This window comes from Ruegeria sp. YTSA064, assembly GCF_059610325.1.
Genome location: NZ_JBXWNK010000001.1, coordinates 228526 through 284902 on the forward strand (window position 1 = coordinate 228526; position 56377 = coordinate 284902).

Consider the following 56377-nt stretch of genomic DNA (forward strand, 5'->3'; position numbering starts at 1 on the left):
GAAGCAATGTCACGATCCTTGATCGCGGCATTGATCAGGCGCAGCGTCGATAGGCGCTCGGCTTCTTTGTCTTTCATTGCTTGCTTCAGGGCGGCATTCACCCGTGATCGCATATCCATATGGTCTGTCCATCCCCATGGCAAAGGAACCTCGACCATATCGAAACAAAAAGGCGGGCACAACAGGGGCGATACTTTCCTAAGTTATTGATTTTAAACAATAGCATAAAATTTGAACAGGCTTGACCCGACGCGCTAACCCCCTTAGGTATGCGTCCGTTTACCTTGCAGGAGAGTCGCGCCATGGCCCAGAACGCCCCGTCCAAGCCCACCGCATGTCTGGCATTGGCCGATGGAACGCTGTTCTACGGTATTGGCTTTGGCGCCACCGGCCAGACGGTGGCCGAGCTGTGCTTCAACACCGCCATGACCGGCTATCAGGAAATCATGACAGACCCCTCCTACGCGGGCCAGATCGTGACATTTACCTTCCCGCATATCGGTAATGTTGGCGTGAACCCGGAGGATGACGAAACTGGCGATCCAGTTGCCGCGGGTATGGTGGTCAAATGGGACCCGACCGAGCCTTCAAACTGGCGCTCTGCCGAAGAGCTAAAAGCATGGCTGGCCCGTCGCGGCCGCATTGCGATTGGGGGCGTCGACACCCGCCGCCTGACCCGCGCTATCCGTCAGCAAGGTGCACCGCATGTAGCGCTCGCGCATGACCCCGAAGGTAACTTCGACATCGAAGCTTTGATCGCGGCTGCGCGCGGGTTTGCCGGACTTGAGGGCATGGATCTGGCTAAGGACGTTACCTGCGCACAAAGCTATCGTTGGGATGAGATGCGTTGGGCCTGGCCTGACGGCTATCAGCGCCAGGAAGCTCCGTCACATAAGGTTGTCGCTATCGACTATGGTGCCAAGCGGAACATCCTGCGCTGCCTGGCATCGGCAGGCTGTGACGTGACCGTATTGCCTGCGACCGCGACAGCAGCAGAAGTTCTTGCCCATAAGCCCGACGGTGTTTTCCTGTCCAACGGCCCGGGCGACCCGGCGGCCACTGGTGAATACGCCGTGCCGATGATCAAGGAAGTGTTGGAAACCACTAACCTGCCGGTCTTTGGCATCTGCCTTGGCCATCAGATGCTCGCGCTGGCTTTGGGCGGGCAGACCGTCAAGATGAACCACGGCCACCACGGCGCGAACCATCCCGTCAAGGATATGGAAACCGGCAAGGTCGAAATCACCTCGATGAACCACGGCTTTGCCGTAGACGCTCAATCCCTGCCCGATGGCGTGATCGAGACGCATCGTTCATTGTTTGACGGCTCAAACTGCGGCATCCGCATGACGGGTCGCCCAGTCTATTCGGTGCAACATCACCCCGAAGCCTCACCCGGACCACAAGACAGTTTCTACCTGTTCGAACGTTTCGCCGCTGCAATGGCCGATCAAAAAACACAGGCCTAAGTGCGATTTAGTCGAGTTAACTCGGCGTTAACCCTGTTTGAGCAACCCTGCCGTCTGTGAAGCGCGGCAGGGTATTCTTATGGTTGAACTGAATCTGAAACGCCAGATACCGGCGGAACCGGTTCCCGGCCTCCATTCACGCAAACCTCTTGGGGCCTGCCTGCGGGATCAAGGGGTGATATCAGAGGCTCAGCTCCAACAGGCGTTGCATTTACAAACCCGCCAGAATGCCCCGTTGGGGGAAATCCTTGTTGGTGAAGATTGGGCCAGTCGGGCCGAAGTTCTCTCTGCCCTGTCCGAACAAACAGGCTTGCAAATTGCCGATCTGGATCAAACTCCACCTCCCGAAGAGCTTTGCGCGCTGAAACCATTGGAGTTTTGGCTAACCCACAACGTTCTGCCTTGGATGCGAGTTGGACCAATTCTGCTAATTGCAACGGCGCGGCCTGACCGGTTCGATACGGTTTCAACTGCGTTAAGTGATACAGGCTATACGATCGTCCCGGTTCTAGCCGGGGCCGAACAGATTGATACCGCAATTGCGCGCCATTTTGCCGCCGATCTGACGGAGGCGGCTGAAACGCGCGTCGATTTGCAACAAAGCTGTCGCAACTGGTCGGCAACGGCTCGGGCCAGACCTATCACGTTGGTCGTTTTGCTAATCACTTTATGCAGCTTATTCCCAATGCTGGGTCTCACCGCTCTACTTTGGACAACGCTTGCGACATTGGCGTTGTTCCTCTTCCTTCGTGTCTCGGGGCTGATTGCCCATCTGACACTTCGAAACCCTCGTCTTGTCACAGCAGATCCGATCCGCCTGCCCTGTGTGTCGATACTGGTGCCGCTTTTTAAAGAAAAAGAAATTGCAGAAATCCTGATCGCCCGTCTGCGACGGTTGACTTACCCAAAGGCGCTGCTCGATATCATATTGGTGCTTGAAGAGCAGGATAGCGTCACCAAAGCCGCACTGAATAACATCGAGCTTCCCAGCTGGGTACGGGTACTTGAGGTGCCGAAGCGGGGTAAACTAACGACCAAGCCTCGTGCGATGAACTATGCGCTGGATTTCTGCCGTGGGGATATATTGGGTGTCTGGGATGCCGAAGACGCCCCGATGCCAGATCAGATCGAATCCGTTGTCCGGCATTTTGCGGCCGCGCCCGAAGATGTTGTCTGCCTGCAGGGCGTCCTGGACTATTATAACCCGCGCACCAACTGGCGGTCGCGGTGCTTTACCATCGAATACAGCGGTTGGTTTCGGGTGATTCTCAGCGGCATCGCCCGATTGGGCCTTGTGGTTCCGCTGGGTGGAACCACCTTCTTTTTTCGTCGAGACAAACTGGTCGAGCTGGGCGGATGGGATGCCCATAATGTTACTGAAGACGCAGATTTGGGCGTTCGTCTCTGCCGGGCTGGCTACAAGACTGAAATCGTCAGCACTGCCACCTATGAAGAGGCTAATTTTCGGGCCTGGCCCTGGGTCAAACAGCGCTCGCGCTGGCTAAAGGGATTCATGGTTACATATCTGGTCCATATGCGCGCGCCGTTAAGGTTGCTGCGCGATCTGGGACCGCTCCGTTTTCTGGGCTTTCAGGCCTTTTTTCTTGGAACGCTCGGGCAGTTTCTACTTGCCCCGGTGTTATGGGTATTCTGGCTGACATTTCTCGATCTGCCGCACCCCTTTCAGCACATCACAACACCTGACTTTCTGCGAAACTGCATTTACTTATTGCTCGCTGCAGAAGCTGCAAATCTTTTGGTTGGCATGCTGGGCGTCATCGCGGGCAACAGGCGCTTTCTGCTGCCCTGGGTTCCGATGATGGTCCTCTATTTTCCACTGGGTGTTCTGGCGGCCTATAAGGGCTTGTGGGAACTAGCGGTACGGCCATTCTTCTGGGACAAAACCCAGCACGGTCATGCGGTCGAGGAAAGCGAGGCTGCTATTTCTCGCGCCGGATCGCATCCTGTTTCAGCCGGGTCATGAACGCGACCGAGATATGGTCCTGCAGGGCTTGTTGGGCCCCTACCTCATCGCGGGCAGCAATCGCGTCAACGATGTTTTTGTGCTCATTCTGCGCGATTTCACCGCGCCCCTCAGCCGCAAGGGATGTAGTCGCCATCAACGCCATGGTCCTGTGCACCAGATCAAGCTGTTGCACCAGATAGCGATTGTGCGAGGCCAGATGGATCTGCTCGTGAAACCTGCGGTTGGCACGCGAAAGCGCAGACGAGTCATTCACCAGCGCATCATCGGCATCTACCATATCTTGAAGGACCCGGATTTCTTCTTCGGTCGCATGCTTGGCCGCCAGCCTTGCGGCGAGCCCCTCCAATTCGCGTCGCACGACATATAGTTCTGCCATCTGGTTGTGGTCCAGCGACGCCACGATCAGAGACCGCCCGTCCCGTTCCAGCAGCGATTGCGTCTCTAACCGCTGCAACGCTTCGCGGATCGGTGTACGCGAAACGCCAAAACGCTCGGCCAACTCGCTTTCCACCAACCGGTCGCCCGGCTTGTAGACGCCCACATCGATTGCTTCGAGTATCAGGCTATAGGCATCCGTATTGGACTGTTTGGATTGGGGCATCGGCTATTATGTCTCCTGGTTCGGACATGTCTAGCCGCCTCACGCCCCGGCAATCAAGTGCGGCATTGAAAACCGTCGTTCATCGCCCTAAACCCAAACCATGGTCAAACCTGCCTTTACTCACGTCACCCAATGGGTGTTCGACCTCGACAACACACTTTACCCACCGCATATGCGCCTGTTCGATCAGATTGAGGTGCTGATGACGGATTACGTGGTGCAAGCGATCGGCGTCGACCGACCCGAGGCCGATCGGCTCCGTTCGCACTACTGGCGTGAATACGGCACCACGCTTGCCGGCCTGATGTCCGAACACGATCTGGACCCAGATCCCTATCTGCACGCAGTGCATCAGGTGGATATGAGCCATATGGAGCCTGACGCGACATTGGCCGATCACATTCGTGCGCTGCCGGGCCGCCGCATCGTCTATACCAATGGGTCAGCGCCTTACGCACAGCGTGTTTTAGCTGCACGTGGGCTGGATGGGCTATTCGATGCGATCTACGGAATTGAGCATGCGGGCTATCGCCCAAAACCGCAAAAGGCTGCATTCCAAGCCATCTTTGCTCAGGACGGAATCGAAGCCACACAAGCAGCCATGTTCGAGGATGATCCACGCAACCTGGCAGCGCCGCATGAGATGGGAATGCGTACCGTTCACGTCGCCCCTGATCCACACCATGCAGATCACATTCACCATCACACGGACGATCTGACCGGATTTCTGGGCCGCCTGCGATAGGCTGTCACACTGCGACGATCTGTGCGTTTCGCAGTCGCAGCATCAGCCCCATATGCAGCTCAGCGACGAACAGAATTGGAGATCCCAATGACCGCGCTCGATATCCCAGCGCGCCCGCCTTTGTGGCAGCGCCTGTTGTTTGCAATCCCGCTTTTTGGCTGGATGGCCCGGGATGTGGCCAATGCCGAGGCCGAAGACCTGTACTACTCGGCCGCAGCACTCGTCAGTATGTGGGGGTGTTCCATCCTTCTGTTCGGCCTGCCTGGCCTTTACATCCCTGCACTGATGATGGTGCCGACGATGTTCCTTGTCCTGATTTTGATCTCTCGCGGATAAGGCACGAGACAGGATGTCACTTGGCACCCACCTCGCAACAGCACTAGTGTCTGCGGCAACGGAGACATATTCATGACCGACAGCTGTGACATCCTGATTTCTGGCGGTGGAATCGCCGGATTGACCGCCGCCGCCGCCTTTGGTGCTGCCGGGTTTGACGTGATTTGCCTCGACCCTTCACCACCGATCACAGAACGCGACGTGGATGGCTCGGATCTGCGCACTACTGCCTTTTTGCAGCCCGCCCATGGGTTGCTAGAGCAATGTGGACTTTGGGCGCGTTTGGATGCACATGCTGCCCCTCTGCAGATCATGCGCATTGTGGACGCAGGCGGTGATGTACCCGAACCCCGCGTGGTACGCGATTTCAACGCCGCTGATATCTCGGATCAACCGTTCGGCTGGAACCTGCCCAACTGGCTGCTGCGGCGTGAGATGGTGGCACGGCTGGGGGAATTGCCAAACGTCGATTTCCGACCCGGTTCTGCCACGATCAGCCTGTTCACCCGCACCAATGAAGCACGTGTTGGTCTGAGCGATGGCAGCCGCGTCCGCTGCAAACTTGTCATCGCCGCAGACGGACGAAACTCGCCGATGCGGGAAGCCGCCGGAATTAGCGTGCATACCACCCGCTACGGCCAGAAAGCTCTGGCCTTCGCCGTTACTCACCCAATCCCGCACGACAATGTTTCGACCGAAATCCATCGGTCCGGTGGGCCCTTCACCTTGGTCCCCCTGCCCGATTGGCAGGGTCAGCCGTCGTCTGCGATTGTCTGGATGGAACGCGGCCCACGCGCGGTCGAATTGCTGAACCTCGGAGCCGAGACATTCGAGGCTGCGATGACTGAACGCTCCTGCGGGCTGTTCGGACCGCTGAAACTCGCTTCGCGCAGGACAATCTGGCCAATCATCAGCCAGTCGGCGGAACGTCTTGCTGGTGAACGCATTGCCCTGATGGCCGAAGCCGCACACGTGGTCCCCCCTATCGGCGCGCAGGGACTGAACATGTCGCTCGGCGATCTTCGTAGTTTGATGGAACTAGCGCTGGCTCGGCCCGAAGGCTTGGGTGACGCGCAAATGCTGGATGCCTATCATAAGGCCCGCCATACTGAGATCGGACTGCGCGTCAAAGGTATCGATCTGCTGAACCGCGCCTCGATGATCGAGGCGCGACCGCTGCGTGATGCAAGGGCGATGGGGCTAAATGCGCTCTATTCCTTACCAACAGTGCGGAAGACGCTGATGCAAATGGGCCTCGGCGTCCGCTGATCCGTCAGGCGGGCTTCTGCCCGCGTTGCCGGTTACAATACCTGATCCAAAACGCGTGTCAGGCGCGAAATCGTGCCGTCGACATCATAAAGTTTGTCCAAGCCAAACAGCCCCAGACGGAATGTGCTGAACCCAGCCGGTTCATCACATTGAAGCGGCACACCTGCCGCGATCTGCATGCCCAAAGCCGCGAACTTCTTACCGTTTTGAATCTCGGGGTCGGCAGTGTAACTGACGACCACTCCGGGCGCGCCGAAACCTTCGGCTGCCACCGACATCACGCCTTTATCCTTCAGATAAGCCCGTACGCCATCCCCCAAAGCCCACTGCGCCGCACGCAACTTTTCGAATCCATACTCACGTGTTTCAAGCATGGTATCGCGAAAGGCACGCAGAGAATCCGTGGGCATCGTGGCGTGATAGGCATGGCCGCCATTTTCATAGGCCTGCATGATCTGTCGCCATTTCTTCAGATCAATCGCAAAACTGTCAGATGTGGTTTCGGTCAACCGTGCTTCGGCCCGCTCAGACAGCATGACAAGACCGGCACAGGGCGTCGCACTCCACCCCTTTTGCGGAGCCGAAATCAGCACATCCACACCGGTTGCCTTCATATCGACCCAAGCACAGCCCGACGCGATGCAATCCAGTACCATAAGCGCACCCACCTCATGCGCGGCGGTTGCCATTGCGTTTACATAGTCATCAGGCAAAATCACCCCAGCAGAGGTTTCGACATGCGGGGCAAAAACGACATCCGGGCGTTTCTCACGGATTGTCGCGACAACTTCTTCTATCGGAGCAGGTGCAAAGGGCGAAGGGCTGGCATTCCCGGTCTCTCGGGCTTTCAAAACCGTCGTCGAACCGGTCAATTCACCTGATTCTATGATCTGGCTCCAGCGATAGGAAAACCAGCCGTTGCGGACCACGAGAACATTTGCCCCGCGTGCAAATTGTCGCGCAACCGCCTCCATCCCGTACGTCCCGCCTCCAGGAACAATGGCGACACCTTCAGCGTTGTATACCTCGCGCAACATATCAGAGATATCGCGCATAACCTGTTGAAAGTTTGCAGACATATGGTTGAGCGAGCGATCAGTAAATACGACCGAGAATTCCTCAAGGCCATTGGGATCAACGGTTCCGAGTAATGCAGGCATCATGCGTCCTTTCCTATCGCCACTTGTTTCTGCCTGTTCCTTGCCTCGGGGTAAAGCTTCAATGCGCCAAGATTGGTTGACCTTAAGTAACCCGCAACCTTAAGTTTTACTTTGAGATTTAACATGCAACAATTAGCAGAAATGACGCCAACTAGTGTCACCATCTCTTTACACCCTGACGTGTTTCTGACCAGATACACTCACTTTGAACAAGAATGGATTTTTTAGCTCGTGACTGCGCAAAAGCGGATCAATTTTCAGGTCGTCCGGGACGAAGTTAAACGGCGGATTGAATCACGTATTTGGCCACAGGGCTCACTTCTGCCCACCGAAACCCAACTTGCGGAAGAGTTCAATTGCGCCCGCGCTACAGTCAACCGGGCGTTGCGAGAACTTGCAGAACAGGGCTTTGTCGAGCGTAAACGCAAAAGCGGGACGCGGGTTAAGAAAGAGCCGCGCAAACAAGCCAAACTTGAGATTTCACTGGCACGTCAGGCAGTTGAGAATCAGAACTCAGCCTATCGCTACGCACTGGTGGAACGTAGGGTGGTCTACAGCCCCGGCTGGCTGACCTCTCAATTGAATGTCGAGCCGGATGCGCGTGTCTTGCATGTGATTTGTATGCACTATGCTGACAATCGTCCCTTCCAGCTTGAAGAGCGCTGGATCAATATTGAAGCCGTTCCCGAGGTTGAACACGCCGATCTGAACAAAAGCGGCCCTCATGAATGGTTGCTGAACGCAGCACCTTTTACCGAAGCTGAGATCGCCTTTTGCGCCATCTCTGCCGATGGGCGCTTAGCTGATTTCATGGGCACCACGACTGGGACATCGATGATCCAGCTCGAGCGGACCACATGGAAAAACGGCCGCCCCATGACTTTTGCCCGCATGACCCATCATCCCGGATTTCGAATCCGCTCAAAGTACTAACCAATCGGTCCTGGAAGGCGCTCTTCGCTTAGCAATACGTTGGCCTCGACTTCCCCGGCCCCGGGCAGAGTCATAACGCGTCTCCGCAAGACTCTCTCGAAATCAGCCAGGTCCCGCGCCACAACCCGCAAGCGATAATCGTAAAGCCCTAGCACATGCTCGACTGTCTGCACTTCTGGAATGGCACTGACGGCGCGTTCAAAATCCTCAAGGCTAACCTGACCTTTTCGCGCTAGTTTCACGCCCAAAAACACCGTTACCCCGAACCCGAGCGCTTCGGCGTTCAGCCGCAATCGTCGACCTTTGATCACACCCGCATCTTCCAGACGCTTAATTCGGCGCCAGGTGGCGGGCTGAGACAACCCGAACTTGCGCCCCAATGCACCGGCGCTTTGGGTGGCATCCTGCCTCAAAGCGCGCAAAATCCTTCGATCGATTTCGTCCAATTCGATCATATCGGCAATGCCTCATCCTGTTTGACTCGAGCAATGTGCATCAAGGCCTCAATATCTGCGATATGCGGCAGTGTCAGGATGCGATCCCGATAGACCTGTTGGTAATGGCTCATGTCCTGTGCCAGCACTGAAAGGCGCACATCGACGCGCCCCAGAAAGGTCTGAAGTTCGATCACCTCGCCCACTTCACGGGCAGCTTCGGTAAATTCATCAAAGGCCCGTGCCTGCGTCTTGTCCAAGGTCACGCGCAGCGACACTTCTACCGCATATCCCAGAGCGGTCCAATCAATTACTGCCTCCTGCCCTTCGATGATACCCGCCGCCTGCATCTTTTCGATTCGCCGCCCGCAAACTCCCTGCGTGCTGCGGCAACGTTCGGCCAGTTCCGCACCGGACAAACTCGGCTCGGCCTGCAGATGGCGTAATATTCGGCGATCCAGATCATCTAACATGAAATTTACAAGAATAGCATTTTTCAAGAATAGACAAGGCATTTATTCTTGATTTTCCAAGGATAGAGCCATCGCTATCCATGGAAATACAAAGTAAAAACCACCGCAATCGAAACAGAAAGGACCGGCAAAATGCGCGTCTATTACGATCGCGATTGCGACATCAACCTGATCAAAGACAAGAAAGTGGCCATCCTGGGCTACGGCTCGCAAGGTCACGCCCACGCTCTGAACCTACGTGACTCGGGCGCCAAGAACCTTGTCGTAGCGCTGCGCGAAGGTTCGCCTTCAGCGAAGAAAGCCGAAGCGGAAGGTTTGGAAGTGATGGACATCGCTGAAGCCGCCGTTTGGTGCGACGTCATCATGTTCACCATGCCCGACGAACTGCAGGCCGAGACGTACAAGAAATACGTGCATGACAATATCAAGCCGGGCGCCGCGATTGCGTTTGCCCACGGCCTGAACGTGCACTTCGGCTTGATCGAGCCGAAAGAAGGTGTCGACGTCATCATGATGGCCCCTAAAGGCCCCGGCCACACTGTGCGCGGTGAATACACCAAAGGCGGCGGTGTTCCTTGCCTCGTCGCGGTCGACAACGATGCGACCGGCAAAGCGCTGGAAATCGGCCTGTCCTATTGCTCAGCCATCGGTGGCGGGCGTTCGGGCATCATCGAAACCAACTTCCGCGAAGAATGCGAAACCGACCTGTTCGGCGAACAAGCCGTTCTGTGCGGTGGTCTGGTAGAGCTGATCCGCTGCGGCTTTGAAACGCTGGTCGAAGCTGGCTACGCGCCCGAGATGGCCTATTTCGAGTGTCTGCACGAGGTGAAGCTGATCGTGGACCTGATCTATGAAGGCGGCATCGCCAACATGGATTACTCGATCTCGAACACGGCCGAATACGGCCAGTACGTCACCGGCCCGCGTATCCTGAAATACGACGAGACCAAAGCACGAATGAAAGAGGTTCTGAACGACATCCAGCAGGGCAAATTCGTTCGTGACTTCATGCTGGAAAACGCCGTTGGTCAGCCGACCATCAAAGCGGCCCGCCGCGCCAATGACGAGCACATGATCGAAGAAACCGGTGCCAAACTGCGTGGTATGATGCCTTGGATCTCGGCCGGTAAAATGGTCGACAAAGAAAAGAACTAGGCCTGACGTCTGTTAGTGAAAGGGCGGCCCATGTGGCCGCCCTTTTCATTTGCCCACCGCATCGGCAAAACAGGTCGCAAGTACATAATCCCAGCCACTGTTATAGCCATCTCGCTTGGTTTGTGCCTCAGCGGCCCAGACCTCCCAACCAGAATGGGTCAACGTAACTTTGGTTTGTCCCTGCCCATGATCCTCGAACTTCACCTCGACGCGGGTCTGTTTGTCTGGATCAGTGCCCGGATGCCAGCTCATAGCAAAGTGGCGACCGACCTCATAATCCAGAACCTCCCCCCATTTGGCCCGTGCGCCATCATGCATCACTTCATAGACCGCGCCGCCAACTTCAGTTTCAATCACGACACCCAAAGCCGCCTTGCCAGCTCCGGCAGATACCGCGTGCCGGTTCAGTGGCCACCATGATGCCGTGCGCTTGACGAATATGTCGAAAGCCTGTTGTGGCGCTGCATTTACAACTACAGTTTTGATGATTGGATCCGTCATATGTCCTGCCCCCCTTCATTTACCTCAATTGCAAAGCTTTCCAGAACATCAGACCAGTAGCGCTCTAACCACGCCCGCATTTCATTCAGCCCGCCGGGCCGCGCCGCATAAATCCGTCGGGTGCCTTCAGCGCGGCATTCGACCAAACCGGCGTCGGAAAGCACTTTCAGATGCTGGGATACCGCAGGGCGACTAACGGGCAATTCACCTGCCAGTTCACCTACTGCACGGGGCTTGTCAGCTACCGCTTCGAACACCTGCCGGCGGGTCGGATCACCTAACGCATAGAACGTATCATGGTAAGTCATGACTAACGGTAAGTAAATACTTACAAAAAGTCAAGATCGCATCGTGACACCGACCTGATCGCAGGATAAGGGGATGGAATGGTTCAACAACCCGACCACCGCGACTGGAGCGGCATCGCAGCGCTCGGTCTCATCTGGGGGGCCACTTTCATGGTCGTGGCCATAGCTCTTGAAGGCTATGGCCCCATTACTGTGGCCACCGCGCGCACAACTCTGGGCGCGGTCACACTGCTGATGTTGATGCGGATCACACGGCGCAAAATGCCCGCGATGAGTGCTCAACTTTGGTGGTTCGTCACTGTTATCGGAGTGCTTTCTACTGCCCTGCCCTTTGTGTTGCTGAGTTGGGGCCAGCAATATGTGCCATCGGCATTTGCGGGCCTGTCGATGGCCGCGGTTCCGCTCATGGTGCTGCCATTGGCACATTTCTTTTCGGATGAGCCTATGTACGTGCGCCGCTTGGTTGGGGTATCGCTGGGATTTTCCGGTGCGCTTGTTCTGATCGGCCCCGGCCTGGCACAGCTGGGCCAAGGGGCCGAGCCACTGGCCCAGCTTGCCTGTATCGGCGCGGCATTCTGCTATGCCAGTTCATCCGTTATTACACGCCGTTGTCCGCCAATTGACCCGATAACGTTGTCTGCACTGACACTGGTCGTTGGCGCAGTGATCTTATTGCCGATCATGCTGATGACTGAAGGAACACCCACATGGCAAGGCACACGCTCAGGACTTGCCATCATAATTCTGGGGCTGATACCAACAGCCTTCGCCACACTGCTTCGCGTTTCGATCATCCGTAGCGCCGGATCGGTTTTTATGACCTTGGTGAATTATCAGGTGCCCATCTGGTCAATGGTATTCGGAGCGTGGATTCTGTCCGAGGCTTTGCCTCTGCGCTTCTACATCGCTCTACTCATGATTCTGACCGGTTTGGCGATCAGCCAATGGTTCAGCCTGCGTAAAATGCTGATCGGGCGTTAGCCTGTGGCGGCCTCGACCTCGGCCACGATCCCATCAACAACCTGGTTCAGCAGGGCGGAATCTTCGCATTCAGCCATAACCCGGATCAAAGGTTCGGTTCCTGATTTGCGGATCAACAGGCGTCCCTGACCATTCAGGCGTGCTTCGGCGTCGGAAATAGCACTTTGGACGCTGGCGGCCTCAAGCGGCGCCTGACCGGCACCAAAACGCACATTTTTCAGCAGTTGCGGCACCGTCTCAAACTGGCGCGACAGTTCCGAGGCCTTCTTTCCGGTCTGTACCATCTCGGCCAGAAAATGGAGCCCTGCCATAAGCCCGTCGCCGGTTGTGGCATAATCGCTCATAACAATATGGCCCGATTGTTCGCCGCCCAGATTGAAGCCACCTTCGCGCATCCGTTCGACTACATACCGGTCACCAACGGCAGTGCGTTCCAACCGCAGCCCTTGCCCCGCCAGATACCGTTCCAGCCCGAGGTTTGACATCACCGTTGCCACCAGCGCACCGCCTTTGAGCTGGTCGGCGCGGGACCAGGATGACGCCAATAGAGCCATCAGCTGGTCCCCATCAGCTACGGTCCCGGTTTCGTCGATCACAACCACCCGGTCGGCGTCACCGTCCAGACAGATCCCCACATCCGCTCCATGCGACACCACCGTCTCAGCCGCTACGCGCGGCTGTGTCGAGCCGCAATCGAGGTTGATATTCTTGCCGTCAGGTGCAGTCCCAACCGGGATCACATCCGCACCCAGCTCCCACAGAACCTCGGGCGCTGTCCGATGCGCCGCCCCATTTGCGCAGTCGATCACGACCTTCAGCCCGCCCAGCCGCAGATCGCGCGGCAACGAGGATTTCACCCGCTCTCCGTAACGAAAGCGCGCATCATCGACCCGACGCGCACGGCCGATGTTCTGTGCCTGCGCGGGGCTTACGCCTTCTTCGATCAGCCGTTCGATATCAATCTCTGCCTGATCAGACAATTTGAAGCCATCTGGCCCAAAAAACTTGATACCATTGTCGATCGCCGGGTTGTGGCTGGCCGAGATCATCACGCCCAAATCTGCACGCATCGAACGAGTCATCAACCCGACTGCGGGCGTCGGCACCGGCCCCAGCAACAGCACATTCATGCCCGTAGAGGTCAGGCCCGCCGTCAACGCGTTTTCCAGCATATAGCCAGACAGCCTTGTGTCCTTACCAATGACCACCCGATGCACGCCTGACGCATCCCGGCGAAAATACCGACCCACAGCAGCACCGATACGCAATGCCATTTCCGCCGTCATCGGGTGCGTGTTGGCGGTGCCCCGCACTCCGTCGGTTCCAAACAGCTTGCGCATAAGTCGTTCTCCTGAAATTCCTTGTGTCCGGATTACCGGACGGCGGCCCATAGACGCAAGGCCTGAGCCGTCTCGGCCACGTCATGTACCCGCACAATCTGCACGCCCTGTGATATTCCCGCCAGAGCAACCGCGATTGATCCCGGCGCGCGGGCATCCTTGCGCGACTCTTTGCCGATCTCGCCAATGAACCCTTTGCGCGAAACGCCTAACAGGATTGGGCAGCCCAACCCGTGGAACAGGCTGAGATTACGCAAAAGGGTTAGGTTGTGATCTGTGTTTTTGCCAAACCCGATGCCGGGATCGACGATAATCAGATCGCGGTTCAGGCCCTGCCCTACCAATTCAGTGATTTGCCCATCTAGGAAATCGTAAACGTCCAATAAAACGTCGTCATATTGCGGGTCATCCTGCATCGTGGCCGGATCACCCTGCATATGCATTACGCAGACCGGAGCCTCGATCTGTGCGCAAAATGGCGCAAGTTGCGGGTCGAAAGTGAACCCCGACACGTCATTGATCAGCCCTGCGCCTGCCTGATACGCGGCTCTGGCAACGCTGGCTTTACGAGTATCGATCGAGATCAACGCATCGGTTTCGGAGCGGATCGCCTCGATCAGGGGGCGCGTACGCGCAATTTCTTCGTCCTCCGGCACGAAATCAGCTCCGGGGCGTGTGGACTCGCCGCCGATGTCCAGAATGCTTGCACCATGCGCCACCATCTCGACTGCAGCGGTGCGCGCTGTGTCAACCGAGTTATGCACCCCTCCATCCGAGAAGCTATCGGGCGTTGCGTTCAGAATGCCCATGATCTGAGGCTGCGCCATATCAAGCCCGGCGACTGTTGTACGCGCGCGCGTCAACGAATCCAGATATTCCGGAGGAATATCAACGACATTCACGATCTTCCTGACGTTGTTCCGCTCGATCTTTTCGGCCTGCGTAAACCACAGATTCTGACCGGCCAGAGGTACTGAACCCTGAGGACGCAAGGAGCCGTGCTGAACCAATGGTCGATAATAGACAGTCACAGTTGCGCCTGTTCGACCGGAACTGCACGCAACGGCGTTTTAGGGGCCTCGGGCAGGTCTCCGCCGATCACCAGCATTTCGCTGGCTTCAAATGTTGCCGCGAACCACGCAGCCAGCGCCACTGCATCCGACGGTGCCGCAGACGGGCCATCTACCGCATCCAACACTACTTTCGACGGTGCCCAAACGCATATCTGACCGTTTTTCATCGCCCAATCCAACTCGGTCCGTGTCGAGACGACTACGCAACGGAAATCCCTTGCGGCCAACACCCAGGCGTTCTGCTCGATCGCCAGCAGATCAATCCTGCGTTGCGTCATGGCATGGCCGGTCTGCGGCACCGCCAGATCAGAGGCACCAACACACAAGATCAGCGGGCGCTGACGGTTCTCGAGCTGATCGATCCAGCCAGTCAGGTTTTCGGATTCAATCGCGGCATTTGACAGGAAAACAAGCCGCGGATGAGGCCGCTCTTCTTCGGTCACGTCGTGATGCACCGCATCCTTTCCGCGGACGATCTCGACCCCCAGCGCACCGGGGCCGCGATCCAATTTTTCAATTCGAACAAAGGCTCTTACGGCCTGAGGCTCATGCAAAATTCGCTCAGCCACGCGGTCAGCCAGTGTTTCTAGAAGATTCAACCGCTCAGCCGCCAATTCGAACGCGATCGCTTCGGTTACTCTGTCATAAGACAGAATGCGATCCACATCATCATCAATAGGATCGCTCAACGGACGCACTTCAACGACGATGTTGAAACAGATACGTTGGGTTGTGCCGCGTTCAGCCTGAAAGGCACCGATCTCAACTTCGACAATGTGATCCCGCAAAGAAATACGATCCAAAGGACCGCGAGGTGCGGTTGCCTCGGACCGCTCAGAGGGATGCGCGAAGGCAAGGCGGATTTCAGAGCTCATACGTCGGACCTTTTCGGGCTCGGTGGACTGATCACAGCCCACTTTAGGCGTTTCGCGGGCGTATAGCACCGTAACATGCGCCTTTCCAGCTATCGATTGCGGCGTTACATGACCCGAAACCAGCTCATCATTCCCGATGCCGCATGGCCTAGCATGTGACAATGCAACAGCCAGTTACCTGGATTGTCGGCGACAAGCGCCACCTGCCGCACCTGCCCACGCTCGACCAGAACAGTGTCACGCCACGGCCCCAGCGTACCATCCTGCAAGATTATGCGAAAATGGTGGCCATGCAGATGCATGGCATGTGGAAATGCCGTTTCATTTGCAAATTCAATCCGATGAACCGATCCCAATCGCACATCCAGAAACGGATCATCCGGCCGCTCTGCATATCCGTTCAATGCCCAGAATCGCCCAAGCTGTGCCAACTCACGACCTGAAAGCTCCGCATCGCCCAAGTTGGCGCTTTCCAACCAGCGCATTGCCCCACCTTGCATCGTCATACGATGCAGCGGAGTGTTCTGCAGTGTAATTTCGGGCATCTGATTTACCGGTAGCGGATCAATTTCAGTCCGCGCAACACGTGATGAAACTCCTGACACATCAAACTTGAGCAATCCGTATGCGCCGTCCCGCTCCACGCTGACAATGCTCGCCGCCTGGCCCGAGTTCGCCAAAACATCAACGATCAGGTCAGCCCGCTGCGCGGGTGCCAATGGGAAACTGTTTTCAACCCGCAATGGAACCTCAAGCGGCATACCGTCAAGCGCCACGATCCAGCCGGCGAGCCCGTCGAGCGTGACGTCGAATACCCGGGCATTCGCCGCATTGATCAGCCGTAAGCGTAATCGTTCAGACGTCTGTACCGGATAAGAAGGGTCAAACTTTCCGTTCACCGTTATAAGGTTGCCCAGCCGACCCGCATGGCTCAGATCATGACCATTGTCGAACTCGCCTGAAATCTCTGCGCTTTCGGGGTCAAGGCGCCAATCGTCCAGCATCAGGCTCAGGTCCTGATCAACATCGGGTCCGCTGGCCTCTTCGACGATCAAAGGGCCATAAAGCCCTCGCGCGACCTGTTCCATAGATTGATTATGCGCGTGGTACCAATAGGTCCCCGCATCCGGCACCTCGAAATCATAGTCAAAACTAGCCTTCGGCTGCACGACCTCCTGCGTCAGACCGGGCACTCCATCCATCGCATTGTCAATCCGGACGCCATGCCAGTGAACAGTCGTTGGTTGGGGCAGCATGTTAACAAGCTTGCGACGCACTCGGGCGCCCTGTGGAACACGGATTTCGCTACCCGGAACACCACCGCCGTAACTCCAGATCGGTGTTTCCGGATACCCTTGGGGCGCGATCTGCTGCATGGAAGTCTGTGCCACCAACTCGGAGGCCGATGCCATCGCCACGCGTGGCATCATCGACAAGGCCAAGGTCGATTGCAGAAACTGTCGGCGTGATATGGTCATTACGAGCCTCCTGGCTCGCAACATAGTCGGTAAAACGCCTGTAGCCAGCACCTTTCCAGCGCTGGTGCGTCAATCAGTTGCTGGCAGTGCGATAGTTGTGCTTGTAGAAAATATGCACACCAATCCGCGCAGTTTCCTTGTAAACCCGTGACCAGGACGGGCGAACTGCCTTCGTGTGATAGTGTGTGGCACCCGCTGTCATCTCTTCAGCAACGCCATCAATCGCCGCACGGGCAACCTTGGCGACACGCTCGTAAGCACGCTTTTCGTGGATGACCTCTTTGTGGCCATCGCAGGTGTAAGTAAACTGGCACTGATACTTCTTGCCGGTTCCCTGCTTGATCACACCACAAAGCGAATTCGGAAAGCGTCCGCTTTCGACGCGGTTCATGATCACTTCGGCTACGGCAAATTGCCCGCGTACGCTTTCACCACGGGCTTCGAAATACAGCGCCTCTGCAAGACAACGGAAATGTTCATCTCCGTTTGCGTTGGGCTGCTGATCCAACCAACCTTTGGTGTAAGAGATTTCAACCTTTTCCGGTGCCTTACGCGGCTTGAACAGCGTAAGATAGTCGCGAAAGTTCTGCGCTGGCAGCTCGTTACGGGCAACCAGTTCAACAGGTTTTTCGTCGTTCTGCCGTTCGGCGAACAACAAACTTGGCAGCACGGCTGCGGCCCCCACGGCGACAGCCATTATGTAGCGTCTCATCAGATAACCTCGCACAGGCACAAACGCGCCATACCCTCCCCCGGCGGGCGCGACGAGGCTCATACCCCACTTCGAGGCAGACGTCCAGTTTTCAAATAAATGCAAGTAAAAAATCGCCTACGCCACCGATTTTCATCGACAGCGGGGCAATTACTTCGCCACTATTTCTAGGTAGTGGACAGTTAGTCAACCCCCAAGTTTGGACGAAATCGCCAGTTGAGCGGCAGACAGCCTAGCGACCGGAACTCGGAAGGGAGAGCAGGACACGTAGTCAAACCCCAGAGCTCGGCAGATGGCGATTGATTCGGGGTTACCACCATGTTCACCACATACTGAAAGCGTAACGTCTGGCTGAGCCTCCCGACCACGTTCGGCCCCAAGCTTCAGCAATTCGCCAACCCCGTCCCCATCAAGAACGTGAAATGGATCTTCATTGAAGACCCCCAAATTCACATAAGCCGACATGAACCGCCCCGCATCGTCGCGCGACAATCCATAGGTCATCTGAGTCAAATCGTTGGTTCCAAAGCTGAGAAAGGCGGAATGCGGGGCAATCTCATTCGCGCGCAGACAGGCCCGGGGCGTTTCCACCATCACGCCCAACCGATAATCGAATTCCTGCCCTTGCTCCGTGGCAACCTCGGCCGCGACCGTATCGATCCGGGTTTTAACCAGCTCAACCTCGCGCTTGGCCGAAACTAGTGGGATCATCACCTCGGGCACCACGGGTGCGCCTTCCTTGCTGGCCTCCAACGTTGCTTCGAAGATCGCGCGCGCCTGCATGTCGTAGATTTCGGGTACAGTCACGCCCAAACGTACGCCACGCAGCCCCAGCATGGGGTTGTATTCGCTCATCGCCTCGACCCGACGCTCGACATCAGAAACGGGCAGGTCCAGCGCCTCGGCCAGTTCTCTCTGTCCACTACGGGTTGTGGGCAGGAATTCATGCAATGGCGGATCGAACAGGCGGATGCAAACCGGCTGCCCCTCCATGATACGAAACAGCTGTACAAAATCCTGCCGCTGCATCGGCAGCAGGCGTTCCAGCACCGCAGCACGCCCCGAGGGCGTTTGCGCAAAAATCATCTCGCGCATCACGGTCAGACGACCCGGATCAAAGAACATGTGCTCCGTCCGGCAAAGCCCGATCCCTTCTGCTTGAAAATTCCGCGCAGTCTGTGCATCGGCAGGCGTATCGGCATTCGCGCGGATCGCAATGTCCCGCTCGGCGTCGGCCCACCCCATCAAGGTTTGAAAGCAATCATCCAGCGCTGCCTCAAGCATTTCCGGCTGGCCTGCCAGAACCTGCCCGGACGTGCCGTCGATGGTCAGAATGTCACCTGTTTTGAACACCCGCCCATCCGGAGCGTTCAGCAGCTTTTTCTTGGTTTGAAACCGCATCTCGGACGCGCCGACAATACAAGGCAGTCCCAAACCTCGGCCGATCACCGCCGCATGGCTGGTAATCCCACCCTTTTCGGTCAACACCGCAACCGAGGCATGCATTCCCCGCACATCCTCGGGCGAAGTTTCACGGCGCACAAGAATACAAGGTTCACCCCGTGCAGCGCTGGCCTGCGCTTCGGCTGCGGTAAATACAATCCGACCTGTCGCAGCGCCCGGGCTTGCGGCGATGGCCGTGGCCAGAACATCACGTTCAGCGTCTGGGTGAACCTGACGGTGCAGCAGTTCATTCAGCGAGTGCGGGTCGATGCGCATCACAGCCTCTTGCGGCGGGATGATCCCGTCCTCGGCCAAACGCACCGCAATCCGCATGCCTGCGCGCGATCCGCGTGGCACCCGGACACCATCCAGAATATGTACCTGCCCGTTCTGAACGACAAACTCGACTTGCATCTCTTCGCGCAGCTTCTCTCGCATCAAGGCAGCATTGGCCTTGAGATCTGCGAAAGCTTCGGGAGCCACATCTTCCAGTGATGGTCCGCGCTCATCCTTCTCAAGATACAGCGCAGCAACGCCTTCGCCGAGCGCATCGCGCCCCTGGCTCTGGCTCAGATACCGCCCAGTGATCTGAGGCATGCCCGTTGCCGGATCAATCAGTTGCAGCACGCCCGATCCACATTCGCCTTGCCCCACGCCCGGGATCATTTCCTGAATCACCAGTCCAAGCCCGGCATCTGCGGGTGCCCCTTTGGCCTGTCGCAGCAACCGGGCCGAGGTTCCATCCCACGCCCGCGCCATCGACCGCAAGACACCGATCAACTGCTCACCCCGATCCTGAGGGAAGACCTCGTCGGTTTCATCTTCATACGCGCGCAGATACAAGCTCAGCCCTTCGCGACCATCCGTCTCGATATCATCGAATACATCCGGGTCCAGACGGGCCACATGCAGCGCGTAGCTCTGCACGAACCGAAGATAGAGCGCCGCCGCCGCTTCTGCGCCCATATCCGCCGATCGATCGAGATAACGCGCATCATTCATACCGATGTTCAGCACTGCGCCCGGGCCACCCCAATCTGGGTCTTCTGAACTAGGCCGTACACACAGCAGCGCCTCGGCATCGAATTGTTCCAGAATGGCGGCGATGTCAGGCACCTGACCTTCCGCGATGCGCTGCACCGCGTCAAAAGACAGCGCCACCGTGCGCGGCACCGGCATGTCCAGTCGGACCAGACGTTGCAGGCACTTCGCCCGGCCGCCATGGGTATTGGCGGCAACGGGCGCTTTAGGAGTGATAAGCGTGGTATGCGGATTATTCTGCACTGCGGCACCTTTTGGTTTGCCCGCAGCATAAGGCCCTGCGCCCATGGCGCAAGGGCGTTATCCTTCGATCCGGGTCAGATCAGCCACGCTGGAGCAGACCTTGCGGATCTGGCTCAGCAGGTTCAGACGGTTGCGGCGCAGGATGTCATTTTCGGTGTTGACCTGCACATCCTCAAAGAACGCATCCACAGGCTTGCGCAGTTCGGCCATGGCTGCCATCGCTGCCGGGAAATCCTCGGCCTTCAGCGCGGGATCGATCTTGGCCTCTGCCGCATCAAGTACTGCAAACAGCGCCTTTTCGCTGTCGGTCTCAGCAAATTTCACATCCGCGCCGTAGGAGTATTCCACCCCATCCTTCTCTTCCGCCTGAGACAAGATATTGTTGGCCCGCTTGAACCCCTGCACGAGGTTCTCTCCATCCTCGGTCGCAATCACCGCGTTCAGAGCACGCGCACGTTTGACCAACAGGTTGAGGTCGTCATTCCCCTCCATCGCGATACAGGCGTCGATGACATCATGGCGGATGCCTTCGTCTCGGAGGAAGACTTTGAGCCGGTCGTGGAAGAAAGAAAGGAGATCGTCAGACGCGTCAGGAACCTTTTTCTCAAGCTCAAGAAATGCTGTTGCGGGCAGTCCTTCAAGCTTTTCTTTGACTGTCTGGTATGACGCACCAAAGACACCATGTTCTGCGATTTCTTCCAAGAGATCGCGGACATTCGTTTCGGGCAAGGCGTCATTGATAGCGCTTTCTGCTCGAACAAGTTGGCTATCGAAGAAACGGTCCAACCGAAGGCGTAGATTGTTATTCACAATTAGTCGAATTACCCCTAACGCCGAACGACGCAACGCAAACGGATCTTTCGAGCCAGTCGGCTTCTCATCAATCGCCCAGAATCCGGTCAGCGTGTCCAACTTGTCGGCCAGCGCCACGGCCACCGAAAGCGGAGCGGTTGGCACGTCATCCGACGGCCCCAGCGGCGAGTAATGCTCTTGCGCCACAGCCGCGACGGCAGCGTCCTCGCCAGCCGCTTCGATGTAATACCGCCCCATAAGCCCCTGAAGTTCAGGGAATTCATAGACCATTTCGGAGTTCAGATCAGCCTTGGCCAAACGCGCGGCTTTCTCAGCCTGATCGGCATCCGCCCCGATCACCGGGGCGAGTTCGCGGGCCAGTGCGGCGATGCGGTCGATCCGCTCGGCCTGTGTACCCAGCTTGTTTTGGAAGGTCACATTCTCCAGCGCGCGGGTCCATTGGGCGATGTCCGACTTGGCAACGCGCAGATCGTTCTCCCAAAAGAATTTCGCATCGGCCAGACGGGCTGAAAGCACTTTCTGGTTCCCTGCCAGAATGGTCGCACCATTGTCGGCGGTTTCACGGTTGGCGACGGTAATGAAGCGTTCGATCCGGCCCGTCTTGGGGTTTTTCACGGAAAAGAACTTCTGATGCTCTTTCATCGAGGTCTGCAGCACCTCGGGCGGCAGCTCAAGAAACTCCTCATCAATCTGCCCCATCAGTACAACGGGCCATTCGACCAGACCGGCCACCTCGGCGAGCAGACCCTTGTCATCAACCACTTCCAGACCTGCGGCAAAGGCCATGTTCTGAGCGTCGTTCCAGATATGCTCGGCACGTTCCTCGGGCGACAGAACCACAAAGGCGCGTTTCAGCTTGGCGGCATAATCCTCGAACGAGGTCACAGAAAACCGGTTCGGGGCCATGAAACGGTGGCCCTCAGTCGTGTCACCGGATGTGATCCCCTCGACCTCAAGCGGCACGACCTGCACGCCTGCCTCATCTGTCAGGATACACAGGATCGAGTGCAAAGGCCGTACCCACCGCATCGATCCAGCCCCCCAGCGCATCGATTTAGGCCAGGGAAAGTTTCGAATGGTAGCTTCCAAAACCTCGGCGATGATTTCAGCGGCCGGGCGGCCCGCCTTTTCGATGGTGGCGAAATAGACTGCGCCTTTGGGCGTGTCGCGCTCTTCCAACTGATCTCGGGTCAGACCAGCGCCGCGCAGAAAACCTTCAATGGCTTTGTCAGGCGCGCCGACCTTGGGGCCTTTGCGCTCTTCGCGGATCGTAGGGCTTTCCGCAAGCAGGCCCTCAATAGCCAGCGTCAGGCGACGCGGCGTCGTCAGTGCAGCGGCAGAGGCATAGGTCAAACCAGCCTCGACCAAACCGTCCGTGATCCGTTTTTTCAGATCCTCACCGGCGCGGGCTTGCATCCGCGCGGGGATCTCTTCGGAGAACAGTTCGATCAGCAGGTCGGGCATAGTCGGTCCTTAGAAATTGACAATCGTCTGGATGACGATGGCATTGGCGATATCCACAAAGAATGCGGATACAAGGGGCAGCACGATAAAGGCAATAGGTGAAGGTCCATATCGCTTGGTTACGGCGGTCATATTCGCGATAGCGGTCGGGGTCGCACCCAATGCGAATCCTCCGAACCCAGCGGCCAGAACGGCGGCGCGGTAATTTGATCCCATCAGCGGGAACAGTGCCCAGATCACGAACACGACGGCAAACAGCGTCTGAGCGGTCATGATCACCGCGATTGCAAGGCCCAGCTCGGCGATGGTCCACAGTTGCAAGCTCATCAAGGACATCGCCAGAAATGCGCCTAATGCGAATTCCGATATCAGTGCCAGCGATGGTGTGCGCGAAACCGGCTTTGCGTTCGGTGCGACCATGCTGCGCAGATTGGCGATTACGATCCCCATGATCAGGCAGGGCACGAACAAGGGCAGCTTTAACCCAGCCGCACTGATCGCCTCGCTCAAAATCGCGCCGGAAATGATCGCGAGGTTGAGATACAGCAGAACCCGCATGATTGTCAGATGATCAATCTCGGACTTCTGGTCGACCTCATTGGGCAAGCCCACCGTATGCTCTTCCCCCGGCCGTTCGGGGCTGAGCTCGCGCCCCTCGATCAGCAGCCGCGCAATCGGCCCACCGACCAAGGCGGCCAACACAAGACCCAATGTAGCCACGGCCACACCCAACTCGGTTGCACCACTCAGCCCGGTGGCATCCGCAACTTCGGGTGCCCAGGCGATCGCGGTCCCATGTCCCCCGATCAACGCAGCAGACCCGAATAGCACCCCGGCTTGCGCCGGATATCCGAACATCACGGCCCCAGCAGCGCCGATCACATTCTGCGCGACGATGGTTAGAAGCGTCAAAATCAGAAGCAATAGCAATGGCTTGCCGCCCGCGATCAAATCGGACAGACGGGCGTTCAGACCAATCCCGGCAAAGAACAGAACCAATAGGAAATCTCGCGCGGTCAAGCCAAATGACAGCTCAATGCCAAATCCAAGATACAGAGCCAACACCACCAGCGAGGCCAAAAGGCCCCCGGTCACAGGCTCGGGGATGTTGAAGCTGCGCAAGGGCGCAACGCGGGCGTTAATCTCGGCCCCCAACAGGTAAACCGCAAAGCCCAGCGTTGCGGTCAGGAACTCCGGAATTTCAACAACCGTACCCATCTTCGTCAACCCTCGGGTCTGGGTGGGCATTCCTCGCCCACAACCGTGCCGTCATAGGCCTTTTCACCGCAATTGTTCAGTGCGTGCCAGATGTAGCCTTTACCATCCTGTGTAATGGCGACGATCTGATCGACACCATAATGGATGTTCTTGGCGCCCATGAAGGCCTGCGCCTGCCCTGTTTTCAACGCATCGGCAAGCGCGACCGCGTCGTAGCAGTCAAACCATCCCGGCGCAGTCAATGGCTCGGGGTTCTCGACAGGGATGAAATCCACCATCTGATCCGGCATCATCTCAGTTTCGAAACAGGCCCTATACCGGATCGGAGAGCTGTCGGCGTCAATGGCCTGGAACGCAGTGTAAGCGATGGGTTCGGGCGCCTCCGCCCCTCGCGCCAGCACTACCACATCCTGGCCCGGGCGTGGCTCGACCTCATAATAGAACCCATAGACCTGCAGATAATACATCCCGGCCCCTGCCAGAACGGCAGAAATCACAAGGATCAGAGCAAGCAGTTTTCCAGTCATCGATTACGCCGCCTCTTTCAAGTTCACAGAAAATAGGACAGGTTTCAAACTAGTACGAGCAGAAACGAGGCTACACGCATGGAAACCACCCTTGCCGTCGGATTTTTCGGCGCGCTGTTCGCGATCATGAATCCGATCACCAACCTGCCTGTGTTCCTGAGTGTTACGCAAGACCTGCCCGTTTCGGATCAACGCAAAGTGGCTGTGAAAACCGCGCTCTACTGCTTGATCCTTGGTGGAGCCTTCGCCGCAATTGGCAGTCAAGCGCTTGGGCTGTTTGGCATCAGTGTCGATGACCTGCGTGTCGCCGGTGGCCTTGTCGTCCTGATGATCGGGCTGAACATGCTGAACGGAAACGAAAGCAGCTCGCACCATGGGACCGACGGAGAAAAGAAATCCTACCCGGCCCCCGAGACGGTTGCCTTCTATCCCTTGGCCTTTCCGATACTGGTCGGCCCCGGCACGATCACGACCTTGATCCTCTACGCGCATCACATCAAGACACCGGTCGAAGCCATTGTCTATGCGGGTGTATTTCTGTTTGTCGTCGCTTTGCTGCTGGGTACATTCTGGAACGCCTCGGCGCTGGCCAAGCGGCTGTCGGACAATGCCCGCGTGGTCATGAGCCGCTTCATGGGCATGATCCTTGCGGCCATCGCAATCAGCATGATCGCAGACGGCCTGAAGGCGTTGTTGCCCGGTCTGGCCTAGGCGTTGCATAAAACCTCGAACCCGGCGGCCTCGGTCTGCACGAACGCATCGGCGCATTGCTTGGCCAATGCGCGGACGCGACCGATATAGGCCTGCCGTTCGGTCACCGAGATCACGCCTCGCGCGTCAAGCAGATTGAAAATGTGGCTGGCCTTGATGCACTGATCGTATGCAGGATGCGCCATGATGATGCGCTTGCCCGTCTTCGGGTCATCATGTTCCTGCGCCAGAATGGACGCGCATTCGGCCTCGGCCTCTTCGAAGTGGCGCAGCAGGACCTCGGTATTGGCCACATCAAAGTTCCAGCGGGCGTATTCCTCTTCGGTCTGCTTGAAGATGTCGCCATAAGTTAGCGGACTGGGTGATTGCGGATCGTTGAACGGCATATCCATCACATGATCGATGCCCAGTACATACATCGCCAAACGTTCCAGACCATAGGTCAACTCGCCCGAAACCGGCGTACAGTCGTGGCCCCCGACCTGCTGGAAATAGGTGAACTGGCTGACTTCCATGCCATCACACCAAACTTCCCAGCCCAGTCCCCACGCGCCCAGAGTAGGGCTTTCCCAGTCATCTTCAACAAACCGGATGTCGTGCAGGTCCATGTCGATACCGATGGCCTCAAGGCTGCCCAGATACAGCTCTTGCAGATCCGGCGGGCTGGGTTTGATCAACACCTGATACTGATAGTAATGCTGCAACCGGTTTGGGTTTTCGCCATAGCGCCCGTCCGTCGGGCGGCGTGAGGGTTGAACGTAGGCCGCGGCCCAAGCCTTGGATCCCAGCGCGCGCAGGGTGGTTGCCGGATGGAACGTACCCGCGCCAACCTCCATGTCATAGGGCTGCAGGATCGCACAGCCTTTCGACGCCCAATAGGTCTGAAGCCGCAGGATAATCTCCTGAAATGAACGAGGAGCGCTTTTGGGTTCGGTCATGACATTTCCCTTGGACGCCATTTGCGCCCTGTTTCAGTGGGTTTGGCCCTTCCTATGCAAGCCACCAAGGGGCGTCAACGGGCCAAACGGCACTGGCTGTCGCTGAGCAGCCACACCCAGAATTCCCCGTATTCCGGGCATGGCCATCGGGTCGCGATTCCGCGTACTCTGCGGCAAAGTGAAAACACTGCATAAAACGGGCAGACAATGACACGCGTATTTACGGTAATTACATTCTTTCTCTTCTTCGGTCTTCGCGCCGCTTTCGCCCAACAAGACGCCGGCGTTTGGATCCAGATTGAGGCACAGCCCTCGCTTCGCGAAGCGCGAGAGCGCGCTCAGGCTCACGCAAACGCCCTGCCAGATGTGAACGGATTTCGCCTGAACTCGGGCTGGTATGCCATTGTAATCGGGCCATATATTCGCGATGACGCCGAGCAGGTATTGCGGGTCTACCGGGCTGAACGCCAGATACCGTCAGACAGTTTCATCGCTTTTTCCAATGCGCTGGCTCAGCAGTTCTGGCCTGTTGGAGCCAACATTCTTGAACGGGGTGTGATCAACGCACCCGTACAGCCGGAACAGCAACCAGAACAGCCAGCGATTGGTTTGAGCTTGCAGGACGCAGACGAAACGCGTTCGGAAGCCCTGCAGGGTGAACGCCTGCTGACGGCTCAGGAACGCAAGGACCTGCAGACTGCGCTGCAGGCGGCCGGGTTCTACAACTCGACCATCGACGGTGCGTTTGGTCAGGGTACCCGTCGCTCGATGAGCGATTGGCAAAGCTTCAACGGGTTTGAGGCAACTGGCGTTCTGACAACATTGCAGCGCAAGACGCTGATGGACGACTACAACGCACCGCTGATCAGCGTCGGCTTGGCGCGATATTCCGACGTTCAAGCGGGGATCGAGTTGGACATGCCTCTGGGCGTGATTGCATTTGATCGCTATGAAGCCCCCTTTGCGCATTTCAAACCCGCCTCGGATCTGGACGCTCAAGCGCTGTTGATCAGCCAGGAAGGTTCACCCGCCACCCTTCGGGCGCTGTATCAGGTGATGCAATCGCTTGAGATTGTTCCGCTTGATGGCAAACGCGCCTTACGCGGGAACAGTTTTACGATAGAGGGGCGCGGCCAGGGAATAACCTCGCACACTCAGGCGGCCTTGAAGGACGGGAAGATCAAGGGGTTCACTCTGGTTTGGCCTGAAGGCGATGAAGCGCGACGCGCCCGCGTTCTGGCCGCAATGCGCGCTAGCTTCACCCCAACGGATGCGGTGCTCGATGCCAGTGCCGGGGCAGAGGCCGAACAACGCATTGATCTGGTCTCGGGTCTTCAGGTCCGCAAACCGCGACTGTCGCGATCCGGCTTCTACGCCGATAGCAACGGGACAGTCCTGACTGTATCGGAGGCTTCCGACAGCTGTAACCGCATCACTCTGGACGGTGGTCAGGAGGTTCAGGTCGCATGGCAAGACGCTGATCTTGGCGTTTCCGTTTTGCGCCCCAGCCAGACACTGGCCCCAATCAGCGTCGCCGAATTCCAATCAGACCAACCCCGTATTCAGTCTCAGGTCGCCGTTTCGGGCTTTTCTTACGAAGGCGCTTTGGGTGCCCCCACCCTGACCTTTGGCGAGATCGCCGATCTTCGCGGCTTGAACGGCGAAGATGGCGTCAAACGTTTAGCGCTGGCCGCGCAGCCCGGGGATGCGGGCGGGCCGGTCTTTGATGACAGCGGCAACGTGGTCGGCATGCTGCTACCCACCCCATCTGAGGGACGCACCCTGCCCGACTCGGTTAGCCTTGCGGCAAATGTCGATCGCCTGACAGAAGTCCTGAACAAGGCGGGTGTTTCCGGCCAAACCGCACAAAACTCGACCCAGATCTCACCAAACGAGCTAAGCCGCCGGGCCAGTGGAATGACTGTATTAGTTCATTGCTGGGACTGAATATCTGACATCACTGAAAAGGCGCTGGACCGAGGTGCAGCGCCTTTTTTCATGCCTCACAGAATTTCCGGCGTAATTCTGATCAGAGTTGGGCCGTTAGCAGTAAACGCCTTGCGAACTGCCGCCTGCATCTCATCCAGATTACCCGGTTCTGCCGATCGGGCCCCGAAGGCCTCGGCCAGTTTGCAGAAATCCGGATTGCGCGCGATCACCGCGTTGGGCGCGATCTGACTGCGCACCATGCTATCTTCGATCGCTTTCAGCTTGCCATTGTCCCACAGAATAATGGGCAAAGGCAGGCCCAACTCCACTGCGACGCCAAGCTCTTGCATCGTGTAGTGGAAACCATAGTCGCCCGCGATCACCGCTGTGGGTTTTCCACGTCGCGCCATGGCACCACCGATGCCTGCGGGCAGAGCATATCCCAGTGTGCCGAACCCAGTTGGGTGATGCCAGTGATAAGGATAATGCATGTCCCAGATCTCTTTCGAGACATAAGCGAACTGCGTCATATCCGAATAGATCATCGTCTCGACCGGCATCGCCTCGCGCAGCGCGTCGGACACCTGAACGATGCCCGGTAGTTCGGCGTTGATTTCCGCACGCCAGCGCGCGCGTGCCTCACTTACTTCATCCTGGGACCATCCGCCTGCCGGTTGAACCTTTTCGACGGATTGCCACAACGCATATGCGAAGCTTTCGCCATCAGCCTGAATCTTGACTGTCGCCCTATGGTGGTCGGACAACACTTCGGGGTCGATATCAACGCGTACCAGCTGGGCGGAATGGCCCAATCGATCACGCCACAAATCAACCTCTCCCAGCTCTGCCCCGACAACAACTACAAGATCGGCCGAAGCGATGACCTCGGCGCTGCCCGGACGAGGCAACATCGATCCGAAATCCAGCGGATAGTTGGCCCCAACAAGCCCTCGTCCGGCAAATGTGGTGAAACAGGCAGCACCTAGCTCCGTCAGAATCTGCCGCCACAGGTTGGAGCGGCTACCACCGCCTAGAATGAACAATGGCCGCTGCGCAATATTGAGCAAAGACAAAACAGGAGCGACATCAGGCGGCAACGCCTTGGTACGCAAGGCGGGTTGGTTCGGGAATGGTGCCGGCTCAGCTTCAGCTTCCAGCTGAGCAATTGGGATCTGGATATGCTTGGGCCGTGGTCGCGACAACTCAAAGTCTTCGAACGCTCGTTCAACCAACAGATATGTGGACTGCGCATCGTCTGCCTGGCAGGACCAGTCTGCCACGGTGTCCGCTGCGCCGCGTTGATCTTTCATCTGGTGCAACTGTCCACGCCGTGACTGAACATCATCAAGGCAAGAGGACAACACCAGCATTGGAACTGAATCCGAATAGGCCTGGCCCATTGGCGTCATGATGTTGCACAGGCCAGGACCGGTGATCACATAAGCCACACCAGGCTTGCCAGAAGCGCGCGCGTATCCATCAGCCATGAACCCAGCGCCTTGTTCGTGGCGCGCCAGTACATGCGTTATGCCAGCTTCTTCGATACCACGGTACATTTCCTGATTATGAACGCCGGGAATTCCAAAAATCACATCAACGCCGCGATCTTTCAACATATGCGATATCTGCGCACCAAGCGGTCGCTTCATTAGTCTCTCCAGAATTGAACAGTAAATATTGCGTAAACGGCAAGCAGCTCTAGCCGCCCAACCAACATACCTACAATAAGCATCCATTTCGCGCTGTCGTTGAGCCCGGCAAAGTTTCCTGCAGGGCCGATCTGATCACCCAGCCCAGGACCCACATTGGCCAGTGCAGTTGCGGCACCCGAAACCGAGGTTATAAAGTCCAGTCCAGTCAATGCCAGAGCCCATGACAGCACCCCCATCGAAAGTGCGAAGAACATAAAATAGCTCATGACCGAGGTCAGAACATCGCGCCCGATGGGTCGCCCGTCATATCGCGGCACGAACACACCATGCGGAGACCGGATGCGGCTGATCTGCGTTTTGATCGAGGCAAACAGCAGCTGATAGCGGAACACCTTGATCGAACATGCGGTAGAGCCCGCACAACCGCCAATTAGGCCGATCAGGAAGAACAGCATGATCGGGAAGCTGCCCCAGCCCATATAATCAACGCTGGCATAGCCGGTACCCGAGATGATCGAAGTGATATTGAACAGCGACTCGCGGAACGCTTGTTCCCAATGGTGTGGAAAGACCGATGTCAGGAATATCGACATGAGAACCACAAGAACCGCAATCGTTGCCAGAAATGCCCTGATCTGACTGTCTTGCCAAAGCGAACTCGTATTGCCATTGGCAAATTGGACATAGCGTACGAATGGCAAGGCCGCGAGGATCATGAAAACGGCGGCGGCGTATTCGGCAGGTCCCGAAAAAGTCCCGAATGATGCATCATAGTTAGAGAACCCGCCGGTGGAAATCGTGGTCAGCGCATGGACCAGAGCGTCAAAGAAACTCATCCCAAGACCGGCATATACGAGGATGCAGACCACTGTGAGAACGACATAGATCAGGGAAATCTGACCTGCAATTTCTTGCGCACGAGGAAGGATCTTCCCCATGGTTTCAAATCCTTCCGAGCGGAAGATCTGCATTCCGCCTACGCGCAGTTCGGGCAGGAACACCATTGCGACAACGATGATGCCAATGCCACCCAGCCATTGCAGGACCCCCCGCCACAACAACAGGCCACGTGGCAGATCATCCAGCCCCGAGATCACAGTCGACCCGGTGGTGGTCAGCCCCGACATCGCCTCGAAATAAGCATCAACAAAGCGGAGCTCGGTCTCGCCGAATACAAAGGGTATGGCGCCAAAAACCGGCAACGCCACCCAGACGCCCGAAGTCAGCAAAAAGGTCTGACGGATGGTCAGACCTTCGCCCACCCCGTTCGAACAACTCATCGCAAGAACGCTGCCGGTCAGCAGCGTGATGATCGCGCTTTCAAAGAAAACATGCCACTCGCCCCGCCCCTCGATCATGTCGACAAGCATGGGCAGCAGCATGGTCGCCCCTAGAATGGCGACCAGCAGGCCAATCACATATCCGACCGGGCGAAGATCCATCATGACGGGCAGCGTTGGCGCGCCAACCCGACGGTGTCAAGCAGATGATCGGCGTTAACTGTCGGATTTTGCCTCAGAGCCCGGCATCGCGGGTGGCTTCGACGGGGCGCGTGCACGACGCTGCGCTGGTTTGGCCTGCTCAGCCGATGCAGCTGCCGGTTTCTGCGGCGCAGGCTTTGCTGCGGCAGGTTTCGGGGCCGCTGTGACCTGATGCGCAGCTTTGGCCGGCGCGGGCTTTGCGGGGGCAGGCTTAGCTGCCGCAGGTGCCTTGGGCCCAGCTTTTGCCGTTTTTGCCGACGCTTTCGGCGCTGCGGCTACCGGTTGTGCCTTGGCCTGCGCGGAGGATTTGAACTCCGCGACCGCCTTGGCCGCCGTTGATACTGGCTTGGCCGATTTCGAGGCGGGTTTCACAGGCATCATGGCCTTGGCCCGTGCTGTTTTCACAGCCGGCTTGGCCGCAGGGGTCGCCATGGGTGCAGCGGCCGCAACCTTAGGAGCCGCCGCTTTCGGCACTGGTACCACCGCAGACGTAGCCGCCGCCTTTGGCTTAGGTGCCGCTTTGGTTTTCGGCTCGGCTTTATACTTTGCTGCAACCTTGGTTTTGGCAGCCGGCCTGGCTGGCTTTCGTGTTGCTGGTGTCGCCGCTTTGCGGGCAACCGGTGCGGGTGCCTCGGCTGTCTTCAGTCCGTGCAGAGGTGTCATCGGCAGATCAAAAGCCGCGCGCGTCATGATCTGCATGATCTCAATCTGACTGGCCATTGCGTAACCGGCCATCCGGATGGCCGCTGCCTGAAACTCAAGCGGTTGAGTAATCGGATTCATTGCATGTCTCTCCTGATAAAACCGAGGCAGCGGGAAAATGAGTAAAAGACCCCACCCGCCCCAATCGTCCGGGCGGATTTGCAGGTTGGCGGTCCAAGGCGTCGCACGTCCCGGCTTCCTTTCGGGCTGCACCATCCGGGTTTTGCGGAGGCGCAGCAGCTGCACTCAGGGGCAACCTAGCGCAAATTGAGGTGCAGATGCAGCATTACTTGCTGCATTGCGGCAAAAAAGCGCCCATGCGGGATTTTTGATCGTTTTTCCAGCAGCTTCCGAGGGGTCAATCAACCCACATGAAACAGCGTCGTGAACAAACGCGGGTCCAGGCTAGCCGTTTCGAACGTTGGACCCTCGGTCAAAATCGAGACCGCATCATGGCTGTGAAGGCTTTCCTGATGGCTGGCAATCACGCGGAAATCGCCGACATGATGATCGGCCTGCAACTCGGCGCAGAACAGACGCGCGGCATCTTCAACGAAAATGGGGTTGGCCGCGTTCAGTTCGGCAAAGGCCTGTTCATCCTCGCGCTTGACCATCACCTGCGTTTCGGTCGGCACCGCACGGCGACAGAGCGCGATCAGATCTTCGAACCACAGGCAATCCGCATTGCAATCAACCACGACCGAAATCCGCGCGACTGAGCGCTGCGAGTGCGGCGTTGCCAACTGCCCTCGTGTGGCGCGTGCGTGTTCACTAAGTTCCAGTGAACAGGGGCATGTGGACGAATAGACATAGTCAAGATGCATGATCTTTAGACGCTCTCCGCCCCGATCAACCAGTTCCAGCGCGATGTCGTAGTACTGGTATCCGGACAATCCCGAACGCAGGCTCTCGATCCGGTCGGGATAGGAAAACCGCATCTGAATCCGCGCATCCAAACTGTCCAGATCGGACAGATAGTCGTTCAGCGCTGCCTCCATCACCTCAAAACTAAAGGTACGCTCGGCGTGCTTGTAGAAAGACCGCATGATCCGGGACATGTTGATCCCCTTCTTTTCGGCCTCAAGGCTGACAGATCCGGTGACCGAGGTCTCAAGTGTCAGCTCGGCACCGCTTTTGCGGTGGAACCGGATCGGCAGGCGAAAATTCGAGATGCCGACATGCTGGATCTGCTGCTTCGACCCCCGGATCAGGCTGGACGGCCCGTTCTGCAAATCGGGCAAGGTGGCCCTGTAGGCTACATCTGCCTCAAAGCTTTCGGGATAGTCGCGCGACAAAGCAGGATATTCCGCCTGAGACAGCCCCGGAACAAGCTGCGCCACCGCCGGATCAAGCTGGCTGATTTCGACCGCCGAGGCCGATTTCGCCCATTCCCGCAGTACCTTTAGCGCTGCGGCGGCCTGATCGTGATCGGGTGTCTCGTTGATGTCGCGCGGATGAATGTTCATTGGCACGGATCCCTTGCTAGGCCGACGGTTATATACCACCGAGGTTTAATTACCAGTCCTGAACGATACGCGCGGGATAGCAGCCCGGATCGAAATTCGAGGCGAGAAATCGTCACATTACAACCAAAAGCGCCGGATCAGGCGGTTCACACCCGCCTGACCATGAATTCCCGGCGCGGCGCTAGCCCTGAGATACCTCCAGCGCGCGCTGGATATCCGTCAGCAGATCCCCGGCATCCTCAAGCCCGACCGACAGGCGGATCAGGCCGGGCGTAATACCCAACTCATCGCGCTGTTCTTCGCTCAGGCGCTGATGCGTGGTGGTGGCCGGGTGTGTCGCGATCGACTTGGCGTCACCCAAATTGTTCGAGATCACGGGGATCGTGAGCGCATTCAGGAACGCAAACGCTGCGGCTTTGCCGCCCTTGATATCCAGCGACAGAACCGTGCCGCCTTTGCCGCCCAGCTGATCCTGCACCAATGCGTTCTGCGGGTGCGTCTTAAGACCAGGGAACAGTGTCCTTTCTAGTGCGGGATGCCCTTCAAGCGCCTCAGCAATCTTCTGGGCGCTGTCTGCCTGCGCATTCACGCGCAGCGCCATGGTTTCAAGACCTTTGACCATGATCCAGGCGTTAAACGGACTAAGTGCACCGCCGGTGTGTTTCATGTAGGGTTCGACCGTGCCGCGGATGAAATCCTTGGTGCCGATGATCACACCGCCCAGCGCGCGGCCCTGCCCGTCAATATGCTTGGTTGCCGAATAAACAACCACATCCGCGCCCTGCTCGATCGCGCGCGAGAACACCGGCGTCGAGAACACATTGTCTACGATTACAACGGCACCAACCGCGTGGGCCAGTTTCGACACAGCGGCGATATCGATCACCTCAAGCGTCGGGTTCGACATGGATTCGAAGAATACCGCCTTGGTGTCAGGTCGGAGCGCGGCCTCCCATGCGGCCAGATCGGTACCGTCCACAAACGTCACCTCAACACCGAACCGAGTCAGGATGTTTTCAAGGATATACAGGCAGGACCCAAACAGAGCTTTGGCTGAAACCACATGGTCGCCAGCTTTCAACATCGAAGTCAGCGCACCGTTCACAGCCGCCATTCCCGAAGCGGTTGCGAACGCATCCTCGCCGCCTTCCAAAGCCGCTATACGTTGCTCGAACATCGAAACGGTGGGGTTGCCGTAGCGGGCATAGATGAACTCATCCGGGCCGCTTTCGATAAACCGGGCCTCGGCCTGCTCAGCGTTTTCGTAGACAAACCCTTGGGTCAGAAAGATCGCCTCGGAAACCTCATTGTACTGACTGCGACGGATGCCGCCATGGACGGCTTGGGTGCGTTTGTTCCAGCTCTCGCTCATCTCATTCCTTTCAGCCCCGCTTGGGAGGCAAACAAAAAACCCCAGACGCGGCCAAGCGAAAGGGGTCTTTCATCCTGACCTTTTAGCGGTGTTGTTTAGCGTGGCCCGCAATCCGGTAACAAATCGCCACGTGGTAGGCATGCGTTTACGCCCCGTCCCAGGCCTCGTCAAGCCCGTCCCGCTTCGGGTCACGCTTTCGTAAATGGCCCAAGCAGGCTCTTGCCGTTTGTGTAGAAAACTTCATGATCGCCCCAAACTAGGGAGGTCCCATGATCGATCTGTATTTCTGGCCCACGCCCAACGGCTGGAAAGTGTCCATCGCTTTGGAAGAGATGGAGCTGCCCTATGAAACCCACTTGATCAATATCGGCAAGGGCGATCAGTTCGATCCCGAATTCCTGAAGATCTCACCCAACAACCGCATGCCAGCTATCGTCGATCCGGATGGCCCCGACGGCGAGCCCGTTTCCGTTTTCGAAAGCGGCGCGATCCTGATGTATCTCGCCCGCAAGACTGGGCGCTTTTATGGCAAAACCGAGCGCGACCGGATTGCAGTCGAAGAATGGTTGATGTGGCAAATGGGCGGCGTTGGCCCCATGGCCGGTCAGGCGCATCACTTCCTGAAATACGCTCCGAAACTGGAGCCGCCGCAAGACCTTCCCTATCCAAAAGACCGCTATCGCACCGAGGTCGGGCGTCTATACGGCGTTCTGGACAGGCGTCTGGCCGAAAATGAATTTGTTGCGGGCGATTTCTACTCGATCGCCGACATGTCGATCTGGGGCTGGGCGAGCTTGTGGGAGGGTCAGCAGCAGGTACTGGAGGACAAACCGCACTTCACACGCTGGCTTGAGATGATGAGCGCCCGCCCCGGCGTTCAGGCCGGTCGCGCGCTGCATGCCGAGCTGCGTGGGGATCACGGGGACAAAAAATCGCAGGGGATCTTGTTCAATCGGTGAATTCGTTGTCTTTGTCCTGACCCGATTAGTGGGTTCCAGCATCATTTATAAGAGGAATGAACATGTGCCAGGCACGTTTGCGCAGAACCATTTGGGCGGTGTGCATTGTCGGGGCAGCGCTCATAACCGCCAGCTTGATGTGGATACAGCAAACGCCAGACCCTACCAACGATCTTTTTCTGGAACATATGACCTGGCCAGAAGTGCATGCCGCGCTTGAGGACGGCTACAGAACAATCATCATTCCCACAGGAGGAACCGAACAGAATGGTCCCCACGTCACTTTGGGAAAACACAATTTCGTTGTCGAATATGCCAGTCGGGAAATTGCCGAACAACTGGGCAATACTCTGATCGCACCGGTGATCCGCTATGTACCTGAAGGTGACGTTGTCCCCAACCCCACAGGACACATGCAATGGCCGGGTACAATTTCATTGCCCGAACCGGTCTTTCAGCAGGTGCTGGAAGCAACAATCCGCAGCCTCGCCTCTCACGGGTTCAAGGAGATCCTCCTGATCGGCGACAGCGGGGGAAATCAGGCAGCGCAGTCCCGTGCCGCCACTTCAACCAGCCTTGAATTAGCGACAACCGGGGTAATCGTTCAGCATGTCTCTGACTATTATGAAAAAAATGGCCAGATCGCATTTCTGGAAGATCAAGGTTTCAGTGCAGAGCAAATCGGCAATCATGCTGCGTTGCGGGACACCTCCGAGCTCATGTATGTCAATGCAGATGAAGTCGGTCGCTCACGAGCACCGGTTCCTCCTGGTTGGAGCGCAGGATTCGACGGTCAACCTGACCTCGCGACGCGCGAAATCGGCAAACAAATGGTTCAGCTTAAGGTGGACGCCGCGTTGAAACAGATACAGCGCCGAAGGGACGCAAATTAATAATGCACCCTTTCATAATCAAAGCAGCGATGAGAACAAAAATGGAATTCTCACCAGGAGAATCCAAGCTCAATACGATGAGACGCAAATGAGACTGGAAACATCAGGCTCCCTTCACTAAGGAAGAGTTCGACAACCGAAAAAGGAAGACGCACGCAATGGCAAAGATCACCTATGTCGAGCATGGCGGTACCGAACATACAGTCGAGGTCGCCAACGGACTGACAGTCATGGAAGGGGCCCGTGACAACAATATCCCCGGCATCGAGGCCGATTGCGGTGGCGCCTGCGCCTGCTCGACTTGCCATGTCTATGTTCACCCTGACTGGGTCGAGAAAATCCCGGCCAAGGACGACATGGAAGAAGACATGCTGGACTTTGCCTATGAGCCCGACACTGAGCGCTCGCGCCTGACCTGCCAGATCAAGGTCACCGATGCGCTGGACGGGCTGGTTGTCCAGATGCCCGAAAAACAAATCTGATGCCTTCCTGGTCGGTCATGGTCCTAGCAATCGCGCTGGGGATTTGTCCGATCAAAGCTCAGTCACAGCAACCATGGCAGTATGAGCCATTGGAATCGGCGGAATACGCCGAGCCCACCGCTCGATACCCGCACGGCGTGCTCGGTGATCAGATCGAATACGGCGCGCTTGTATTGCAATACGCACCCAATTCGGCGCGATACACAATCCGCCTGCCCAAGGAACGGGTCTTTGAAGATATTAAGCCGCGTCTTGTCGACATAGACAATGACGGCCTTCGCGAAGCGCTAGTGGTTGAAAGCCATCGTGACAAAGGTGCCCGGCTCGCAATCTACAACGGCGGCGGTCTGATCGCCGCCACCCCCTATATCGGAACCCGGAATCGCTGGCTTGCCCCTATCGGTGCCGCCGACCTCGATGGTGACGGCCATATCGAGATCGCCTATGTCGACCGCCCACACCTCGCTAAAACCCTGCGGATCTGGCGCTATGAAAACGGCACCCTGACCGAAATCCAGTCGATCCCCAGCCTCACCAATCACAAAATCGGAGAGGACTTCATCTCGGGCGGCCTACGTCAATGCGACGGTGCCCCAGAGTTAATCGTTGCAAACGCGAACTGGACGCGCATCATCAGCGTCTCATACCAGAACGGCTGGCAAACCGCTGATCTCGGCCCGCTCAGAAAACGCGATGACTTGACCGCAGCGCTAAAGTGCTGATCCCGTCTTCATCTGGCCATAAATACCCTGGGGGGGTGAGGCCAAAGGCCGAGGGGGCAATGCCCCCTACTTGCAAACAATCAAGTCGGGCATAGCCCGGAAATCAGATCACAGCGCGCGCCAACCGATATCACGGCGATAGAAGCCTTCGGGCCAATCCACGCCTTCTACCATCGCATAAGCCCGGTCGCGCGCTTCTTGCAGCGTGTCCCCGCGTGCGGTCACGTTGAGAACCCGACCGCCTGTTGCCTGAACCTGCCCCTCAGCCGCCTTAGTACCCGCATGGAAGACCATGTTCCGGCTGTCCTCGGGCAGGTCTTCCAATCCCTTGATTGCAGTGCCTTTCTCGTAGGTGCCGGGATATCCTTTTGCGGCCATCACGACGGTGATCGCGTGATCCTCAGCCCAGTTCACACGCGTCTCACCCAGCCGCCCTTCGGCCGCAGCGTGCAACAGATCCATCGCCTGCGCGCCCAGCCGCATCATCAAAACCTGACATTCCGGATCGCCAAAACGCACATTGTATTCCACCAGCTTGGGCTGACCATCGTTGATCATCAGCCCTGCATAAAGCACACCCTGAAATGGCGTCCCCCGCCGCGTCATCTCAGCTACGGTCGGGCGCACGATCTGATCCATTGCACGGGCCTCAATCTCGGCACTCAAAACCGGGGCCGGAGAATACGCACCCATGCCGCCGGTGTTCAGTCCGGTATCCCCCTCTCCCACACGCTTGTGGTCCTGAGCCGTGCCAATCGACAGGATATCCTCACCATCACAGAGAACGAAAAGCGAAGCCTCCTCGCCCTCCATGAATTCTTCGATTACAACTTCGGCCCCCGCGCCACCGAAGGCACCGCCGAACATGTCATCAATGGCGTCCAGCGCGGTTTGCTCATCCATTGCAACGATCACACCCTTCCCGGCAGCCAGACCATCGGCCTTGACCACGATCGGGGCACCCTGCGCGCGGATATAAGCCTTGGCTGGTTCTGCTTCCGTGAACCGGGCATAACCCGCTGTCGGCGCGCCAGATGCGTCACAGATTTCCTTGGTGAAACTTTTTGAGGCCTCTAACCGCGCCGCTTCGGCTGACGGACCAAAGACCAGAACGCCTGCTTCACGCAACCGATCAGCAACCCCCGCCGCCAAAGGAGCCTCAGGGCCGACAATTACGAAATCAATCGCGTTTTCTTCGGCAAAACTGACGACTGCGCCACCATTCTCGATATCCAGCGCAGCACAATCTGCGATCTGCGCGATCCCGGCGTTGCCCGGTGCCACAATCAGGCGATCACATTTAGGGTTCTGCATCACCGCCCAAGCAAGGCTGTGTTCGCGCCCGCCGCTGCCGAGAATGAGGATATTCATGAAACGCTCCGATCTGCTTGGCCTTGCCTGCGCGGCGTTCTAAGCTGCGCAGAGATTTGACACAAGGCGCTGAAATGTCCGACCTGCTTGATGACCCGATTCCGGGCCAAAACACCCCCGAATACACCGTCTCGGACATCTCGGGTGAGGTGAAGCGCACGCTCGAAGGCACGTTTGGCCGAATCCGTGTACGCGGCGAGGTCGGGCGGGTGTTCAAGGCGCGCTCGGGGCATCTCTACTACGACATTAAGGACGACCGGAATGTTCTGGCCTGCACCACGTGGAAAGGGCAGATATCAGGTTTGTCGGTTGTTCCCGAGGAAGGTCTTGAAGTTGTCGTCACCGGACGTCTCACAGCTTTCGGAGCCCAGTCGAAATACAATCTGAACGTCGATGAGGTCGCCGTCGCCGGCCAAGGCGCACTAATGGCATTGCTGGAAAAGCGCAAGAAACAGCTCGAAGCCGAAGGCCTGTTTGCGCCCGAACGCAAGAAACCGCTGCCCTACCTGCCCCAAATCATCGGCGTTGTCACTTCGCCCTCCGGCGCGGTGATCCGGGACATCTTGCATCGGCTACGCGATCGTTTCCCGCGCAAAGTACTGATCTGGCCCGTCGCGGTCCAGGGTGCAAACTGCGCCCCTGAAGTGACCCGCGCCATCGAAGGCTTCAACAACCTTACCCCCGGCGGAGCGCTGCCGCGCCCCGACCTGATTATCGTCGCGCGCGGGGGCGGATCAATCGAAGACCTCTGGGGCTTCAACGAAGAAAGCGTTGCGCGTGCGACCGCCGCTTCAGAAATCCCGCTGATCTCGGCCGTGGGACACGAGACCGACACCACCCTGATCGACTATGTCTCGGACCGCCGCGCCCCTACGCCAACCGCCGCTGCCGAACTTGCCGTACCGGTCCGCATGGAACTGCTGGCTTGGACCAACGAACAAGGGGCCCGCCTGTCGCGCGCGGCAACGGACGCCGTGCAGCGCCGCAGCCAACGCCTGCGCGATCTGTCGCGCGCGCTGCCGCGCCCAGACACACTGCTGGAAAGCCCGCGCCAAAGGCTCGACCAGATATCCGAGCGCTTGCCCAACGCGCTAATCCGGGGTGTTCAGAACCGCCGCGTCAAGCTGCTGGACAGTGCGGCGCGTCTGCGCCCCTCGACCCTGCGCAGCTTTGTCGAAACCCGCCGCGACCGCTGGCGCAACCTGTCCTCACGCCTGTCGCTGCGCCCGATCCAGCGCGAGCTGGAAACACGGCGCGATACCCTCAACCGACTGAGCGATCGCCTGAACGCCGCGCAATCCACGCGGCTGGACCGCCTACGCCAGCAAATGGAGGCCACCGACCGCCTGCGCGAAACGCTGAGCTACAAGGCGACGCTCGGGCGTGGCTACGCCGTCGTGCGCGCCGACGGGGAAGTCATCACAACCAAAGCACAGGCCGCCGGTCACACGGCACTTGAGATCGAGTTCGCCGATGGTCGCCTCCAAACCGGAACACAGGGCAAAGCATCGACCAAAAAACCCAAACAGGCACCGCCTGATCAGGGATCGTTGTTCTGATCCATGCTGACGATCTGGGGCCGTAAAACATCATCCAATGTTCAGGCGCTCATGTGGTGTGTCGGCGAACTCGATCTGGAGTACCAGCGCCACGATCTGGGTCATCTCTTTGGCGGATTGGACAGCGCGGCGTTTCAGGCCCTGAACCCAAACCGAACCATTCCGGTTCTAAGAGATGGTGACGGCGCACCGCTCTGGGAGACCGGTGCCATCCTGCGGTATCTTGCTACCAGATATGGGAACGAAACTTTCTGGCCATCAGATCCCATTCAGCGCGCGCAGATCGACAAATGGGCGGAATGGGCAAAACTAAACATCGCAATGGCGTTTACCGTCCCGATTTTCTGGCAAGTGGTTCGCACCCCTGCAAAACAGCGGGACGATCAGGCAATCCGACAGGCCGTCATCGATCTGGAGATCAAGCTAACCATAGCAGACACTCTGCTTGCCGACTCACCCTATCTGGCGGGCGATACGTTCACTTTGGCCGATATCCAATTCGGCCACGTGCTCTACCGCTACTACGATATCGAAATAGACCGCGCGACGCTCCCGCATCTTAGCAGATACTACGACACGTTAACCGAAAGACCTGCATATAAAAGACATGTCATGATTGGCTACGAAGAGCTAAGGCCACCCGACGCTTGACATCAGACCCCGACATCCGGCCCGTAACACAGCATCTCTTCGCCAATATCCTCAGCCTCGTACAGCTCCGTCGCAGTCGGATCACCTTCGAATTGCGCGATCAGCCCGCCGCCAAACTCCGTGAACACCCAGCATTGCGGCGCCAGCTGATCCTCATAGATAAAGCAGATCTGATCTTCCTGCTCGTACCAGACCCCTTCCATGCATTTGCCATCCAGAAATGACCAGATCACACGACGATTAGGAAGATACCGCTCGACCCCATAGGCTTGCCCACCGAACCCGTAAAACAACGTTTTCCCACGGGTATACGCATCGAACTCAGTCGCAGTCAGAGGCGACTGCGCCGCAACGGAATGCGCCACGAAGGTCAGCAGAATCATAATAGCTCTGAACATGTCTTCAGTCTGTCAGATGCTGCTACCGAGTACCATTCAACCTTTCTGGCTCTGCCAAATCGGCAAGATAACTCAACGTCACGCCTTGATGCACCGCGGTGATCATGGCGATGATTGCCTCAAAAACATCGGGGATGCACCATGACGACACTTCTGTTTTGGATCGCGGGGGCCTGCGCGCTGGCCTACCTGCCACTCACCCCGCGCCCTGCCAGCGCCCTGCGCAGCACGCTGAAAACAGCGTCGGTCGCCCTGCTGGCCGGAATCGCCCTACTGGCAAATGCACCATGGCTTCTGATCCTTGCGCTCACCCTCTGCGCCATCGGGGATGCCCTTCTGTCACGCGAAACCGACAGCACATTCATGGCAGGCATCGGCACATTTGCGGCTGGCCATCTGGCTTATATTGCTCTGTTCCTGACCCATCCCGATAGCAACCTGGAACTGATCTTCGACCACCCCGCGACCTTCTGGTCCCTGATCATTCTTGGCATCGTTATGGCCACGCTGCTCGCCCCCCGCGCCGGAGACCTCAAGATCCCCGTCCTCGCCTATATCCCGATCATCCTGGGCATGGGCATTACCGTTCTGTCCCTTCCTGATACTGGTGTATTACGCTGGGCCTTGCCCGCCGCTATGGCCTTCATCGCCTCGGACCTGACCCTTGCGACTGAAAAGTTTCTGCTGCCCGCCAAGCACCCGGCCCTGAAGCTTACGCCCTATCTGGTCTGGCCGCTCTATTGGGGGGCGCAGGCCGGGTTTCTGATCACCTTCACCTGACCCTTTGCAACTGCCTTCAATCCGCATTAGGTGAGGGGAACACCTGCGGAGACCAAAAATGGCGTTTTTCTCAAAGCTCAAGGACAAGCTGTTCAAATCCTCGTCGCGCCTCGAAGAGGGGCTGGATGCGATTGTCGAGGATGGCGGCGAGGAAACCACACCTGACCCCGTGATCCCTGACCCCGAGCCAGAACCGCAACCGGTTCCCGAAGTGCCGGAGCCTGCGCCTGTGCCACAACCGGCCGAACCCCCAGCTCCGATCCCGGCTGATCCCACACCGGCCCCTCCGCCCCCGGAAGTCCCCGATTCCAAAGGCCTGCTGGGCCGCCTGTTTACGCGCAACGAAGACCGCATGGTTGTTCGCCGCACTCTGGACGACGACATGCTGGAACAGCTCGAAGAGCTTCTGATCGCCTCGGACATGGGCGTCGACACCGCCCTGCGCGTTACGTCCAACATGGCAGAGGGGCGCTTTGGCCGCAAACTCTCGACCCAGGAAATCAAACAGCTGCTGGCGCAGGAAGTCGCGCGTGTGATGGACCCTGTGGCCAAACCAATGCCAATCTACCCCAAGCGCCCACAAGTGGTGTTGGTCGTGGGCGTGAACGGCTCGGGCAAAACCACGACCATCGGCAAGCTCGCCAGCCAGTTCAAAGCCGCAGGCAAAAAGGTCGTCATCGCCGCCGGAGACACCTTCCGCGCCGCCGCCGTCGAGCAGTTGCAGGTCTGGGGAGACCGCGCTGGTGTCCCGGTGCTGACCGCGCCCGAAGGCTCAGACCCCGCTTCGCTGGCCTTCGATGCCCTGACCAAAGCGCAAAACGAAGGTGCCGACCTTCTGATGATTGATACAGCAGGCCGCCTGCAAAATCGCGCTGACCTAATGGAGGAACTGGCCAAGATCGTCCGCGTCATCCGCAAGGTCGACGACACGGCCCCGCACAACACCCTACTGGTGCTGGACGCCACCACCGGCCAGAACGCCCTTAGCCAGGTCGAAACCTTCCGCAATCTCGCCGATGTCTCGGGCCTTGTGATGACCAAGCTCGATGGCACAGCCAAAGGCGGCGTACTGGTCGCCCTCGCCGACAAGTTCGGTCTGCCGATCCACGCGATTGGCGTCGGTGAGCAGATTGACGACCTCGCCCCTTTCGACCCCGAAGAATTCGCCGCCGCCCTCACCGGCCTGCAAACCTGATCCGCCCCTTCATCTGGCCAAAAATACCTTCGGGGGGCGTGGGGGGCAGACAGCCCCCCACTCTCTCCGCCCAAGCGAAAGCCCCGATTTGAGCGACTGGCTAATCTCCCTCGAAGGCACCGAAGCAGGCCACCACCTCGCCCTCGCCCTCGCGCTGATGGCGGCCTTCCTGCATGCAGTCTTCGGCGCGCTGCAAAAGGGTCGCCATGACCCGTGGATGTCGCGTGGGGCGATCGATGCCTGCTATTGCCTTATGGCGATGCCCTTCGCCTTTTTCGTCGTCCCATGGCCCGAACCATATATGTGGCCCATCTTTGGCGTCGTTTGGGTGATCCATATCGGCTACAAGGTCCTGCAGGCGATGGCCTATACCAAAGGCTCCTACACGGTTGTCTATCCGGTCGTGCGTGGCACTGGCCCGCTCTTTACCGTAATCGGGGCCTATATTCTGTTTGGCGAGACATTCACAGGTGTTCAATGGCTGGGTGTGGCCACTTTGCTGGCAGGTATCTTCGGCCTCGCCGCCTATAACCTGCGCTATCTTGAGACCAATCGTGACACGCTACATATCGCGCTGGTACTGGCGCTTGCCACTGGCCTCTTTGTCGCGCTCTATACGACCTATGACGCCTACGGCATACGCGCCACAGCCGACCCGTTCACCTTCCTCGCGTGGTTCTTCATGATCGACGGAGCCGCCATGCCGATTTACGCCGCGCTTCGATACCGTGCCATGATTCACCGACCAGCACTCGGCCCCCTGATGCTACGCGGTTTTGTCGGCGGTATCGTCGCACCGCTGTCTTTTGGTGCGGTCATGTTGGCCACGCGGCTCGACAAGGTCGGAGAAGCCGCCGTCCTGCGCGAAACCTCAACCGTCTTCGCCGCGCTCATCGGGTGGCTGGTGCTAAAAGAAACCGTCGGCCCCAGGCGCATTGCGTTAATGGCATTGATTGCACTCGGTGCAGTAATAGTTGAAATGGGCGGGTAAGCAGCAGGTCGGAATCATGGCAGAGAAAAAAGACATCAACCCTTTCCTCAAACAGGTGCTGGAACTGGGGCCCCCGCTGGCCTTCTTCTTCATCTACCTGCGTCTGCGTGATGACAATTTCGTGATCGGCGGCACCGAGTATTCGGGCTTTATCGTCGCCACCATCCTGTTTGTGCCTCTGATGCTGGCTGCCATGGGCATCCTCTGGTACCTGACCGGCAAGCTCAGCCGGATGCAGATTTTCACTGCGTTCATGGTGATTTTCTTCGGTGGCCTTACCGCCTGGTTCAATGACGAGCGGTTTTTCAAGATGAAAACAACGCTGGTCTATGGCTTCTTTTCCGCCATCCTTGGGATCGGTCTTTTGCAGGGAAAGTCCTACCTGGCTTACGTTCTGGACGAAATGCTGCCCATGCGTGACGAAGGCTGGATGATCCTGACGCGCCGACTGTGTGCCTGTTTTGCGGTGCTTGCGGTCGCCAATGAACTGGTCTGGAGAACAATGTCGACCGACCTTTGGGTCAAGATCGAAACCTTCGGCTTTCCCATCGCGCTGATGGCGTTCCTGATGATGCAGTTCAGCATGCTGCAACGCTATATGGATGACCCGGATCAGTAACCGGTCGGATCACTCAGCGTTAATATCTGATGAATTTTCTTGGCTTAGAACGCAAGCTGTGGAAAGCTGGGTCACCACCCGCACCACTCAACTCCGGAGACAATCGCCCGCATGATGGCTTTCCCCAATAGCGGATTCCTATCCGAAGCCTCTGAAGAGCTGCGCACAATGCTGGCGGCCCAGGCCACAGAATTGACGCTCGACCGGGGCGATGTACTGTTCGAACAAGGCGACCCAGGAGAGGCGCTTTATGCGATCCTGTCCGGCAAGCTCGAGGTATCCTTTTTGGCCATGAGCGGACGTAAACTGTCGCTTAGGCTGATGCGCGCTGGCGAAGTGTTCGGCGAGATTGCTCTGTTCGACAGCGGTCCCCGGACCGCCACTGTCACCGCAGCAGAGCCTGCCAAAGTACTTCGCGTTCGACACAAGGATGTCATGGAACAGATCAGAAAGAACCCCGATCTCGCGGTCGACTTGATCCGCCTCGCGGGGGTGCGCATGCGTTGGATGGGTGATCAGTTGAACGAGCAGGTGTTCCTGCCAATGCCGATAAGACTGGCGCGCAAGCTGTTGCATTTGGCAGGTCAACAAGACACACCGACGGCTCGGATCACGCTGTCACAAAGCGAACTGGCTGAATTCGTCGGTGCAACGCGTGAAGCGGTGTCAAAAACCATATCGACTTGGAAGCGCGACAATGTGGTCGAAGCCTCGCGTGGAGGTCTGCAAATCCACGATTTCGACGCACTACGGCAACTTGCCGAATCTGATCTGATCTAAAGTTGCACGGATGTGATCCGCTTCACATACGCGGCATCAAGATTGCCCTAAGGTCAATCCTGTTACCGTAGGAGGTCGGTTTTATCATCCCCGATATCTGTCCACCGACCTCTCCCTGTACAAGAGCCATATGCCTTCCCCGGCATATGGCTTCTTTCTTAAGAAAGTATGAATAAATGAAGAAAGGCCGGGATATTCACCCGGCCTTCACAAATTTTGATTGGAATGCTGTTTACGGTTCCAAGCTCAGCGCCACAAAACGAGGCTCTCCGCCACGCCGTACCAGCAGCAGCAGCGATTTACGCCCAGCCTCTCGCGCCTCTTCCATGCGGGCCTCAAGATCAGCAATTGAGGTCACTTTTTGCTGCCCCGCCTCTGTGATCAGATCGCCGGTGCGCAGGCCTTTCTCAAAGGCTTCCGAAGCTTCATCCACATTGGTGACCAACAGGCCCTCGGCATCGGCATCCAGCCCCAATTCCTCGCGCTGGCTGTTGCCCAACGGAGCGATGGTCAGACCCAGAATGTCTTTATCCTCTTCCGCCGGTGCTTCGATTTCTGGCTCATCACCTTCTTCGGAGCGCTCGGCATCCTCGCGACGCCCCAGCGTCACCAGCACGGTTTGCGTGCCACCGTCACGATGCACAACGACGCGCACGGATTTACCTACCGTGGTCTCACCCACCTGCCGTACAAGGCCGCGCGTGTCCTCGACCTCGACTCCATCGAAGCTGATGATCACATCTCCGGCCAACAGACCGGCTTCTTTGGCCGGACCGTCCGGGACATCGCTGATCAGCGCGCCGCCGGGTTTGTCCAGACCCATTGCCTCGGCCATATCCTCGGTCACGTCCTGAATGCGCACGCCCAGCCAGCCGCGGCGGGTTTCACCAAACTCGCGCAACTGATCGACAACCTTGATCACCACGTTCGAGGCCATCGAGAACCCGATCCCGATCGAGCCGCCATTGGGCGACAGGATCGCCGTGTTCACACCAATTACTTCGCCATTCATATTGAACAACGGACCGCCCGAGTTCCCTCGGTTGATCGCGGCATCGGTCTGGATGTAATCGTCATAAGAACCGCTCAGCGCCCGGTTTCGCGCCGACACGATCCCGGCCGAGACCGAAAATCCCTGCCCAAGCGGATTACCCATCGCAATCACCCAATCCCCCACGCGCGCCGTATCGCTGTCACCGAATTGGACATATTTCAGAGGCCCTTCGGCTTCGACCTTCAGCAGCGCGATATCGGTTTTTTCGTCCTTGCCGATCACCTTAGCAACCAGTTCTTCTGCAGGCTGACCATCACCAGGAAAGAACTCGACCAGAATTTCATCGGCTTCGGCGATGACGTGATTGTTGGTGACGATATACCCGTCTTCCGAAATCACGAACCCCGAGCCCAGCGCGTTGCTGCGGCGCGGGCGGTTTTCGTCATCCCCGCCATTGCGGTCCTGAAACTCGCGGAAAAAATCCTCGAACGGAGAGCCTTCGGGCACGATCCCCTGCGGACCGGTCTGACCTTCGATCAGGGTCGAGGTGGTAATATTGACCACCGCGGGGCTGATCTTTTCAGCAAGCGGTGCCAGACTGTCACCGCGCGACTGCGCGGCCACTGACTGTGCAAGAACCAGCAGCATCCCCAAAAAGGCCAGCCACATAAGCCGCATCATTACCATAACATCGTCCCGCCGGACGGACACACTGCGCGCTTTCGCCTGCACTTGGGGTCTCCTTGTCGACACTTCTTTTGCGGGCAACCAAAGATCACCCTTCTTAGCAACCAATGTAGTCAGTTTGGCCAAGCCCGCAACTCGGGATCGCGGGGAAATCACCGGTGCGTGAAACCATCGCATCAAAAACCGACCTGATATGCGCCCCACAATAGGATCAAACCGCTGACGACACATAGCAACCCGGCCAAACGCCGCGCCTGTTCAGGCAGGGTGCGCAACGCTTCCAGCATACGTTCAATAAGCGAAGGGGCCAGCGCATATGCCAGCCCCTCAACGATCAACACCAGCCCAAAGGCCAGAAGGATCATACCCATTACTCGGAAGCCGCAGCGGCCGGCGCCCGACGTCCGGTCGGCGAAGCAAGGTAGTTGAAGAACTCTGAATCCGGGCTCAGGATCAACGAACTGTTGCCGCCTTGCAGGGCGTTTTCGTAAGCTGTGAGCGACCGGTAGAATTCAAAGAACTCCGGATCGGCACCGTAGGCTTCGGCAAAGATCGAGTTCCGTTCGGCATCCGCTTCACCGCGAATGATTTCAGCCTCGCGATTTGCGTCGGACACCAGTTCAACCACGGTCCGGTCGGCCTGCGCGCGTACACGCTGCGCCGCCTCGTTACCACGGGCACGTTCGTCAGTGGCTTCACGTTCACGTTCGGCCTTCATCCGGTCAAACGTCGCTTCGAGGTTCGCCTGCGGCAGATCGGTGGCTTTCAGACGCACGTCGATCACGTTAACGCCCAGCGCCTGCGCTTCGGCAATCGCACTGTTGCGGATTCGCAGCATCAGCGCAGCACGATCCGAGCTGAGGATATCACGGGACGATACCGAACCCAGAACCTCACGCGTTTCAGCGCGCAGGATACGGTCCAGGCGATCCTCGGCAACCGGGATGCCACCGACACCGACAGCCTGACGGAACTGGTTCAGGTCCGAAATCCGGTAGCGCGCGAAGGCGTCAACCACCAGACGGCGATCGTCCAAAGGCGTAACCTCTAGCGGCTGCACATCGATCGACAGGATGCGGTCATCGTAGCGCACCACTTCCTGAATCAACGGGATTTTGAACGCCAAGCCCGGCTCTTCCTTCACTGCAACAACGCGGCCAAATTGCAGAACCAGCGCGCGCTCGCGCTCATCCACGATGAAGATCGAGGACAGGATGCCGACGATTGCGACGAATACGATCGGCAGAATGATTGTCGATTTACGCATCAGTTGCTCTCCCCTGCAGGGCTACGGCGCAGTTCATTCAGCGGCAGATACGGGACGACGCCCTGCCCTGATCCTGTGGATTTTTCATCCAGAATGATCTTGTCAACATCGCCCAGAACCTGCTCCATCCGCTCCAGGTACAGACGTTTGCGGGTTACATCCGGCGCTTTGGAGTACTCTTCCAAAACCGCACTGAAACGACTGGCCTCACCCATTGCGCTGTTGATCTGCTGGGCACGATAGGCTTCGGCCTCTTCCAGAACCTGAGCGGCTTCACCCCGCGCTTCGGCCAGAACGCGGTTGGCATAAGCATCCGCCACGTTCTGCAACCGGTCGCGTTCCTGCGCGGCGGCCTGAACATCACGGAACGCGGCAATCACGTCCTGCGGCGGGTCGGCTTTGTCGAAGTTCACACGGACGATGTTCACACCTGAATCATAGCTGTCCATTGTCGCCTGAATCAGTTCCTGCAAACGGTCGGCAATAATGCCACGATCCCGGTTCAGGATTGGTGCGAGCTCGCTTTGCGCGATGATCTCACGCATGGCCGATTCCGAAACGGCACGGATCGTCTGGCGCGGATCGCGCAGGTTGAACAGATATTTGGCCGGGTCGTTAATGTTCCAGACGACCTGATAGTCAATATCGACCACATTCTCGTCCCCGGTCAGCATCAGACCATCGTCGCTGCCGCGGGCACCACCCATGTCTTCGTTTTGTTCGCGGGTGACCGGAATCACTTCTGCGGTGACAAGAGGCCAAGGCGCGAAATTCAGACCTGGATTTCCAACAGCCGAGAATTCGCCCAGAAACAGCTCAACAGACTGTTCTTCGGGTTTAACGGTGTAGAAGCTTGCCGCAGCCCAGAGACCTGCTGCCACCAACACACCAATTGCAATTGTACCCTTGGTAAATGCCGGACCACCGCCGCCGCCTTTGCCATTGGTCCCTCGGCCACCGCCGCCGCGACCGCCCATTAGGACGCGCAGCTGCTCCTGGCCTTTTTTCATCAGCTCGTCGATCTCGGGGATCTGCGGGCCGTCGCCTTCGGGGGGCTTGCGCCCGTCCCCGTTGTTACCCCGATTTCCTCCGCCTCCGGATGAGCCTCCGCCCCCCCAGGGGCCGCCGCTGTTGCCCGCCATATGTATCTTTTCCCTTATATTGGACCGTGTGATCACGGGTTCCCTTGTAACGTGTGTGCGCGCGCTTGCAAATCAAGCCGTGCGCACAGGTTGCCGCATTGTCACCAGTTCTTCGGCCATCACCGGGTGAACTGCAACGGTGCGGTCAAAATCTTCTTTGGTAGCCCCCATTTTCACGGCAATTCCGGCCAGCTGGATCATCTCACCCGCCCCCGGAGCCACAATGTGACAGCCCAGCACCTTGCGCGTCGCCTGCGATACGATCAGCTTCATCAGAACCTTCTGCGAGCCACCTGCAAATGACTTCTGCATTGGTTTGAACGAAGTCGTGTAAACCTCGATTGATTCCTGCGCAGCCGCCTCTTCTTCGCTGAGGCCTACAGTGCCCATTTCTGGCTGCGTGAAGATCGCGGTTGGGATCAGTTCGTGGTCCACCGGGGTCGGGTTGCCCTTGAAAACCGTCTCAACAAAGGCCATGCCCTCGCGGATCGCAACCGGAGTCAGGTTCACCCGATCCGTCACGTCGCCAATGGCGTAGATCGATGGCACGCCGGTCTGGCTGTATTCATCTACGATGATCTCGCCCTTGCGGCCGCGTTCGACACCCAGCGCCTCGAGCCCAATATCATCTGCATTGGGTGCGCGGCCGGTGGCATACATCACCACATCGAACTGATCTTCACTGCCATCGGTGGCTTTGACACGGATCTTGTCGCCAGCTTTGGTCATTTCGACCACGTTGGTTTCCAGACGCACATCAATGCCGTTCTGGCGCATCTCGTCGCAGATCAGGCCGCGCGCTTCTTCGTCGAAGCCGCGCAAAATCTGAGGTCCACGATAGAACTGGGTAGTCTTCACCCCTAATCCGTTCATGATGCCGGCAAACTCACTTGCAATATAGCCGCCACCCACAATCAGGATGTTTTCGGGTAATTTTTCCAGATGGAATATCTCGTTTGAGGTGATCGCCAGATCCGAGCCGGGAAACTCGGGCACAACCGGACGCCCACCCGTGGCGATCAGGATGTGCTTGGCGGTCTTGCGCGTCCCGTCAGCAAGTTCAACCGTATGCGGATCGACCACACGGGCCCTCTGATCAAAGCTTTCGACACCGTTGTTTTTAAGGATGTTGCGATAGACGCCCTCCAAACGGTCCAACTCAGTCACCAACTTGCCATGGAATAAGTTCCAGTCGAACCCACCGGGCCGAATATCCCAACCGAATGCCTGAGCATCTCCGACCATCCCAGAAAATTCGCTGGCAAAAACCATCAACTTTTTGGGCACACAGCCGCGGATCACGCAGGTTCCGCCGTAACGATCCTCTTCTGCCAGCGCCACTTTGGCACCAGTCTCACCCGCAGCTACACGCGCCGCGCGTACACCACCCGAGCCACCTCCGATGACGAACAGATCATAGTCAAAGCTCATACATACGTTCCTTTGCTTGCCGCGTGGCTAAAATTCAGTGGATATCTGGGCGCAAAATTCAAACTGCCAACCCCTGAGCGCTGAAATATCAAGATTTCATCAGATACCCGCCGCGCTATCTGACCCGACCTTAATCTGCCAGATCGGAGAACAGGTTGTCCCCACCCTCGCCCAGCATGTTGGTCAGCACGGTGCCTTCATTGAGGTCGCGCAGTTCAACGCGCCCGTCACCATGGCCGACGATTACTTTGTCGCAAATGTCGATGAAGAGACCGTTCTCGACCACGCCGGGGATCTGGTTCATCACCAGCGCCAACTGCCGCGCATTTCCGATCCGTTTGAGGTGCAGGTCCAAGATGTGATTGCCCTCATCCGTGACCTTAGGGGCCTCGCCATTCATCCGCAAAGTAACCGACGTGCCCAGCACATCCATCGTGTCCAGCGCCTCTTCGATCAGCGTGCGGGTGGTTTGCCAGCCGAACGGGATCACCTCAACCGGCAAGGGGAACGCGCCTAGCGTCTCGACCTCTTTGCCGGCGTCGGCGATCACTACCATCTGGTCGCTGGCCGTGGCCACGATCTTTTCCTGCAGCAGCGCAGCACCGCCGCCCTTAATCAGATTGAATTCACCATCGAATTCATCCGCGCCGTCTATGGTCAGGTCCAACCATCCAGCCTGATCCAGCGAGATAACCTCGATCCCCTCTTCCCGCGCCAATTGCGCGGTCGCGGTCGAGGTCGGAACGCCTTTGATCGACAGACCTTCGTCGCGCACCCTCTCGCCTAGACGGCGGACCAGCCACGCGGCGGTCGACCCGGTCCCCAGGCCCACGCGCATTCCACTTTGGACAAGATCGGCGGCACGGCAGGCCGCAACATATTTTGCTTTGTCGATGGGCGACAAATCCTTGATCATGGCAGCTTCCCCTCAGAATATTGACGGACTTATAGGGAATGCCCCGCGCAACTGCGAGAGGCAATTCACTCGATCGCAGCGCTAACTTAACACTTAACGACGAGTTTCCTATAGGAAACGTCGTAATCGATCACTATACTGGTCGCCAGACACTCTAGAAAGACGTCATGGAATCGACTTATCGCCTTCACTATGCCCCCGACAATGCCTCGCTGATAATCCGATTGGCATTGGAAGAGATGGGCTTGACGTATGAGACGGCGCTGGTCGATCGCACACGTAACGCACAAGACAGTGCCGCTTATCGGGCACTGAATCCCAATGGGCTGATTCCCGTATTGGAAACACCACAAGGACCAATTTTCGAGACTGCCGCAATCCTGTTGTGGCTGGCCGACACGCACCGACAGATGGCCCCCGCGCCCGAAAGCGCCGATCGGGCGGCGTTTCTGAAATGGCTGTTCTTTGCCTCAAACACGTTGCATGCCGATCTGCGCATCCTGTTCTACGCTGAGAAATACATTGACGCAGCACAGGCTGAAGCGTTGCGTGCCGGTATTCGCCCCAGATTGCGCCAGCATCTGAAGCGGCTGGATGATTTGGCCCAAGACGCGCCCGATTGGTTCAACACGCAGGTGCCCTCGGCCCTGACCGTCTATGTCGCCTGCATGATGCGCTGGATGGCGCTTTATCCCGCCAAGGCTGACCGCAGTTGGTATCAACTGGCCGACACACCCTATTTGCAAAAGATACTGCATCAACTCGAATTTCGCCCGGCAACCCGATCGGTCATCGCCGCCGAGGGTTTGGGGGCGACGCCGTTCACATCTCCAACCTACGCCACCCCTCCAGAAGGCTCAGCTACCTGACATGTTTCTCTCAGTTTTCGATATGTTCAAAGTGGGCATTGGCCCATCGTCGTCACACACCATGGGCCCTATGGTTGCCGCCGCACGGTTTCTTGATCTGATGCGTGCATCACCGTTTGAATTTGCGGGGTTGCGCGGCTCATTGCATGGATCGCTTGCTTTCACCGGCGTCGGCCACGCGACTGACCGCGCTACGATCCTTGGTCTCGCCGGGTTCGTGCCCGACACGTATGACAACGATAAGGCCGAGGCCGCGCTGACGCAGATTTCCGATACGCATACGGTAACCCCAGAAGGGTTGCCTACGCTAAGCTTCGATCCTAAGGCCGATCTGATATTTGACTACGACAACAATCTGCCCGGCCACGCCAACGGCATGATCCTGATGGCCACTGACGCACAAGGCGATGTCATATTGCGTCAGGTCTATTATTCCATTGGTGGCGGCTTTGTCCTGACCGAAGAAGAATTGGCCGAAGGCAAAGCAACCGACGAAGGTGCGCCTGTTCCCTTCCCGTTCAAATCCGCGGCCGAAATGCTGCAGATGGCCAAGGACAACGGCAAAAGTATCGCTCAGATGAAGCGCGAAAATGAAATCGCGCGCGGTTGCGCGGATAGCTTTGCCAAAGGCACGGCACGTCTTTGGCAGGTCATGAATGACTGTATCGAGCGCGGCTTGAAAACCGATGGCATCCTACCCGGTGGCCTTAGCGTGCGCCGCCGCGCCAAGGGGATCCACGATGCCCTGCTGGCCGAACGCGGCATGAACCTGAACGCGCCGCATACGATCAACGACTGGATGAGCGTCTACGCGATGGCCGTGAACGAAGAAAACGCCGCCGGTGGGCAAGTCGTCACCGCACCTACCAACGGCGCGGCAGGCGTGCTGCCTTCAGTCTTGCGTTATTACCTCGATCATGTCCCCGGCGCGTCCGAAAGCCATGTCGAGGATTTCCTGCTCACCGCGGCCGCCATCGGCGGTCTGGTCAAGTTCAACGCCTCGATCTCGGGCGCCGAGGCGGGCTGTCAGGCAGAGGTCGGAAGTGCCTCGGCCATGGCTGCCGCCGGCATGTGCGCTGTGATGGGTGGTACGCCCGAGCAGGTGGAAAACGCCGCCGAGATCGCGCTCGAACATCACCTCGGCATGACATGCGACCCAGTCGCGGGCTTGGTGCAGGTGCCTTGTATCGAACGCAATGGCCTTGGCGCGATCAAGGCCGTTTCGGCCGCGTCACTCGCCCTGCGCGGTGACGGTAAGCACTTCATGCCCCTAGACGCGGCCATTGAAACCATGCGCCAGACCGGCGAGGATATGCACGCGAAGTACAAGGAAACCTCATTGGGCGGGCTGGCCGTCAACGTGCCGAACTGCTGATCTGACAGCAAGAAAGAGCGGGTGACATGCGCGGACATTGCCTATGCGGCAAGATCGGATACGAGGTTGATCCTCCGGTTCTGTCCTGTGTCACCTGCCATTGCGATAGCTGCCGTCGCCAATGCGCGGCCCCGATCACCACCTATTTCGGGGTGCGCGATGGCAATTGGCGCTGGACCGGAGAACAACCGAGAAGGTTTAACTCCTCCCCCGGGGTCGAGCGCAGCTTTTGCCCCCATTGCGGCACACCGATATCCTTCCGCTCGACAGTAATGTCGGATGTGATGCACCTCTATGTGGCGACGCTAGAAAACCCCGAGGCGCTGACCCCGACTCTGCATGTCGCGCACGAGGAAAAGCTAAGCTGGCTTCAACTCAATGACGGCCTGCCCACCTGCGTTGGCCCGGATTATACCAAAGTCCAACCCCTGCCCGACGCCTGAGATCAGAGCTTCCCCCTTTGATGCGAAAACGCTAGCGTCGCGCACATGACTCAGGATCGTCCCGTTTTTGGCATCGTATTGATGCTCGGCTTTTGCGTGCTCGCTCCGCTTGGTGACGGGATGGCGAAGCTGTTGGGCGAAACCATTGCTCTGGGTTTGTTGGTTCTGGTGCGGTTCGGCGTGCAAGCGATGATCCTGATCCCGCTCATCGCTGTGACCGGCAAGCCATGGCGGATGACACCAAGGGTCCTGCGTCTGACGATGGTCCGTACGCTGCTGCACATTGTTGGGATCGCGGCGATGTTTACAGCGCTGCAATATATGCCGCTGGCCGATACTGTCGCCATTGCTTTTGTGATGCCGTTTATCATGCTGCTGCTGGGCAAGTACGTTCTTGGCGAACAAGTCGGCCCGCGCCGCCTGATTGCCTGTGTCGTGGGTTTCATCGGCACTTTGCTCGTCATCCAACCTAGCTTTGCGCAGGTTGGCGCTCCTGCGTTACTGCCTTTGATCGTCGCCGTGGTCTTTGCCCTGTTCATGCTGGTCACACGCCAGATCGCCAAAGAAACAGACCCGGTTGCGCTGCAAGCGGTATCGGGGGCTATGGCGACAGCTCTCTTGTTGCCGATCGTCTATGTGGGCTCTCAGGCTGGCCTGCCCGCCATGTCATTGACGATGCCCAAGGGTGAAACGCTTTGGCTGCTGCTGGGCATCGGCGTGCTCGGCACCGTGGCACATCTTCTGATGACGTGGTCGCTGCGCTATGCACCGTCCGCGACCCTCGCCCCGATGCAATATCTTGAAATTCCTGTTGCCACCCTGATCGGCTGGTTGATTTTCCACGACCTGCCCAACGGGCTGGCGGCGATCGGCATCGGCATCACCATCTCCGCGGGGCTTTATGTCATCCTGCACGAGCGGGCCAATGCCCGGTCTGGCCCGACAGAAACGCCTGCATGACCTGATCCAACGCGGTGCGCGGCAGGATCGCCAGCAGACCAGGCGCGTCCACCTCAAGTGCAA

Annotated in this window: 56 protein-coding genes and 1 riboswitch (2 of these 57 running past the window's edge); of the genes, 25 read left to right on the plus strand and 31 right to left on the minus strand. The window is 57.8% G+C overall.

The features are described 5' to 3' along the window. Positions 1–119, minus strand: the start of a protein-coding gene (locus AC2FI7_RS01090; protein WP_010439332.1) for a GatB/YqeY domain-containing protein. 364 nt of this gene lie to the left of the window's left edge; the window shows 119 of its 483 coding nt (coding positions 1–119); its start codon is at positions 117–119; the stop codon falls past the left edge of the window. A gap of 183 nt (positions 120–302) precedes the next feature. Here AC2FI7_RS01090 and carA point away from each other — a divergent pair, with 183 nt between their 5' ends. After that, complete coding sequence (gene carA / locus AC2FI7_RS01095) at positions 303–1469, plus strand: glutamine-hydrolyzing carbamoyl-phosphate synthase small subunit (RefSeq protein ID WP_010439331.1); 1167 nt, start codon at positions 303–305, stop codon at positions 1467–1469. A 79-nt stretch (positions 1470–1548) separates the two neighbouring features. Further along, complete coding sequence (locus AC2FI7_RS01100) at positions 1549–3453, plus strand: glycosyltransferase family 2 protein (RefSeq protein ID WP_496815559.1); 1905 nt, start codon at positions 1549–1551, stop codon at positions 3451–3453. Here the strand turns inward: AC2FI7_RS01100 and AC2FI7_RS01105 are convergent. Beyond that, the gene (locus AC2FI7_RS01105; RefSeq protein ID WP_010439325.1) at positions 3410–4057 is read right to left on the minus strand and encodes a GntR family transcriptional regulator; all 648 of its coding nucleotides are present in this window, start codon (positions 4055–4057) and stop codon (positions 3410–3412) included. The genes AC2FI7_RS01100 and AC2FI7_RS01105 overlap by 44 nt on opposite strands. Positions 4058–4157: 100 nt before the next feature. On the opposite strand from AC2FI7_RS01105, the gene AC2FI7_RS01110 reads away from it, so the two are divergent. From AC2FI7_RS01110 to AC2FI7_RS01120, 3 genes are all read left to right on the plus strand, one after another. Beyond that, on the plus strand, positions 4158–4802 hold the full coding sequence (locus tag AC2FI7_RS01110) for a pyrimidine 5'-nucleotidase (RefSeq protein ID WP_496815560.1): 645 nt from the start codon (positions 4158–4160) through the stop codon (positions 4800–4802). Positions 4803–4889: 87 nt separating this feature from the next. Further along, entirely contained in the window at positions 4890–5138 is a 249-nt protein-coding gene (locus AC2FI7_RS01115; protein ID WP_010439320.1) for a hypothetical protein, read from the plus strand. Between the two features lie 72 nt (positions 5139–5210). Beyond that, positions 5211–6407: a UbiH/UbiF family hydroxylase gene (locus tag AC2FI7_RS01120; RefSeq protein WP_010439318.1), complete on the plus strand. Its 1197-nt coding sequence runs from the start codon at positions 5211–5213 to the stop codon at positions 6405–6407. 32 nt (positions 6408–6439) lie between these two features. Here the strand turns inward: AC2FI7_RS01120 and AC2FI7_RS01125 are convergent, their stop codons facing one another. Continuing rightward, a complete protein-coding gene (locus tag AC2FI7_RS01125; protein WP_496815601.1) occupies positions 6440–7567 on the minus strand; it encodes an aminotransferase class V-fold PLP-dependent enzyme in 1128 nt (375 codons plus the stop codon). Positions 7568–7798: 231 nt separating this feature from the next. Here AC2FI7_RS01125 and hutC point away from each other — a divergent pair, with 231 nt between their 5' ends. Beyond that, positions 7799–8500, plus strand: coding sequence for a histidine utilization transcriptional repressor HutC (gene hutC, locus AC2FI7_RS01130; RefSeq protein ID WP_010439315.1), 702 nt, complete (start codon positions 7799–7801; stop codon positions 8498–8500). Here the strand turns inward: hutC and AC2FI7_RS01135 are convergent. After that, entirely contained in the window at positions 8497–8955 is a 459-nt protein-coding gene (locus AC2FI7_RS01135) for an Lrp/AsnC family transcriptional regulator (protein WP_010439313.1), read from the minus strand. The two genes, hutC and AC2FI7_RS01135, sit on opposite strands and share 4 nt — an antisense overlap. Further along, entirely contained in the window at positions 8952–9407 is a 456-nt protein-coding gene (locus tag AC2FI7_RS01140; protein ID WP_029621755.1) for an Lrp/AsnC family transcriptional regulator, read from the minus strand. The genes AC2FI7_RS01135 and AC2FI7_RS01140 overlap by 4 nt, the downstream gene beginning before the upstream one ends. 132 nt (positions 9408–9539) lie before the next feature. Between AC2FI7_RS01140 and ilvC the strand changes: the two genes are divergently transcribed. Further along, positions 9540–10562 (plus strand): ketol-acid reductoisomerase, encoded by a 1023-nt coding sequence (gene ilvC / locus AC2FI7_RS01145; protein WP_010439309.1) that lies wholly within the window; start codon positions 9540–9542, stop codon positions 10560–10562. A gap of 45 nt (positions 10563–10607) precedes the next feature. Here the strand turns inward: ilvC and AC2FI7_RS01150 are convergent, their stop codons facing one another. Next, the gene (locus tag AC2FI7_RS01150; protein ID WP_010439306.1) at positions 10608–11063 is read right to left on the minus strand and encodes an SRPBCC domain-containing protein; all 456 of its coding nucleotides are present in this window, start codon (positions 11061–11063) and stop codon (positions 10608–10610) included. Then, the gene (locus AC2FI7_RS01155; RefSeq protein WP_010439305.1) at positions 11060–11371 is read right to left on the minus strand and encodes an ArsR/SmtB family transcription factor; all 312 of its coding nucleotides are present in this window, start codon (positions 11369–11371) and stop codon (positions 11060–11062) included. Before AC2FI7_RS01155 ends, AC2FI7_RS01150 begins: the two co-directional genes overlap by 4 nt. Positions 11372–11449: 78 nt before the next feature. On the opposite strand from AC2FI7_RS01155, the gene AC2FI7_RS01160 reads away from it, so the two are divergent. Continuing rightward, the gene (locus AC2FI7_RS01160; RefSeq protein ID WP_010439303.1) at positions 11450–12352 is read left to right on the plus strand and encodes a DMT family transporter; all 903 of its coding nucleotides are present in this window, start codon (positions 11450–11452) and stop codon (positions 12350–12352) included. Here AC2FI7_RS01160 and glmM read toward each other — a convergent pair. From glmM to AC2FI7_RS01205, 9 genes are all read right to left on the minus strand, one after another. Beyond that, positions 12349–13692: a phosphoglucosamine mutase gene (gene glmM / locus AC2FI7_RS01165; protein ID WP_010439300.1), complete on the minus strand. Its 1344-nt coding sequence runs from the start codon at positions 13690–13692 to the stop codon at positions 12349–12351. The two genes, AC2FI7_RS01160 and glmM, sit on opposite strands and share 4 nt — an antisense overlap. A 32-nt stretch (positions 13693–13724) precedes the next feature. Continuing rightward, complete coding sequence (gene folP, locus AC2FI7_RS01170) at positions 13725–14723, minus strand: dihydropteroate synthase (protein WP_010439298.1); 999 nt, start codon at positions 14721–14723, stop codon at positions 13725–13727. Continuing rightward, positions 14720–15640, minus strand: coding sequence for a dihydroneopterin aldolase (locus AC2FI7_RS01175; protein ID WP_010439296.1), 921 nt, complete (start codon positions 15638–15640; stop codon positions 14720–14722). The genes folP and AC2FI7_RS01175 overlap by 4 nt, the downstream gene beginning before the upstream one ends. A gap of 104 nt (positions 15641–15744) precedes the next feature. Continuing rightward, complete coding sequence (locus AC2FI7_RS01180) at positions 15745–17118, minus strand: multicopper oxidase family protein (protein ID WP_010439294.1); 1374 nt, start codon at positions 17116–17118, stop codon at positions 15745–15747. Positions 17119–17191: 73 nt separating this feature from the next. Continuing rightward, on the minus strand, positions 17192–17830 hold the full coding sequence (locus AC2FI7_RS01185) for a cell wall hydrolase (protein ID WP_029621754.1): 639 nt from the start codon (positions 17828–17830) through the stop codon (positions 17192–17194). A 186-nt stretch (positions 17831–18016) separates the two neighbouring features. Further along, positions 18017–20602 (minus strand): putative PEP-binding protein, encoded by a 2586-nt coding sequence (locus AC2FI7_RS01190; RefSeq protein WP_010439288.1) that lies wholly within the window; start codon positions 20600–20602, stop codon positions 18017–18019. 12 nt (positions 20603–20614) lie between these two features. Beyond that, a complete protein-coding gene (glyS, locus tag AC2FI7_RS01195; protein WP_496815561.1) occupies positions 20615–22834 on the minus strand; it encodes a glycine--tRNA ligase subunit beta in 2220 nt (739 codons plus the stop codon). Between the two features lie 9 nt (positions 22835–22843). Then, complete coding sequence (gene gltS / locus AC2FI7_RS01200) at positions 22844–24052, minus strand: sodium/glutamate symporter (RefSeq protein WP_480872733.1); 1209 nt, start codon at positions 24050–24052, stop codon at positions 22844–22846. Between the two features lie 5 nt (positions 24053–24057). Beyond that, on the minus strand, positions 24058–24579 hold the full coding sequence (locus AC2FI7_RS01205) for a DUF6446 family protein (protein ID WP_010439279.1): 522 nt from the start codon (positions 24577–24579) through the stop codon (positions 24058–24060). Positions 24580–24657: 78 nt separating this feature from the next. On the opposite strand from AC2FI7_RS01205, the gene AC2FI7_RS01210 reads away from it, so the two are divergent. Beyond that, positions 24658–25290: a MarC family protein gene (locus AC2FI7_RS01210; protein WP_010439276.1), complete on the plus strand. Its 633-nt coding sequence runs from the start codon at positions 24658–24660 to the stop codon at positions 25288–25290. On the opposite strand, the gene AC2FI7_RS01215 is transcribed toward AC2FI7_RS01210, so the two are convergent. Beyond that, positions 25287–26228, minus strand: a complete 942-nt coding sequence (locus AC2FI7_RS01215; protein WP_029621752.1) for a glycine--tRNA ligase subunit alpha — start codon at positions 26226–26228, stop codon at positions 25287–25289. The genes AC2FI7_RS01210 and AC2FI7_RS01215 overlap by 4 nt on opposite strands. Before the next feature lie 207 nt (positions 26229–26435). Here AC2FI7_RS01215 and AC2FI7_RS01220 point away from each other — a divergent pair, with 207 nt between their 5' ends. Continuing rightward, a complete protein-coding gene (locus AC2FI7_RS01220; protein WP_496815562.1) occupies positions 26436–28175 on the plus strand; it encodes a serine protease in 1740 nt (579 codons plus the stop codon). A 56-nt stretch (positions 28176–28231) separates the two neighbouring features. Here the strand turns inward: AC2FI7_RS01220 and AC2FI7_RS01225 are convergent, their stop codons facing one another. The 5 genes from AC2FI7_RS01225 to metZ all read right to left on the minus strand — a co-directional run bounded on the left by AC2FI7_RS01225 (position 28232) and on the right by metZ (position 34830). Further along, a complete protein-coding gene (locus tag AC2FI7_RS01225; protein ID WP_010439268.1) occupies positions 28232–29806 on the minus strand; it encodes a thiamine pyrophosphate-binding protein in 1575 nt (524 codons plus the stop codon). Then, on the minus strand, positions 29806–31254 hold the full coding sequence (locus AC2FI7_RS01230) for a TrkH family potassium uptake protein (RefSeq protein ID WP_010439263.1): 1449 nt from the start codon (positions 31252–31254) through the stop codon (positions 29806–29808). The genes AC2FI7_RS01225 and AC2FI7_RS01230 overlap by 1 nt, the downstream gene beginning before the upstream one ends. Positions 31255–31305: 51 nt before the next feature. After that, entirely contained in the window at positions 31306–32073 is a 768-nt protein-coding gene (locus AC2FI7_RS01235) for a hypothetical protein (RefSeq protein ID WP_139056596.1), read from the minus strand. A 281-nt stretch (positions 32074–32354) separates the two neighbouring features. Beyond that, positions 32355–33458, minus strand: a complete 1104-nt coding sequence (gene folE2, locus AC2FI7_RS01240) for a GTP cyclohydrolase FolE2 (RefSeq protein WP_010439255.1) — start codon at positions 33456–33458, stop codon at positions 32355–32357. A gap of 181 nt (positions 33459–33639) precedes the next feature. Then, entirely contained in the window at positions 33640–34830 is a 1191-nt protein-coding gene (metZ, locus tag AC2FI7_RS01245) for an O-succinylhomoserine sulfhydrylase (protein ID WP_496815564.1), read from the minus strand. 62 nt (positions 34831–34892) lie between these two features. Beyond that, a riboswitch (SAM riboswitch) is annotated at positions 34893–34970 on the minus strand. Positions 34971–35099: 129 nt separating this feature from the next. On the opposite strand from metZ, the gene AC2FI7_RS01250 reads away from it, so the two are divergent. From AC2FI7_RS01250 to AC2FI7_RS01265, 4 genes are all read left to right on the plus strand, one after another. Beyond that, positions 35100–35789: a glutathione S-transferase N-terminal domain-containing protein gene (locus tag AC2FI7_RS01250; protein ID WP_010439251.1), complete on the plus strand. Its 690-nt coding sequence runs from the start codon at positions 35100–35102 to the stop codon at positions 35787–35789. A 62-nt stretch (positions 35790–35851) separates the two neighbouring features. Further along, positions 35852–36682: a creatininase family protein gene (locus AC2FI7_RS01255; RefSeq protein ID WP_010439249.1), complete on the plus strand. Its 831-nt coding sequence runs from the start codon at positions 35852–35854 to the stop codon at positions 36680–36682. Between the two features lie 158 nt (positions 36683–36840). Next, on the plus strand, positions 36841–37164 hold the full coding sequence (locus tag AC2FI7_RS01260; RefSeq protein ID WP_010439247.1) for a 2Fe-2S iron-sulfur cluster-binding protein: 324 nt from the start codon (positions 36841–36843) through the stop codon (positions 37162–37164). 17 nt (positions 37165–37181) lie between these two features. Further along, the gene (locus AC2FI7_RS01265; protein WP_238528767.1) at positions 37182–37886 is read left to right on the plus strand and encodes an FG-GAP repeat domain-containing protein; all 705 of its coding nucleotides are present in this window, start codon (positions 37182–37184) and stop codon (positions 37884–37886) included. Positions 37887–37994: 108 nt separating this feature from the next. Here the strand turns inward: AC2FI7_RS01265 and purD are convergent, their stop codons facing one another. Continuing rightward, positions 37995–39257 carry a phosphoribosylamine--glycine ligase gene (gene purD, locus AC2FI7_RS01270; protein WP_010439243.1) on the minus strand — a complete coding sequence of 421 codons (1263 nt, stop codon included), beginning with the start codon at positions 39255–39257 and terminating at the stop codon, positions 37995–37997. A 74-nt stretch (positions 39258–39331) separates the two neighbouring features. Here purD and xseA point away from each other — a divergent pair, with 74 nt between their 5' ends. Next, on the plus strand, positions 39332–40816 hold the full coding sequence (gene xseA, locus AC2FI7_RS01275) for an exodeoxyribonuclease VII large subunit (protein WP_010439240.1): 1485 nt from the start codon (positions 39332–39334) through the stop codon (positions 40814–40816). A 3-nt stretch (positions 40817–40819) separates the two neighbouring features. Next, entirely contained in the window at positions 40820–41467 is a 648-nt protein-coding gene (locus tag AC2FI7_RS01280; RefSeq protein WP_319546898.1) for a glutathione S-transferase family protein, read from the plus strand. A gap of 2 nt (positions 41468–41469) precedes the next feature. On the opposite strand, the gene AC2FI7_RS01285 is transcribed toward AC2FI7_RS01280, so the two are convergent. Continuing rightward, entirely contained in the window at positions 41470–41865 is a 396-nt protein-coding gene (locus AC2FI7_RS01285; RefSeq protein ID WP_029621749.1) for a hypothetical protein, read from the minus strand. Between the two features lie 141 nt (positions 41866–42006). Between AC2FI7_RS01285 and AC2FI7_RS01290 the strand changes: the two genes are divergently transcribed. The 5 genes from AC2FI7_RS01290 to AC2FI7_RS01310 all read left to right on the plus strand — a co-directional run bounded on the left by AC2FI7_RS01290 (position 42007) and on the right by AC2FI7_RS01310 (position 46230). After that, positions 42007–42645 (plus strand): lysoplasmalogenase, encoded by a 639-nt coding sequence (locus tag AC2FI7_RS01290; protein WP_010439232.1) that lies wholly within the window; start codon positions 42007–42009, stop codon positions 42643–42645. Between the two features lie 58 nt (positions 42646–42703). Continuing rightward, positions 42704–43840, plus strand: a complete 1137-nt coding sequence (gene ftsY / locus AC2FI7_RS01295; RefSeq protein WP_496815565.1) for a signal recognition particle-docking protein FtsY — start codon at positions 42704–42706, stop codon at positions 43838–43840. 88 nt (positions 43841–43928) lie between these two features. Further along, complete coding sequence (locus AC2FI7_RS01300) at positions 43929–44831, plus strand: EamA family transporter (protein WP_010439225.1); 903 nt, start codon at positions 43929–43931, stop codon at positions 44829–44831. Between the two features lie 16 nt (positions 44832–44847). After that, on the plus strand, positions 44848–45450 hold the full coding sequence (locus AC2FI7_RS01305) for an inner membrane-spanning protein YciB (protein ID WP_010439223.1): 603 nt from the start codon (positions 44848–44850) through the stop codon (positions 45448–45450). A gap of 111 nt (positions 45451–45561) precedes the next feature. Further along, positions 45562–46230 (plus strand): Crp/Fnr family transcriptional regulator, encoded by a 669-nt coding sequence (locus AC2FI7_RS01310; protein ID WP_010439221.1) that lies wholly within the window; start codon positions 45562–45564, stop codon positions 46228–46230. A gap of 232 nt (positions 46231–46462) precedes the next feature. On the opposite strand, the gene AC2FI7_RS01315 is transcribed toward AC2FI7_RS01310, so the two are convergent. From AC2FI7_RS01315 to rpiA, 6 genes are all read right to left on the minus strand, one after another. Next, positions 46463–47911 (minus strand): DegQ family serine endoprotease, encoded by a 1449-nt coding sequence (locus AC2FI7_RS01315; protein WP_120981148.1) that lies wholly within the window; start codon positions 47909–47911, stop codon positions 46463–46465. Between the two features lie 176 nt (positions 47912–48087). Continuing rightward, complete coding sequence (locus AC2FI7_RS01320; protein ID WP_010439218.1) at positions 48088–48282, minus strand: DUF2065 domain-containing protein; 195 nt, start codon at positions 48280–48282, stop codon at positions 48088–48090. Beyond that, positions 48282–49178 (minus strand): protease modulator HflC, encoded by an 897-nt coding sequence (hflC, locus tag AC2FI7_RS01325; protein WP_010439217.1) that lies wholly within the window; start codon positions 49176–49178, stop codon positions 48282–48284. Before hflC ends, AC2FI7_RS01320 begins: the two co-directional genes overlap by 1 nt. Next, the gene (hflK, locus tag AC2FI7_RS01330; RefSeq protein ID WP_010439214.1) at positions 49178–50320 is read right to left on the minus strand and encodes an FtsH protease activity modulator HflK; all 1143 of its coding nucleotides are present in this window, start codon (positions 50318–50320) and stop codon (positions 49178–49180) included. Before hflK ends, hflC begins: the two co-directional genes overlap by 1 nt. 72 nt (positions 50321–50392) lie before the next feature. After that, complete coding sequence (gene gor / locus AC2FI7_RS01335; protein ID WP_010439212.1) at positions 50393–51751, minus strand: glutathione-disulfide reductase; 1359 nt, start codon at positions 51749–51751, stop codon at positions 50393–50395. Between the two features lie 130 nt (positions 51752–51881). After that, positions 51882–52667 carry a ribose-5-phosphate isomerase RpiA gene (rpiA, locus tag AC2FI7_RS01340; RefSeq protein WP_010439210.1) on the minus strand — a complete coding sequence of 262 codons (786 nt, stop codon included), beginning with the start codon at positions 52665–52667 and terminating at the stop codon, positions 51882–51884. Positions 52668–52834: 167 nt separating this feature from the next. Between rpiA and AC2FI7_RS01345 the strand changes: the two genes are divergently transcribed. The 4 genes from AC2FI7_RS01345 to AC2FI7_RS01360 are packed head-to-tail and all read left to right on the plus strand — an operon-like array spanning position 52835 to position 56314. Next, positions 52835–53536 carry a glutathione S-transferase family protein gene (locus AC2FI7_RS01345; RefSeq protein WP_010439208.1) on the plus strand — a complete coding sequence of 234 codons (702 nt, stop codon included), beginning with the start codon at positions 52835–52837 and terminating at the stop codon, positions 53534–53536. A 1-nt stretch (position 53537) separates the two neighbouring features. Beyond that, positions 53538–54911: an L-serine ammonia-lyase gene (locus AC2FI7_RS01350; RefSeq protein WP_010439206.1), complete on the plus strand. Its 1374-nt coding sequence runs from the start codon at positions 53538–53540 to the stop codon at positions 54909–54911. A gap of 26 nt (positions 54912–54937) precedes the next feature. Further along, on the plus strand, positions 54938–55354 hold the full coding sequence (locus tag AC2FI7_RS01355) for a GFA family protein (RefSeq protein WP_083828997.1): 417 nt from the start codon (positions 54938–54940) through the stop codon (positions 55352–55354). A 45-nt stretch (positions 55355–55399) separates the two neighbouring features. Continuing rightward, positions 55400–56314: a DMT family transporter gene (locus tag AC2FI7_RS01360; RefSeq protein WP_010439202.1), complete on the plus strand. Its 915-nt coding sequence runs from the start codon at positions 55400–55402 to the stop codon at positions 56312–56314. On the opposite strand, the gene AC2FI7_RS01365 is transcribed toward AC2FI7_RS01360, so the two are convergent. Continuing rightward, positions 56259–56377, minus strand: the end of a protein-coding gene (locus AC2FI7_RS01365; protein ID WP_010439199.1) for a thiamine diphosphokinase. 589 nt of this gene lie beyond the right edge of the window; 119 of the gene's 708 nt are visible here — the last part of the coding sequence; its start codon lies beyond the right edge, outside the window — the gene reads right to left on this strand; the stop codon is at positions 56259–56261. The genes AC2FI7_RS01360 and AC2FI7_RS01365 overlap by 56 nt on opposite strands.

Coding starts and splice junctions, on each gene's coding strand:
- hflC (WP_010439217.1), bottom strand. CDS start 49,178: ATGCGTAAATCGACAATCATTCTGCCGATCGTATTCGTCGCAATCGTC.
- AC2FI7_RS01110 (WP_496815560.1), top strand. CDS start 4,158: ATGGTCAAACCTGCCTTTACTCACGTCACCCAATGGGTGTTCGACCTC.
- AC2FI7_RS01265 (WP_238528767.1), top strand. CDS start 37,182: ATGGTCCTAGCAATCGCGCTGGGGATTTGTCCGATCAAAGCTCAGTCA.
- AC2FI7_RS01290 (WP_010439232.1), top strand. CDS start 42,007: ATGACGACACTTCTGTTTTGGATCGCGGGGGCCTGCGCGCTGGCCTAC.
- carA (WP_010439331.1), top strand. CDS start 303: ATGGCCCAGAACGCCCCGTCCAAGCCCACCGCATGTCTGGCATTGGCC.
- glmM (WP_010439300.1), bottom strand. CDS start 13,692: ATGCGCAAGCTGTTTGGAACCGACGGAGTGCGGGGCACCGCCAACACG.
- AC2FI7_RS01105 (WP_010439325.1), bottom strand. CDS start 4,057: ATGCCCCAATCCAAACAGTCCAATACGGATGCCTATAGCCTGATACTC.
- AC2FI7_RS01285 (WP_029621749.1), bottom strand. CDS start 41,865: ATGTTCAGAGCTATTATGATTCTGCTGACCTTCGTGGCGCATTCCGTT.
- AC2FI7_RS01280 (WP_319546898.1), top strand. CDS start 40,820: ATGCTGACGATCTGGGGCCGTAAAACATCATCCAATGTTCAGGCGCTC.
- AC2FI7_RS01215 (WP_029621752.1), bottom strand. CDS start 26,228: ATGACCGAACCCAAAAGCGCTCCTCGTTCATTTCAGGAGATTATCCTG.
- AC2FI7_RS01255 (WP_010439249.1), top strand. CDS start 35,852: ATGTGCCAGGCACGTTTGCGCAGAACCATTTGGGCGGTGTGCATTGTC.
- rpiA (WP_010439210.1), bottom strand. CDS start 52,667: ATGATCAAGGATTTGTCGCCCATCGACAAAGCAAAATATGTTGCGGCC.
- hflK (WP_010439214.1), bottom strand. CDS start 50,320: ATGGCGGGCAACAGCGGCGGCCCCTGGGGGGGCGGAGGCTCATCCGGA.
- AC2FI7_RS01320 (WP_010439218.1), bottom strand. CDS start 48,282: ATGGGTATGATCCTTCTGGCCTTTGGGCTGGTGTTGATCGTTGAGGGG.
- AC2FI7_RS01350 (WP_010439206.1), top strand. CDS start 53,538: ATGTTTCTCTCAGTTTTCGATATGTTCAAAGTGGGCATTGGCCCATCG.
- gltS (WP_480872733.1), bottom strand. CDS start 24,052: ATGGGTACGGTTGTTGAAATTCCGGAGTTCCTGACCGCAACGCTGGGC.
- AC2FI7_RS01305 (WP_010439223.1), top strand. CDS start 44,848: ATGGCAGAGAAAAAAGACATCAACCCTTTCCTCAAACAGGTGCTGGAA.
- AC2FI7_RS01160 (WP_010439303.1), top strand. CDS start 11,450: ATGGTTCAACAACCCGACCACCGCGACTGGAGCGGCATCGCAGCGCTC.
- glyS (WP_496815561.1), bottom strand. CDS start 22,834: ATGCCCGACCTGCTGATCGAACTGTTCTCCGAAGAGATCCCCGCGCGG.
- AC2FI7_RS01140 (WP_029621755.1), bottom strand. CDS start 9,407: ATGTTAGATGATCTGGATCGCCGAATATTACGCCATCTGCAGGCCGAG.
- xseA (WP_010439240.1), top strand. CDS start 39,332: ATGTCCGACCTGCTTGATGACCCGATTCCGGGCCAAAACACCCCCGAA.
- gor (WP_010439212.1), bottom strand. CDS start 51,751: ATGAGCTTTGACTATGATCTGTTCGTCATCGGAGGTGGCTCGGGTGGT.
- AC2FI7_RS01315 (WP_120981148.1), bottom strand. CDS start 47,911: ATGGTAATGATGCGGCTTATGTGGCTGGCCTTTTTGGGGATGCTGCTG.
- folE2 (WP_010439255.1), bottom strand. CDS start 33,458: ATGAACATTCATCCGCGCGACATCAACGAGACACCCGATCACGATCAG.
- AC2FI7_RS01235 (WP_139056596.1), bottom strand. CDS start 32,073: ATGAATCCGATTACTCAACCGCTTGAGTTTCAGGCAGCGGCCATCCGG.
- AC2FI7_RS01355 (WP_083828997.1), top strand. CDS start 54,938: ATGCGCGGACATTGCCTATGCGGCAAGATCGGATACGAGGTTGATCCT.
- AC2FI7_RS01120 (WP_010439318.1), top strand. CDS start 5,211: ATGACCGACAGCTGTGACATCCTGATTTCTGGCGGTGGAATCGCCGGA.
- AC2FI7_RS01185 (WP_029621754.1), bottom strand. CDS start 17,830: ATGAGACGCTACATAATGGCTGTCGCCGTGGGGGCCGCAGCCGTGCTG.
- AC2FI7_RS01155 (WP_010439305.1), bottom strand. CDS start 11,371: ATGACTTACCATGATACGTTCTATGCGTTAGGTGATCCGACCCGCCGG.
- AC2FI7_RS01205 (WP_010439279.1), bottom strand. CDS start 24,579: ATGACTGGAAAACTGCTTGCTCTGATCCTTGTGATTTCTGCCGTTCTG.
- AC2FI7_RS01360 (WP_010439202.1), top strand. CDS start 55,400: ATGACTCAGGATCGTCCCGTTTTTGGCATCGTATTGATGCTCGGCTTT.
- AC2FI7_RS01125 (WP_496815601.1), bottom strand. CDS start 7,567: ATGCCTGCATTACTCGGAACCGTTGATCCCAATGGCCTTGAGGAATTC.
- AC2FI7_RS01180 (WP_010439294.1), bottom strand. CDS start 17,118: ATGACCATATCACGCCGACAGTTTCTGCAATCGACCTTGGCCTTGTCG.
- AC2FI7_RS01100 (WP_496815559.1), top strand. CDS start 1,549: ATGGTTGAACTGAATCTGAAACGCCAGATACCGGCGGAACCGGTTCCC.
- ftsY (WP_496815565.1), top strand. CDS start 42,704: ATGGCGTTTTTCTCAAAGCTCAAGGACAAGCTGTTCAAATCCTCGTCG.
- AC2FI7_RS01220 (WP_496815562.1), top strand. CDS start 26,436: ATGACACGCGTATTTACGGTAATTACATTCTTTCTCTTCTTCGGTCTT.
- AC2FI7_RS01225 (WP_010439268.1), bottom strand. CDS start 29,806: ATGAAGCGACCGCTTGGTGCGCAGATATCGCATATGTTGAAAGATCGC.
- AC2FI7_RS01310 (WP_010439221.1), top strand. CDS start 45,562: ATGATGGCTTTCCCCAATAGCGGATTCCTATCCGAAGCCTCTGAAGAG.
- AC2FI7_RS01230 (WP_010439263.1), bottom strand. CDS start 31,254: ATGATGGATCTTCGCCCGGTCGGATATGTGATTGGCCTGCTGGTCGCC.
- AC2FI7_RS01175 (WP_010439296.1), bottom strand. CDS start 15,640: ATGAGCTCTGAAATCCGCCTTGCCTTCGCGCATCCCTCTGAGCGGTCC.
- AC2FI7_RS01150 (WP_010439306.1), bottom strand. CDS start 11,063: ATGACGGATCCAATCATCAAAACTGTAGTTGTAAATGCAGCGCCACAA.
- purD (WP_010439243.1), bottom strand. CDS start 39,257: ATGAATATCCTCATTCTCGGCAGCGGCGGGCGCGAACACAGCCTTGCT.
- AC2FI7_RS01210 (WP_010439276.1), top strand. CDS start 24,658: ATGGAAACCACCCTTGCCGTCGGATTTTTCGGCGCGCTGTTCGCGATC.
- AC2FI7_RS01190 (WP_010439288.1), bottom strand. CDS start 20,602: ATGGGCGCAGGGCCTTATGCTGCGGGCAAACCAAAAGGTGCCGCAGTG.
- AC2FI7_RS01345 (WP_010439208.1), top strand. CDS start 52,835: ATGGAATCGACTTATCGCCTTCACTATGCCCCCGACAATGCCTCGCTG.
- metZ (WP_496815564.1), bottom strand. CDS start 34,830: ATGAGCGAGAGCTGGAACAAACGCACCCAAGCCGTCCATGGCGGCATC.
- AC2FI7_RS01135 (WP_010439313.1), bottom strand. CDS start 8,955: ATGATCGAATTGGACGAAATCGATCGAAGGATTTTGCGCGCTTTGAGG.
- ilvC (WP_010439309.1), top strand. CDS start 9,540: ATGCGCGTCTATTACGATCGCGATTGCGACATCAACCTGATCAAAGAC.
- AC2FI7_RS01250 (WP_010439251.1), top strand. CDS start 35,100: ATGATCGATCTGTATTTCTGGCCCACGCCCAACGGCTGGAAAGTGTCC.
- AC2FI7_RS01260 (WP_010439247.1), top strand. CDS start 36,841: ATGGCAAAGATCACCTATGTCGAGCATGGCGGTACCGAACATACAGTC.
- AC2FI7_RS01115 (WP_010439320.1), top strand. CDS start 4,890: ATGACCGCGCTCGATATCCCAGCGCGCCCGCCTTTGTGGCAGCGCCTG.